The following is a 56,399-nucleotide window of genomic DNA, read 5'->3' as shown; positions in this document are numbered from 1 at the left end:
ACACTATTGCACCGCTATCGCCTGCAGCACCACCGCCACCTCCGCTGCCAGAAGCAGCACCTACCGCCAATAATCCCGCCCCGGCAAGCAACAAGCCTTCACCCGTACTATTGATACGGCCCAATGAAGTATGAACTTTATTGAATTTTCTCTATCGAAGAAAGATGGAAAAAGAAAATGCAAGAAAGCAGACGCTGGAGCAGCTTCACGAGCGGCGTAAGCAAGTCGTGAGGCTGCACAAAAGGGCAATAGGCATCATGCAAATTGTCTCCATGACGGGTCTGAGCTACCCGGCTGTGCGCAGGTGCATCGATCTCTTTGATGCGGGCGGCTGGCCGGCGATCCGACCGGCCTTGCGAGGGCGCAGCCAGGGTCTTGGGCGCACCCTGAGCCAAGCCCAGGAAGGCAACGTTCAGCGCAGCATCATCGACCAACGCCCTGAGCAGCTCAAGATGGATTTCTTCCTGTGGAGCCGGGCGGCCGTGGGCCAACTCATCGAGCAGGAGTACGGGGTCAAGCTGCAGGTGCGCAGCGTTGGCAAATACCTGGCCCGCTGGGGTTTTACTCCTCAAAAGCCTATCAAGCGCGCCTACGAACAAAACCCTGAAGCGGTGCAAGCCTGGCTCGAAGGGGAGTACCCGGCGATAGAGCAACGTGCCCGTCAGGAGGGCGCTGAAATCCATTGGGGTGACGAGACGGCGCTTGTCAACACGGATGTGCGCGGCAGAAGCTTTGCGCCCGCTGGGAAAACGCCCGTGGCCAGGACCATCGGCGGCACCCGGCAAAAGCTCTCGATGATTGCCACGGTGACCAACCAGGGAAAGACCCGCTGGATGATCATTGACGATGCGTTTGACGCGGACAAGCTCATCGAATTCTTGCAAGCGCTGATCAAGGATGCGGAAAAAAAGGTGTTTTTGATTTTGGACAACTTGCGGGTTCATCACAGCAAAATCGTCAAGGCGTGGGTGGCTGAACATAAGGAGGACATCGAACTGTTCTATTTACCCAGCTACAGCCCGCAACTCAACCCGGAGGAACGCCTGAACGCGGACCTCAAGCAAGAGTTGGGAAAGCGCGTACCGGTGCGCAGCAAAGCCAAATTACGCGATGCTGCCAATGAGCACATGACGTTGCTCGAACGCACGCCTGAGCGAGTTATCGCCTATTTCCAGGATCGGCGTGTTCGCTATGCCGCTTGATACTTCATCGGGCCGGATCAATAAGGCCCTCACCCGCAATGATGGCGGAAGATGTTTTCGACTTCATGATGCTGACTTGCTCGCCGAGATCATCGGGCAGATTCACAAAATCAGCGTCTCCGGCAGCCACCACCACATCGGCAGCAGCAGGGCCGCCATCAACCCCTGCGGGACGTATGGCAACTTCCGAATTGGGGGCGACACGAAGCAGCACACTTTTGGTTCCACTTGGCGTCGGCACCAGTACATCGACCGCCTTGTCTCCCGTGAGCACGCGATCGCCTGCCTTCAAAACTTCCTGTGGCCCAACAGACACCGCCTGGCCTTCGCGAAGGATGACAACGCCCAGACCACTGTCTGGGCCCAGGGGGGCTACGGTAGGTGTATTCATGCTTGCTTCCAATGTTGTTACTTACTACAAAATCCCTCATGCGTAATACCGGCAGATACGTAATTTGGATTCAAATTTCGTAAAAAATAAAAATTTATGTAGTTAGAAACTCAGCATTGACAAACTTGACAAATTAAGGCGCCTCACGCTTTCTCCAGATAAGCACCCTGCAACAAAAGCGGCTGCGCAAGGGCAAAAAACTGCTCCGGTGTAAGCACTTTCCTTACCTATTGAAATCCTTGTTGTGGCAAACCTGCTTGAGCCTGCGGTGATGTCATGCCATCTTGCTGTGTTTGCCCTGGCGCGCAACAAACAGGGACTGATTTGGATTCCCTCATCAAAAATCCAATGCGCATGGTCAAGGTGCATTGCCTGTCGGCAGCTGATCGGTTTTTGATCAGCCTGCGCGCTTGACCACAAGTTACCCCTTCTTCAAGAATAAATACACCACACGAACCAATGCGTAAGGGCCAATTAAATTCAATTAAATCAAGGATTTAGCAAAACGCGATCTTTAGATTTAGTTGCAAATAAGACTAAATTAACAATTTTTTGATAAAAAATTAGTAAAAATGCTGCAAATAATTTACATTTAAAAATTAATGTAACTGATAACAGTTTTTCAAATTAAATAAATATGAGCAAAAAAACTACTTGGCTTCTCATGTTGAAAACAAATCATCCCTGATATGCCTCCCAAAATGAGCCCCTAGGCTGAGTGCGGAACCTGTCGTGAACACTTCTGAAGTGTTGGAAGCACGGACCAATGCTTGCAACTCAGCGGCTGTTGCAGCGTTGCTTTTGCGAATTCAGAAGAAGGATCGGCAAGCACTGAAAGAGCTTTACGAGCTGTTTTCGCCACGCATAAAGCGTTACGTCAATCGCTTTGTCAGGGATGACCAAGGCTCGGAAGACGTTATGCACGATGTGTTCTTGCGTATCTGGCGGTATGCGGCCAGCTTTGACGTGGCCAAAATCAGCACCCCAGAGTCCTGGATTTTCCAGATTGCACGCAATCAGGCGATTGGCGAAGCCGTGCTGCTTTCAAAAAGTATCTCCATTGACTTCAGTGCAGAAGTTTGTCATTCACGGTTGGGCTGGATGATGCAAGAGCAGGACGACACCAGCTTGATTGATCAAGCCTCGACAAAAGGTGCCGCTTTTGAAAGTGCCATAGGTTTGCTGCCATCAACTTACCGCCAAGCCATCTACCTGAAATACGCCCGTGAATTAACACATCAGCAAATTTCCGAAACGCTGGGCGTGCCGGTGGGGACCGTAAAAACCTGGTTGCGCCGCGCATTGCTGCAGTTGCGCAAACATTTGCATGTTCGTGTGGAAAACCCAGACCGGCAAGAGTCAAAAGTATGAATAAAAAAACAAGTGTCGTCAGCAAAAAGGCTGACGCCAGGGAATCGAAAATAGCGAAAAGCCAGGCCGACATATCGAAAAAAATCTTGCCTGAAAAAGAGGTTTCCGCCAAAGCATTTCCACTCAGCGGATGGGCATTGATAGATGAAGCCATCTCGATTGAAGAAGTTGAACGGGAGCGTCTGATGCGGGAAATTCCATATTTCCGCGAACAGGCCATTCACACCATTGCTTATTGGATATCGCTGTCCCGGCGCATAGAAGCCATGAGCCGCACCAGACAACTTTTGGCATTGATGCCGCACAGTGCACTTTCAAGTGCAGAGCCCCTAAACGCACAGAGTGGATTGCCTAAAAATGATTGAGTACCTTCTTCCCATCCGGTTGCGCTCGTCCGACAAAACGGCAGCAAATAAAAGTATGGGGCCAGAGCTGCTTGTCGCCTTTTCTCGCGCCCGGCATCACCTGCGCAAAGCCGGACTGATATCAATTCCAATCAGCATGCTGGCCTTGCTGCCCTCGGTTTTCGCGCTGGAGGTTTTTGACAGGGTTATTTATCGCCAAGGCATTTCCACCTTGATTGCCTTGCTCGCCGGCATAGCGGTGACGATTGTGATCGAATGGTTTTTTCGTCGCTTGCGTGCCGAAAAACTGCGTGAAGCCGGGGCTTTGATCGACTGGACGCTTTCGTCGACCCTGCTGGATCGAATGCTCGGCCAACCGCTCAAGGCGCTTGAAGAGCGGGCAGCAGCAACCTGGATGGCCTTGTTCCGCGATGTGGGAACCGTCAGGAGCCTTTTGACAGGTTCCGTCGTGCAATCCATTTTTGACCTGCCCATTGCGATTTTTTCACTGGTGGTCGTGGGGATTGTGGCAACGCCAGTGCTGCCCATTGTTCTGATTGCGTTGTGCGTCTTTTCTGGATTGGCGTGGTGGTGGGCCGATGAACTGAAATCAGGAAAAGTTGCCGAAATGCAACAGGCACGCAGTCTGGACATTCTGACCTCGGAGATTTGCCGTGCCCGCGAGTCGGTCAAATCGCTTGATCAAAAACAGGCTGTGCTCACCCAATGGAAAGCGCTTTATGAGCAGTGGCTTGGCGAAAGCTTTGAAAAAGGTGCGCAACTTGAAGATGCGCGTGAGCTTTCGCATGGCCTGTTGATCATCACCACCATCTGCATCACCGCGTTTGGTGCCCTGGCGGTTGTCAATCAGTGGATGACCGTGGGGGGCCTGATCGCCGCGAACATGCTGGCCTTGAAAGCCATTTCTCCGGTTGCCGCGCTGGCGGGTTCGTGGCGTCAACTGGCGCTGTCGCGGGAGGCGTCGAAACGACTGCAAATGATTTTTGAACTTGAAGTCGAGCGTGAAGATGGAGAAGTTTCGATACCAAGGCCGGCCGGCCGTATTGAGCTGGCCAAAGTGACCTACAGCTACCACCCGGACGCCGAGCCCCTGTTGACTGAAATTTCCCTGGTGCTGGAACCCAAGCGCTTTTATGCCATTTGCGGCAAAAATGGCGTGGGCAAGTCAACGCTTTTAAAGCTCATCTCGGGGCTTTACCGGCCCGATTCTGGAACCGCTTCAATGGATGGCTATGACCTGAAGCAATTTTCAAGGTCCCAGTTGTCCGGCTGGATCGGAAATTTGGCGCAGCAGGTGTACATGCTCGATGGCTCCATTGCCGAACAAATGCGCAGGGTCAGCCCAACAGCCACCGATGAACAAATTGTGCGGGCATGCCAATTGTCAGGCGCCCACAGCTTCATTTCAAAACTGCCGGATGGCTACAGCACCCAGTTGACCGAGGGGGCCAGAAGCCTTTCGGCAGGCGAGCGACGAAAAATTGCGCTGGCGCAAGTGCTCCTGAGAAACCCCTGCATCCTTGTGCTGGATGAGCCGTCCAACGACCTGGACCATGAAAGCGAAATGCAGCTGATCGCCGCCCTGAAAAGTATTGCGCAGTTCAGATCGGTGATTGTGGTGACGCATTCGGCGCGGATGGTTGCCAATTCAGACGCAGTGGTTTCAGTGTCTGGAAAAGGTGTGACGCAACTGCTGTCTGCCGAAGAAGGTCTGTTCAAACACTTCGGGGTAGCGCCTAAATTGAACAAATCCGGCAGCAAGGCTGTCGCCGCTGCTTTAGCTACCTGAAAGATATTTTCACATGACGGAACCCAATAAAAAAAGCCCTGATGCCGCAGGCCAGGGCAGCATCGTCGAGCGATTGAAAAATGCACACAACCCCCTGACCCCTGTCTCGTTCTGGCGCAAGTGGGGGTTGATGGGTGGCATTGGGTTGTTGGCGGTGGGCGTCGGCATTGCCCTGTTGACGCCCATCAACATGAATGTCACTGCGCCCGGCAAGGTGGTTCCCTCCAGCCGGGTCAAGACGGTCCAGCACCTGGAAGGCGGCATTGTCAAAAATGTCTTTGTCAAGGACGGTGAGTCGGTGGCAGAGGATGCGCCCCTGCTTGAACTGGATCTGGGCGCGGCCAGTTTGAACCTTGAGGAGCTGACGGCCAGGAAAAGCGCCATGAATGCGGCGCGTATCCGCCTGCGTGCCGAAGCAAGCCGGAGTGCGTTGACCAACGCTCAATTCACCGAAGAAATTGCCGATGAAATCCGCAACGCAGAATTACTGACCTACCGTGCGCGCAGCCTGGAGCTGGAGGGCCAGCTTTCCTCTGCCCGCGCCCAAGTGGAAATGCAGGCAGCGAAGATTCTCGAGACCCAAGCAAAAATCAAGGGGCTGACCACACGCCAGGAAATCAGCGATCAGCAACACGCCCTCACCAGCCAGCTGGCCAAGGAAAAGCTGGTGGCCGAGATTGAAGCCATCCAGTCCAGGAAAGACGTTGAATCCAACCGGATGGAATTGACCACCACACAGCAATCGCTCAAGGCCGTCGTGGCCGCGCTAGCTGATGCACAAGGAAAGTTGTCGGAAGTCGATGGCCGGTTCCGTCGTCGGGCAGCAGAGGAACTGCTGACCACCGAAAGACAGTTTTCAACGGTGACAGAGGACTTTCAGCGGGCGCAGACCCAGCGCGCGCGAAATATCGTCAAGGCACCGATTGCCGGCATCGTGAAAGGCTTGCGCTCCAGCGAATCAGGCTGGGTTGTCAAGGCCGGGGAGCCCATCCTTGACGTGGTGCCCGTGGATGCGCAAATTGAGATCGAAGCCAGGCTGAGTCCTTCGGACCGGGGCTTGGTCCAGGTGGGCCAGAAAGTCAAGGTCAAGGTGTCAGCCTATGACTTTTTGAGATATGGCGCACTTGACGGCGTTGTCCAGAGAATCGCGGCTGATGCGGACAAAGATCCCAATGGTTCGAGCTTTTTCAAAATGGTCATCCGCACCAACAGCTCTGTACTGAGCAAAAGCAATTCGCCCGTGACTTCCGGCATGACGGCCGACGTCGACGTCATCGTGGGCTCCCAAACCTTTGGCTGGTATCTGCTGCGTCCCATCTTGAAAATCGGGGTGGAAGCCTTCCGCGAACCATGAAAAATCATTTGATGCAAAACCGGTTTTTTGACCACAGGCTGGCCTTGCCTACCCTGCTGTGTGCCTCAATGCTTTCAGCGCAGGCTTTTGCGCAGACTGACTTGCCATCCAGAACGGCCAATGAAATGGCACTTCGGCTGCTAAGCCTGGCGCGCACTGCCCCGGAAGTGTTGCAGGCGGAAAGCGAGCTTTTTGCCAAGGCGTCAGATGTGAGTTCGGCCAGTTTGCTGCAATACCCCAAATTCGAGGTCCAGACGTCCTTGGGGCGGTCCAATACCGAGCTACCCAATCGCTTTGGTGTTGTTGATGGCCGCGTAACCGCTGGCGTGAAGTACACGGTTTTTGATTCGGGCAAGTCCGCTGCACGCCTTTTGGCAGCAGAAGGTGGTCTTCAAATCGGTGAACTTGGCACGCGCCAGGCGACCGAAGTCGTGATTTTCGAGGCGCTCGCGTCTTACCTTCAAACCTTGCGGTTTGAGTTGTTGATGAGCGTTGCACGAAGTTCGGAAAAAGCGCTTCGCGACATCGAGACGCTTGAGAGTCGAAAGGTGGCGCTGGGTGGCGCCGGCATCACGGACTCAAGGGTCGCTGCCACGCGGCTGGCCGTGAGCGCCAACAAACTGCTGCTGTTCCAGTCGTCCCTTGAAGAGGCGAAAACGGCTTTTTCTGCATTGTTCGGATTCACCCCTGGCACCGGAGAACTTCCTGCAGCAAGGATACCGGCCGCATGGCTTGACCTGAGTTCAACAGCCGTGGTGGCCGAAGCACTGAGCAACAACATCCAGATTGCCCAGGCCCGGTCCACCATCACGCAGTCGCAGGCCAATGCGACCGCTGAACGAGCTGCCCGCTTTCCGACGGTGGATGTCAGTGTGACAAAGCGCTATGAATACCCGGGGGCGGTCACGTCGTCTGCACAGCTCGCGCTGCAGCTGACGATGTCAAGCGGCACCCTGCTGGAAGGCCGGATCAAGGCGGACAAAGCGGCCGCACAGGTGAACACAGACCGGGCCAAGCTCGGTGTTGTCACCAGAAACGTAAGCCAGCGGGCCTTGTCGGCCTGGCGCAGCAGCATCAGCGGCTACCAAAGAGAGCAAATCCTGTCGGAGGCAGCCATCGGGGCAAAAGAAGTTTTCAAGGCTCGAAAACGGTTGAATATCGCAGGCCGGGAAACCACCATGGCGCTGCTCGACGCGCAGGTCGAGGAAAACAATGTGTACATCGATTGGGTGAATGCGATATTTGATGCGCGCATGGCCGAACTTAAACTGGCCAAGGAACTTGGCAAACTGACACCGCCGCAAGGATCAGACCAGGCCTGGGCCAGTTCTTTCTACAAATCGGTGGACTACCGCGAAATTGTTCGCCTTCAGCTTTCGGCGGCAGCAGAGGAACCTCCGCCAACACCTGTGATCAGCAAAAATTAGTTGTTCGTCGACAGTTCAGGCGTAACCAGTAAAACTTCGTATTGGTGGCATCCATGATGCCGGAAACAGTTTGTACCAAGCCCACGTAAAATTTCTGACCTTGTGCATTGAATGCCAAGTGCGCAATAGCACCTTGATGCCATGTTGCCTTGCAAGGCACTGACTTTCAGCCACCGCACCCCGTTGGCAAGGCAGATGGACGAGGCGCTTGAGTGACCCTTAAAAACCGATGTTTTTGGATATAAAAACTGTGCCGTTGAAAACCATTATTGGCGAGATGAACGCCTTTCTCGCGGGTCGGCCCAATTGTTTTGTATCGCTTCTGTCGTCTGCAACGACCGAGGAAATCAATCATTTCAACCGGCATTTGCAGGAGGTCGTGTCCGACGCCCATGCCTCCATGGAAACATTGGGAACTGACGAGACGGACATTCTGGATTGCGACCCCAATCCTCCAGCTTCAGCGGACCTGGATGGCGTTCAAAGCGCTGAAGAATACTGCGGCAACAGCAGATTTTCCAGATTTCCCGAGGACGAATCCGGCAATGGTCCACCACTGTCGCTGCCGTTGGAGGGCGAGTGGTCAGCGCTGTCGTCGTCTGACCTGAAGGCGATGAAAACCCAGATCGACCAGCAATTGAGTACGGTCCGCACGGAGCTTCAGGCTTTTTTTGGGCTTTTTACAGACGACATGGTGTCTGAGGCAGTCGCAAAATTGAATGACCTTTCGGTGTTGGAACTGATTGAAGGCGCCAAAAAAAAAACCAGCAGCCTGATGGAGCTGCTCAGCGCCCAGCAAAGCGTCGAGTCATCACTGGTTGATGATGTGCTGTGTTCAATGAACCATGCGATGGACGTCGAAAGCCTCGTGACGGCAGACGATCCCCTGGAAGGTTTGATGGAGGCACTGCAACTCGACGCCATTCAGCGCAATGGAAATTTGCCTGATTTGTTGGGGCAAACCGCTACAGGGGCCGCCAAGCGGGCAGCTTCAGCAAAACCCTTTGGTGCGGGCCCGCAGTCTTACCAGGAAGCGCAATCCCTGAGCCATTCAGCAATGGAGCCGTGCGCCAGCGACAACCTGGCGCCGGTGTTGATCAACCAGGTTCAATCCATGGCGCCGGTGATCGACATCGACCATGCCGGACGTTTCAGTTTATTGCCGGCACCAGCCACACTGGCCGCGTCGCCAGACAAGGCATTTTCAATGCTCTTGTCTGTCCCGACCCAAGCCGACAACAACAAACCAAAACCGGGCGACAAGGGCAAAAAATCGGTGTGACCTTGCGCGGCTTCTTGTGCCTTGGGCGGGTTGGCTGCGATTCTTGCCAGTCCGCTTGATTTCACACAGCCGGCACGGCGCATCTTGTGCCATCGGAGATACTCCGGGCTCCTGAAAATTTTTCCGAACCGGACCGCACCATGAACGAATCCACTGCAACCCCGCCCCTGCCCGACCGCCTGTCGGTTGACCCACGCAGCCCGCACCATGTCGCGGCCGTGTTCGAGCATGACATTGGCATTCGCCTGAACGACAAGGAGCACATCAATGTCGAGGAATACTGCATCAGCGAAGGCTGGGTGAAGGTGCCTGCCGGCAAGACGCTGGACCGCAAGGGCCAGCCGCTGCTGATCAAGCTCAAGGGCAAGGTCGAGCCGTTTTACAAATAACAGCGCGCCGCTGACGGGTCGAGCCTGGATTCCAGAACCAGAACCTGTTTGGCGGGCAACCGCAGCCTGCAAGAAATAAAGTTTTTCGCTACTTTATTAATAGCTTAAAACGCATACGAACTGTGCGCTAAAGCCGTTTTTTATGCTGAAAAATCGTTTTTCACAAGGGAAAATCTGCGCTAAGGCTTGATCGCGATCTTCAACACGCCATCGCGCTGGTGCGAAAACAATTCATAGGCGGCAACGATGTTTTCCAGCTGGTACTGGTGCGTCACCATCACACCCAGATCCACCCGGCCGGACGCCACTACATTCATCAGCCGGCGCATGCGTTCCTTGCCGCCGGGGCACAGGGCGGTGACGATGGCGTGGTCGCCCAGGCCGGCGGCAAAGGCCGACAGCGGAATCGTCAGGTCGCTCGAATACACGCCCAGGCTGGACAGCGTGCCGCCGGGCTTGAGCACCCGCAGCGCCGACTCGAACGTTCCCTGCGTGCCCAGCGCCTCGATCGATGAATCCGCGCCCCGGCCGTTGGTGAGCTTCATGACTTCCTCGACCACGTCGCAGTGGTTGAAGTTCAGCGTCACGTCGGCGCCCAGCTGTTTCGAGATGCCAAGGCGGTGGTCGTTGCCATCGACGGTGATGATGGTGCTGGCGCCCAGCAGCCGCGCACCCGCCGTGGCGCACAGGCCAATCGGCCCCTGCGCAAACACCACCACCGTGTCGCCAATCTTGATGCGCGCGTTTTCGGCGCCCTTGAAGCCGGTGGACATGATGTCCGGGCACATCAGCACCTGCTCGTCCGTCAAGCCGTCGGGAATCGGCGCCAGGTTGGCCTGCGCGTCGGGCACCAGCACATACTCGGCCTGCGTGCCGTCGATCAGGTTGCCAAAGCGCCAGCCGGCGGTGGCCTTGAAGCCGTGGCAGCCGCACAGCCCCATCGGCACCAGGTAGCTGCCGTCCTGCGACGGTGCGCCGTCCTGCGCGGCATAGGAATTGAAGTTGGGGCAGATGGCGCCGGCAATCACGCGCTGGCCTTCGCTGTAGCCCTGCACGGCGCTGCCGAGCTTTTCGATCACGCCGACCGGCTCGTGGCCGACCGTCAACCCCTTGGCCACCGGGTATTCGCCTTTGAGGATGTGCACGTCGGTGCCGCAGATGGTGGTGGTGGTGATGCGCACCAGCGCGTCGTTGGGGCCGACGTCAGGAATGCGCTTGTCGGCAATTTCAATACGGCCGGGTTCGACGAACACGGCGGCTTTCATCATGGCGGGCATGGGGGCTCCTTGAATGGAAACAGGACTGAATCACAATGCTTGTGAAATCAGTCTATCGCGCATCCCTGCCGCGCAGGTGACTCATCCCGCCGTGGTTGATGCAGGTCAATGCATTGATGGTTCCGCTTCAGGCGGCCAGTTCAGCCAGCCTGGCCTTGAGCGCCGCATTCTCGGCGCTGAGTTCGGTGATGGTCTGGCGCAGCCGGGCGATCACGCCTTCGGGGGTTTCAGGCTCGGTGCGGGCCACGGCCTGGCTTTCGCGCACCTGCCGGGCGGCTTGCTGAAGCTCTTTCTTGCCGCCGGCGACCGCCGCCACCTGTGCGTGCATCGGCAACGACGCCACGGTGGCCGCTGCGTTGATCGAGATGGTGCCTGACTTCACCGCCGCGACCAGTTCGGGCGCAGCGGATTTCTGGATCTTTTCAATCTGGTTGATGGTGGCGTTGCTGATGCGCGCCGACTTGGCGATGGCGCCCATCGTCGGCACCGGCTCGGGCTTGGGGATGCCGGCAGCCGGGGCGGCTTCGGAGCCGGACGCTTCGGCAGTTGCCGGCTGCACCCGCGCGGTCAGGATGTCCTTGCGGCGCAGGGCCAGCACGCCGCGCTGGAAATCGGACACGCTGCGCCGGCCCAGGTGCTGCTCGATCATCCACAGGTGCACATCGTCGATGGAGGTGAAGCGCGTGTTCTGCACGGTGTTGAAGGCAATGCCGTGCTGCGTGCAGATGCGGTGGCGGTTGTGGCCATCGACCAGCACGTCGCCCCACAGCACCAGCGCGTCGCGGCAACCCTCGGCCAGCAGGCTGCGCTCCAGGGCTTCGTTTTCTTCCGGCGTCAGCGGGTCGATGTAGGCAAGCAATTCTTCGTTGACGGTGATGTTCATGGCGGGGCCGGCAGGCAAAAATGGAAGGGGCGCCATTCTATAAGACCGGGGTCTTGCGAGTGGCGCCCCAGGCATTGGGCGATGCGGCCCCTCAATGCTTCGCGGGCAGGGTCTTCATCAGGAAGAAGCGCAGCATTTCCTCGGACGCATCCGGGCCGGTGCCGTCGGTGTACGTTCCCCGCGCGTTGCCACCCGACCAGGCATGGCCGGCGCCGTGCACCGCCCAGTGTTCGGCCACCACGTCACCGCCGGCGTCCTTGTAGCTGCGCTGGGTGTAGTCGCGGCCGTTGGCGCTTTTGGCGCGTCTGGTTTGCGGCGTGTGGGCGCCGGCGCTGGCCGCCAGAACCTGCTCGCCGTTGACCGGGTTCACGGTCGCGTCGCTGTCGCCGTGAAAGACGATGGTCGGCGGGCTGGCCGTGGTCCGGGTGCTGGGCGGCGCGCCGGTCTGCATCACGCTGAGCGCGGTCTGCACATTGGTCGCCGACCCGGTGGCCAGGCCCGAATGCACACCGACGGCGGCAAACAGGTCGGGGTAGGCGTCGCCCAAAATCGCCGCCATGGCGCCGCCCGCAGACAGGCCGGCCACGTAAACGCGCTGCGGGTCGATGTTGTAGCGGCTCATCACGTCACGCGTCATGCCGGCCAGCAGCGCCGGCTCGCCCCGGCCGCGCTTTTGATGGTTGTGCTTGAACCAGTTCCAGCAGCGCGACGAATTGGCGTGCTGCGTCTGCGCCGGGTAGAGCACGTAAAACCCACGCTTCAGGGCGGCTTCGTTCATGCCCGTGCCGGCGGCAAAGTCGTCCGGATTTTGTGTGCAGCCGTGCAGCATCACGACCAGCGGCAATGGCTCGGTGAAGGACGCTGGCGGAATATAGAGTTTGTACTCGCGGCTGCCGGCCGTGCCTTCGGTGTGGCTGCCGCTGATGAACTGGCCGGACGGGCCGGGCTTGACGGCCGGCTCGGACGGTTTTTGCGCTGGTGCTGCCCGGCCGACTTCATGCGCCTCCACGTCGATGACGTTCAGGTCGTCGGCCGCGCTGGCCGGTACAGCGGCGCCGCCCAGTGCGGCCTGGATGGCGGCGGTGGCGGCCTGCAGGTTGCCGGTCTGCATCAGCCGCGTGGCTTCGGCCATCGAATTCTGGAAAGCCGGGTTGTTCATCGGGCTGGGGGTGGTTTTCGCGCCAGCGGCCAGCCGGTGCAGCGGATGCTCGCCGCCGCTGTCGGCGTGCTGGCTGGCCGACGCCAGGGCTTTTTGGATGGCGCCTTGCGCCAGGCGGGAGGCTTCGGACAGGATGCGTTCAAGGTTAGCGTTCATGGTGTTTTCCTTCAGGGAACGGGTGGGTTCAGGGAACGGGTTGAAATATCAGCGGATGCGGCCGGCCAGCGCCGCCTTCACGGCCGGACTGGCATGCAGCGCGCCCAGCACCACCACCGAATCTATGGCGGCCAGCGCCAGTTCCGGGGTGACGTCAAGCGCGATGGTGGCCAGGCCCAGCACACGAATCTGCAAGGCTTCGCCCGACGCCTGCACGGCGCGCAGGCCGTCGGCGGTGAAATGCTGGATGCCGAGCACCAGCGTCTTGCGCGCCACCACCTGCCTGACCACCTCGGCATGGTTGACCAGCTGGTTGCGAATGGCGGTGCGGATCAGGTCGGTGCGGTTGGCGTAAAAGCCTTCCTGCACCAGCAGGTCGATCTGGCCCAGATCGACGTAGCCCAGATTGATGGTGATTTTTTCGTCGGCCGGCTTGGCAGCGACGACAGTGTTGGCGGTTCTTGGTGGCATGGCGCTATCTTAAAACCATCCAAGTGGATGGTCTATGGATGTTTATTTTCTTTACATCCTGCCATCAAACGCAGCCGTCAGCTATTTTTTTTATAGCTACTAATGCCCGTGTATATTGCGCAAACAGCCTTTTTTATCATTAATTTGTGGCGCAATGACCCGCTTGGCATTCAATAGTGCGGCGGCAGGTCGTCGCCGGCGCGGCTGAACACGCCGCTGCCGGCTTCGGGCATCTGCTGGCGCAGCCGCTCGACTTCGCGCAGCAGCGCGTCGATTTGCTGTTGCTGACTGATGACGACCTGGTTCAGCTGGTCCAGCAGGTCTTCATTGAAGCTGGACTTGATTTCCAGCTCGGTCAGGCGGTGGTCAATAGCGTCATGGGATTCGGTAGGGTGCATGCGCCAATTGGACACGAACTGGCCTTGCACTGGGGCAGGCCCGGACAGCGGGTAAAAACAGGCGTCCTATAATTTTTCGTTTGCCAGAAAGATTCGACATGCCTGCCATTTGTCTGCTGAACACACGCTCCCGTATCGCCCTTGCTGCCGCTGCCCTCTGTCTGGCCGCCCCGATGGTTCAGGCCCAGGAAATGCAAACCGTCAAGATTGCCCATGCCGGCCCCACGTCGGGCGGCATCGCACACATTGGCAAGGACACCGAAAACGGCGTGCGTCTGGCGATTGAGGAATTGAACACCCAGAACCTGGTGATCGGTGGCAAAAAGATCAAGTTCGAGCTGATGGCCGAAGACGATGCCGGCGACCCGCGCCAGGCCACCGCCGTGGCCCAGAAGCTGTGCGACGCCAGGGTGGCCGGCGTGATCGGCCACCTGCAGTCAGGCACGTCGATTCCTGCAGCGACGGTCTACAGTCGCTGCGGCGTTCCCAACATCACGGCGTCGGCAACGAACCCGGACCTGACGAAACCGGGCTACAAGACCACCTTCCGCCTGATCGCCAATGACAACGCGCTTGGCGCCGCGCTGGCGATTTTTGCCAGCGACGCGCTGAAGGTCAAAAAAGTCGCGGTGATTGACGACCGCACCGCCTACGGCCAGGGCCTGGCGGACGTGTTCAAGGAAACGGCCAGACAAAAAGGCATCGAGGTGGTGGCAGAGGAATTCACCACCGACAAGGCCACCGATTTCATGGCCATCCTGACCGGCATCAAGGCCAAGAAGCCCGATGCGGTGTTCTTCGGCGGGCTCGATGCGCAGGCCGGCCCGATGCTGCGCCAGATGGCGCAGCTTGGCCTGACCGATGTGAAATTCTTCGGCGGCGATGCGCTGTGCACCGAAAAGCTGCCCGCACTGTCGAGCAAGGCCGCGACCATCGTCAATGTGACCTGCGCCACCGGCGGCGCGTCGATCCAGAAAATGCTGGGCGGCGCCGAATGGAAGAAAAAGTACGATGCCAAGTTCCCTGGCCAGTTCCAGATCTACAGCCCGTATGCCTATGACGCGACCTTCGTGCTGGTCGATGCCATGAAGCGCGCGAATTCGGTGGACCCGAAAACCTACCTGCCCTTCATCGGCAAGACACAGTTCAAAGGCGTGACCGCCAACATCGCCTTCACCGCCAACGGCGAGTTGACCCAACCCGCCGTCACGCTCTACGTTTACAAGAACAACGCGCGGATCGCACTGAACTGAACCAAGGCCTGCGGCCCGTCGCGGCTCAGGCTGGCTCGACTGCAATGCCCAGCCGTTCGGCGCGCCGTGCCCACAGCTGGCGCGCCAGTTGCTGCATGTCTTCGATCTTGTCGCCCTCGTCCACAATTTCGATGCCGAGCAGGGTTTCCAGCACATCTTCCAGCGTGACCAGCCCCTTGGTTTCGCCGTATTCGCCCACCACGATGGCGATGTGCTGACGCTTTTCGAGCAGCGTTTCCAGCAGCCGAGACAGCGGCGTGGTGCACGGCACCGAGAGCATCTCGCGGCGAAACTCGTCTATCTTCACCGCGCCGTGCCCCTGGTTCTGGGCAATCAGCAAGTCCTCGCGCAGCACGAAGCCGACGATTCCGTCGAGGTCTTTGTCGTAGATGGGCAAGCGCGAAAAGGGCATCTTGCCCGGTGCCTTCAGGGCGTCCTGCACCGACATGTCTTTTTTCAGCGCCGACACCACGATGCGCGGCGTCATGATGCCGGTGGCATCGACCGACTTGAACAAAAACAGGTTGCGGATGATCTTCGATTCACGGTCGTTGATATGGCCCTGCTCCTGGCCGATGCCGGCCATGGCGACAAACTCGTCGCGGTTGAAGGCCTGCGTCTTCTTGCCGCCCGAAATCCACTGCGTCAGCTTTTCCGACACCACGATCAATGGGTACATCGCCTTGACCAGCAGGTTGACGTAAGCCAGGGTGAAACCAGCCAGACGGCGCCAGTGCAGCGCCCCCAGTGTCTTGGGAATAATTTCCGACAGGAACAAAATCAGCAGCGTCATCACACCTGAAAAAACGCCGAACCAGGCACTGCCAAACACCGCCGTCGCTTTGGCGCCAGCGCCGATGGCGCCTACGGTGTGGGCAATGGTGTTGACCGTCAGAATCGCCGCCAGTGACTGGTCGATGTTGTCTTCCCTCAACTTTTTAAGCAGCGCCGCCTTTTTCGGCTCGGTCTGTTTAAGCCCGGCGATGTAGGACGGCGTGATGCTCAGCAGGGCCGCCTCGGCAATCGAGCACAAGAAGGAAAACAGCAGCGCCAGCAGCACATAGGCCAGCAGCAGGAAAACATCGCCGCCGATGGAAACCTCCGCAATGGCGGGAAGGGCGTCGGGCAAGCTTGGGGAAAGGTCCATGAGATTGGCGGGCGCGCGGGCCTTGCCAAGTTGTTTCTAGGCATCGATTTTCACCCATTGACAATCTCCGCGCCGCCATGTGGAGACGACCGGGCTGGCCGCCGCCCGCCACAGCGGCGCCCAAGCCCCAGGCGTTTTGGGCAGAAAGGCGACCGGTTGCCAGCGTGTTGTGGTCTCAAGGAGAGAGGATCACACCCGTGTACTGGACGTTCATGCGCATGGTGACCCCTGGGCGCGCCCGGACAATCCGGTCTGTCAGAATCGGCTACAAACAAGACCTGCAATGACAACGACTCCACTTCTCGACGCTGCCGACCTTTCCCCGATTCACCTGCTTCCCGCCGACGACTCCGTTGCGCATCCCGACATTTTGCTGGGGCCGCCTCGCCCCGACCTGATTCGCGCAGAAGTCCTGGCCGACCTGCTGGAGGCCACGGCCACGCGCTTGCCGAACCACGCGGCACTGATCTTCGGCGAACGGCAACTGACCTACCGCGAACTCGATGCGCAAGCCGACCAGGTCGCATCAAACCTGATCGAAGCCGGCGTGCGCCCTGGGCAGATCGTCGGCCTGTGGCTGCCGCGCGGCATCGACCTGCTGGTGATGCAGGCGGCGATTGCCAAAACCGGCGCCGCCTGGCTGCCGTTGGATGCAGACACGCCGGTCGAGCGCATTGCCGTGTGCCTGGACGATGCGAATGCGCCGGGCATTGTCAGTTGCGCCGGCTTCGCGCCGCGCCTGGCAGATTGCGGCCGCGCGGTGTGGACGGCCGAAGCGCTGTCACTCCCCGGCGGGGCGCCATTGCGCCGTCGTCAGGGCGTCAAGCCGTCGGACCCGGCGTATGTCATCTATACCTCGGGCTCGACCGGCAAGCCCAAGGGCATTGAAATCAGCCAGGGCAGCATCTGCCATTTCCTGCGCAGCGAAAACGCCCTGCTTGGCGTGACCAGCACCGACCGCGTGTACCAGGGATTTTCAGTCGCTTTTGACATGTCGTTCGAGGAAATCTGGATCAGCTACCTGGCCGGCGCCACGCTGTGGATTGCGCCCAAAGAAGTAGCTTCTGACCCCGAAGCACTGCCGCGCGCGCTGGACGAACACCGCATCACCGTGCTGCACGCCGTGCCGACGCTGCTGGCGCTGTTTGCGCAAGATGTGCCCGGCCTGCGGCTGATCAACCTGGGCGGCGAAATGTGCCCGCAGTCGCTGGTGGCGCGCTGGGCGCGGCCGGGGCGCCAAGTGTTCAACACCTACGGCCCGACCGAAACCACGGTGTCGGCCAGCCTGGCCGAATTGCATCCGGGCGAGCCGGTGACCATTGGCCGGCCGCTGCCCAATTACGGCTTGCTGCTCATCAGCACCGACGTTGAAGTCGGCTTGAAGCTGCTGCTACGCGGCGAAGTCGGCGAGCTGTGCATCACCGGCCCGGGTGTGGCCGCCGGTTACCTGGGCCGCGCCGACCTGACTGCCGAAAAATTCCTCGCCAACCCGTGGGCCAGCAGCGCCGAGCAGGCCCGGCTCTACCGCACCGGCGACCTGGCCCGCATTGACCCGGACGGCTGCGTGCAGTGCCTGGGCCGCACCGACGACCAGGTGAAGATTCGCGGTTTCCGCGTTGAACTGGGTGAAATTGAAGCCGTGCTGGCCCGGCAGGCCGGCGTGGGCACGGTCGCCGTGGTGCTGCGCCCCGAGGACGGCATCGACCAGCTGATCGCCTTCATCGTCGCGGAAAGCGGCCAGACGCTCGCCAGCGCCGTGCTGCGCAGTGCGCTTAGCGCCGTGCTGCCACCGTACATGGTGCCCGGCCACTTTGAACTGCTGCCGGAAATGCCGCGTCTGACCTCGGGCAAGATCGACCGCAAGGACTTGAAGGCACGTCCGCTGGCGTTGGTGGCACGCGATGCCACGGATTCCGACACGCCCGAGAACCCGGCCGAAGACGCGCTGTTCGCCGCCTTGTCGCGGTTGTTTCCCGGCCAGCCGATCCGCCGCAGCGCCGACTTTTTTTCCGACCTAGGCGGCCATTCGCTGTTTGCCGCCCGCCTGGCGTCCGCGTTGCGCGCCGATGCGCGTTTTGCGCATGTGACGGTGCGCGACATCTACCAGCGCCGCACCGTCGGGGGCATTGCCGAAGGGCTGGCGCAAGCGCATGACGCGCCGCCGCCGGTCGATACCCGCTGGACGCCGCCGTCCGCGTGGAAGCGCTGGCGCTGCGGCGCGGCGCAGGCCGCCGCCATTCCGGCGCTGGTAACGCTGCACATGAGCCAATGGCTGGCGCCGTTCTTTGCTTACCATTTCTTCACCGGCGAGCCAGGCGATTCGCTGGCGCTGGCCATTGCCGCCGCAACGGGCGCCTACCTGATTGCCACGCTGCTGGGCTTTGCGCTGGCGATTGCCGGCAAATGGCTGGTCGCCGGGCGCCTGAAAGCGGGCCGCTATCCGCTGTGGGGGCTGACGTATTACCGCTGGTGGCTGGCCGACCGGCTGGTCGAGTCAGCGCCGACGTACATGCTCAGCGGCTCGTCACTGTATGCATGGTGGCTGCGCGCCCTGGGCGCACGCATCGGGCGCGACGTGATGATCGGCTCGATCACCCTGCGCGCGCCCGACCTGTTGGTGATTGGCGACGACGCCAGCATCGGCAATGCGGTCAATTTCGAGAATGCGCGCGTCGAGCACGGCGAGTTGCGCCTGGGCGCCATCGCCATCGGCGCGGATGCCGGTGTCGGCTCGTATGCCATCCTGGAAGGGAACACGTCGGTTGGCGCTTTCGGCCACCTGGAAGGTCAAACCGCGCTGAGCGACGGCATGGTCGTGCCGGCCGGGCGCACCTGGAGCGGCTCGCCGGCGCGCGATGTCGGCGCGTTCGACAAGGCGTCCAACCCGGCGCGGCTTCCGGTGTCCAGAACCCGGCTGGCCACCGAGGCGGTGTACTTCGTGTGTGGCGCGCTGCTGATCACGACGCTGTTCTTCTTGCCGGTGTTTCCCAGCTTCATGCTGATCGACTGGATCGACAACTCCGAGAACTTCGGGCCGGTGCCCAACAGCGAGATTCCCTTTCAGCTGGCCAAGTATTTCGTGCTGGCCTTCCCGGCCACAGCGGTGCTGATCGTGCTGACCGCCCTGCTGTCGGCGGCGATTCGCTGGGGCGTGCTGCCACGCATGAAGCCCGGCAGCTGGCCGGTGCACAGCAACAAATACTGCGCCAAATGGCTGGTCAACCAGATCCAGGAATCTTCCTTGAGCGTGCTGCATGGCGTATATGCCACGGTGTATGCGCCGTTCTGGTACCGGCTGCTGGGCGCCAAGGTCGGCCGGGGCGCGGAAATTTCAACCGCGCTCGGCCTGGTGCCCGACATGCTCACGCTGGGCGAAGACACCTTCATTGCCGACGCGGTGATGCTGGGCGACGAAAAAATCGATGGCGGCTGGATGACCATGAAGCCCACGGTCATCTCGCGACGCAGCTTTGTCGGCAACGGCGCCTACATTCCCGACGGCACGACGCTGCCGGAAAACGTGCTGATCGGCGTGCATTCGACCGTGCCGGGCAACGACGCCATGCGCAACGGCGACACCTGGCTCGGCTCGCCGCCCATCAACCTGCCGGCGCGTGAAGAAGTGCGCGGCTTTGCCGAACACCTGACATTCAGGCCGTCGGTGCTGCGCCGCATCGGGCGCGGCACGGTGGAGGCGTTTCGCATCGTCGCGCCGCATGCGTTTGTCATCGCCGTCGGCTACACCGTCGTGCTCGACGTGATGCCGCTGGCCGCCGTGGGCCGCTGGGGCGAGGTGGTGGCCGACCTGACCCTGGCCGGCCTGGCGTATGGCATCGGCACCTTTGTTTTCGTGGCGGCGCTCAAGTGGGGGCTGCTGCGCCGCTACCAGAAATGCAGCGTGCCGATGTGGACGCCCTTCGTCTGGCTGTCGGAGGCCGTCACCAACCTGTACGAAGGCATCGCCGTGCCCAATTTCATGCGTTACCTGCGCGGCACGCCGTGGCTGCCGGTCGCGCTGAACCTGCTGGGCAGCCGCATCGGGCGCGGCGTGTACCTGGACACCACCGACATCACCGAATTCGACTGCGTGACGATTGGCGAGTACAGCGAGCTCAACGCCCTGGCCTGCCCGCAAACCCATTTGTTCGAAGACCGGATCATGAAGATCGACCACGTCACCATCGGCCGCCGCGTCTACATGGGGCCGCGCAGCGCCGTGCTGTACAGCGCCGTGGTCGGCGACAACGCCAAGCTCGGCGCGCTGACGCTGGTGATGAAGGGCGAATTCATTCCGGCGGCCACGGCCTGGCGCGGCTGCCCGGCAGCGCCAGCGCGCCTGTAAAGCCGCTGCTCAGGATGCCTCAAGCGCGGGTCGCTGTCCATCCTTGGCCCGCCTCGCGCCACCGGCTAAACATTGCTTCGGGCGTCGGTGCAGAACTGCTGGTGATCAGCGTGGAAACGCCCCACAGCCCACTTCGCGACACGGCCCGGACACAAATTCGCGGCGCGCTGCGCGAAGTGCTCGGCCTGCAGCTGGACTGCGCACCCGAAGCGGTCACCTTGCTGTCCGTTCCCGGCCAGGCGCTGCGCGTCGCGCTGCCCGGCCACACCATAAGCGCCATCGGCCTGTCCGCCAGCCACGAAGCCGGCTTTTCGGTGGCGGCCATTCGCCAAGGCGGTCCGGTGGGCATTGACATCATGCGCATCGCACCGGCCTTCGACTGGCAAGCCGTGGCCCGCGACTACCTCGGCCCGCAGGCCTGGCACCGCATTGCCAGCCAGCCCGAGCCCGACCAGCCGCAAGCCTTTGCCTGCGAATGGACGCGCCTGGAAGCCGGCCTGAAATGTTTGGGAATTGGGCTGCAGGAGTGGTGCCCGGCGCTGGCGCAAAGGCTTGAAGGCTGCCGCCTGATGGCGCTTGACGTGCCCGCAGGACTGTTCGGCGCTGTGGCCTGGCGCTGAACGACCCGCGTGCCAAGGCTCAGGCGGTGGACGGTTCGCAGAACCGGATGCGGTTGCCAAACGGGCATCTCGCCTTCTTGTACCTTTACCGCGAAGATCCATTTACGACTTAAAGCAGCCAGTCACCGCACCGATGTCGATGACTGCTCACCAGCGTTTGCTGCCTTTCACGACTGGCAGCTTTCTGGTTGCCCAGTGTCCGTGCGCACAAAAGTCGTTCGTGGCGAAAATTTTGAATGTTTTTGACCCAGGTTTATTGGCTAGCTCGTGACCATTAAAGATTACTTCTTTCATGAAATAACAGGTGGAGGTGAAGAAAGTGGCGACGTCAGCTATACCGGTATAGTTTCCATAACATCAGTATGGCTACCAATAAGGCTATTCACCGCGTTAAGCTTCGCTTGGATAAATGGGCCCGTTGTCAATGGAAAATACTGTGAATGGTCGCTCTGTGGAGTTGGTTAAACCTGATGGCCCGGAGTATGTAGTCGTTTTTTAACCCCCCGCTCGTGCTGCATAGATTTGTCGAAACCGAATAATTATTACGAGCGGTGCGGGCCTTCATTCTGGACTATCGCGGAATCACTTGGTATGAGACGGGTGGCTTTCTCACCTCGTCCATGATGTTGACGCGTGCCTGTCACATGCGGTACTCAGCCACGTTCCTCGCAAGCCAATAATGCGCGAGCCAACTTTATACCGGTGTTGGCTCAATAATCGACAAGGAGACAGACATGCCTTTCCCCCAAATTCAGAGTTTCCAACGACTGACGGCAGCCTTAGCATTAGCCATGGCTCTGGTCACTCCAGCGCAGGCAGGAGATGTATATTCTGACGCAGCACCTTCACCAGTGTTAGGCAGGGACATTAAGTTCACCGTGTATCTTCCCGACGGCTACAAGCCGGGTAGCGCCACGGCCTACCCTGTAATTTACCTGTTGCACGGTGCTGGTGGTGACGAGAATGAATGGAGAACCAAGGGCGGTGCGGTTGAGTCGTTGGATGGACTCATCAAACGAGGCCAGATCCGCCCGTCTGTGGTAGTGATGCCCACAGCGGGTCCAGCATCGTGGTGGGCTGATGGTGTAGCCGACAAGGCGGGCACCGCCATCATGAAAGATCTACTGCCGTACGTGGAATCCCGCTACCGGGTCCAAACTGAGCGCAGCGGCCGTGCCATTGGCGGGCTCTCCATGGGCGGCTATGGCGCGCTGAACCTCTCGCTTCGCAACCCGGAGCAGTTTTGCGGTGCAGCCATCATCAGTCCGGCCATCTACGACCCATTACCGCCCGAGACCTCTGCGGCGCGGCGCACACCACAGTTTGTACGCAATGGCCAGTTTGATGCGGATACTTGGAAGTCACTCAATTACGCGGCAGCGCTGGACGGATACAAGGCGGGTGCCCGACGGGTTCCTATGTGGATAGTCTCTGGAGACCACGATTACCTGGGTATTGCACCCATGTCAGCCAATCTGTTTTGGCGCCTCCATCAGATCCAGCCTAAGCAGGTGGAGTTGCGTGTGATCGATGGCGACCATGAATGGTTGGTGTTCCGTGACGCACTGCCGGATGCCCTCCAGTACGTGGACAAACAATGCCGACAGGGTTAACTGATTAGTGAGTGTTCGCTGGGCGAGGACACGGGGCGGCACTGGCCAATGCACGCGGTCTTCCAGATAAGGCAGGCCCTGTGAACCCATATAACCTGGAGTGCAGCGTCTGAGCCTGCACTTACAGGCAAAAGATAACGCCCGGTGGGCAAGTCGTGTCAACACCCAAGGCCAAGACGCGGATCTGCACTAGTAAGGGATCTTGGCCAACAGTTCATGCGGCGCTGACCTTGCGCCTGGAATCCGTATCTCATGCCCGAAATCGAGCAGAGGCTTGATTGGGCAGAGCCGCAAGCCATGTTGGCTTGAACTGCACTGGACCAACATAAACTAGAGAAAAATGCAGCCGGGCTTTGTTGTACCAGAGCAGCTACGCGATCGCTTCATCGTTGGCTTGGCGCATTGACCGTCAGAAATGCAGCGTTTGCGGGTACTGGCCACCGGCTGCTTCTTAGAGGTTCAATTACACGGTTTGGCTTGCCAGTTAGCCGTCGTTCATGGCGGTCAGAAGCGTGCCCAAAGCGGATGCTCGCGTTTGACTAAAGTTGCCATTCGATTTCTGCCCTAGAGATCAAAAAGCTGACCTTGGAACCCGGAAACCACTTTTACCAGCTTACCGGCTCCTGAGCGGCGAAAGCGGGACTACTGGAAATCCAATGGCTCGCCCGATACCTGACATTGGCGCCAGTAGCCCAACTGTCAGCTACATTGCCGTAATTTCAACCAAAGAGGAACAAACTCATTCGTGGCTGTGTCCGTGGCCAGAGTTGCCGTCGTTGTCGTTGGGGCCTGCTTTTTCGCATCCGCTGAGCGTAGCCAAGAAACAGATTATCAAAAAAGTGCCGCCGAGAGTTTTTAGCGTTTTCATTTAAATATTCATTTGAGAGGTGTATCAGATCGAGTGCAGTGAAATTGCGCTGCGATGGGTATCGCAGCGCCCTTCATTTACTTCATTTTTTTGATGTCGGTGTAGTCGCCACGGGTCCGCAGAATCACCTTCACGTTGGACTTGCCCCGGTTGCGCCAATACCAGCCGTGATTGCCAGTGAACGCGGCCTCAAGCACGCCTTCATCGGAAGAAACTCCGCGACCTTTTTCGTAGCTGATCGACTTGCCCTGTGCATCGCCGTGGGTGTCGAAATTGACCTCACCGCCCTCGACCACCCAAGCATATTGGGCCTTTGCGCCTTCAACCATCTTCAGTTTGATTTCCGTTCCTTCTCCTGGCGCCAGCGTGAAGGGCATCTCGTCGCGCCATTCAATCTTGGGCGCCGCCTTGGCCGGCTCCTTCGGGGCAGCAGCCACTGCAGCCTTCACTGCAGGTTCTGCCGCATTGACTACAGCCATGCCAGGCGCCCCAGCTGCGGGCGACTGGGCAGCCGCAGCATCGGCCGCAGCCTCTGCCGCCAGCTGTTGCTTGATGTCGCCCATTTCCGTCATTCGCAGGATTCGACCGACCCCGGTGGGGTCGATGCCGTATTCAGCCGGAAGAACGACGGCAACCAGGAGGACCAGCGCCGAAATGGCGGCCAGCACGGTGGAGCGCAAAAGCTGCCTGGAAGAAGGCAACTCGGCGCGCAAGGGGGTATCGCTGTTGTACATGTTGAATATTCCTTGGGTGTTCAGGATACGAAGTAGCCGGCGAGCTGCATGCCCACCAGAATGAAGCCTGCGCTCATCATGGCGACGTTGGCGGTGTAGGCGTTGCGAATGAAGCTGGGGGTGCGGCGCCAGTAGCTCATGCCGATCAGGATGACCGTCAATGCCAGCAGCTGGCCGATTTCCACGCCGACGTTGAAGGCGAGCAGGTTGGGCACCAGTCCGTTGGGCGAGATCTCGTACTCAATGATTTTGGTCGCCAAGCCAAAGCCGTGGAAAAGACCAAACACCAGGGTTGCAACCTTGGTGTTGGGCTGGAATCCCAACCATCGCTGGAAAGCGCCGATGTTGTCCAAGGCCTTGTAGACCACGGACAGGCCGATGATCGCGTCGATCAGGTAGCTGTTGATTCCGACGTTGAAGTACACGCCCAGGATCATGGTGGTGGAGTGACCCAACGCAAACAGGCTGACGTAGATACCGATGTGCTGGATCCGGTAGAGGAAGAAGATCACCCCGAAGAGAAACAGGATGTGGTCGTAGCCCGTCATCATGTGTTTGGCGCCCAGGTACATGAAGGGCAGCAGATTGATGCCCGAAATCTCCTGGATATAGCCTTTGTCGCCTTCAGTGACGGCGTGGGCCAAGGCCTCTGTGCCGCCCACAAAAAGGCAGATAAAGAATGCCGAAAGAAGCAAGAAACGGGATGGCCAATTCGCCCATAGCGAACGTGGCAGCCTGTCGTGAACATAGCTGTGCATGGAGACTCCGATAGTCTGAAAGAAAGGGAAGCGCTGCGTGGCGCTGCGTGGCGCAGCGCGAGTGCGAGTGCGAGTGCGAGTGCGGAAAGGGTCTCAGCCCATCGGAGGGCGTTCCAGCCGGGACGCCTCCACCATTTGAATCCAAGGCCGCACCCGCACCCGCCAGCCGGGAAGCTGTGGTGCGGCCGAACTCAAGGCGACGGGCAGGGCGTGAGCGTTGTCGTGCGAATGATCCGCCCCGTGGTGGGCATGGCCAGCATCGGCGCTCTTGTCCAGCACCGCTGATTCGCCGTCTTCATCCCCGTGCACATGGCTGTGCGCTTCTCCGGTAGCGGATGAAGCGTCATGAAACGTTGTTGCCATGGCTGCCAGGCCGTGGGAACTTGTTCCACCCATCGAGGAGAGGATGGTGCCGAACATGATCGCCACCAGAACCAGCCACCGCATGCACAGCGCTGCCCCGTTAGGGTACAAGCAGGATGAGGCGCGCAGGCTCATGGCGTGCAATTGGGTTTCGTGAACATTGAAGAAGATTATAGTAACCTCCCCCAGGGGATAAAATTGACCATGAAACAACCGCATACTCATGCCTCCCATCCTGCCATCATCAAACGCCTGCGCAAAGCCGGCGGACACCTGAGCAGCACAATAGAAATGCTGGTGCAGGGACGAAGCTGCCTCGATGTCGCGCAGCAGCTGCAGGCGGTGGAAAAAGCGATTCAGCAAGCCAAGAAAGCCCTGATCCAGGACCATTTGGACCACTGTCTGGAAGATCTGGTGGGCCCCTTGGAGGCCGGCCAACGCCAATCCATGGACGAGTTCAGGGAAATCACGCGTTATCTCTGAGGCACACCATGCTGGACATTCTTGCCAACCGCACCTACCGCCATTTGTTCGCCGCTCAGGTGATTGCCTTGATCGGGACCGGGCTGGCGACGGTGGCGCTGGGGCTGCTGGCCTTTGACCTTGCCGGCGACAACGCGGGCATGGTGCTGGGCACGGCGCTGGCCATCAAGATGGTCGCGTATGTTGGCGTGGCGCCGGTCGCAGCGGCATTTGCCGAGCGCCTGCCCAGGCGCACCATGCTGGTCGCGCTGGACCTGGTTCGTGCGGGTGTTGCCCTGGTGCTGCCGTTTGTCTCGGAGATCTGGCAGGTGTACGTGCTGATCTTTGTGCTGCAGGCGGCGTCGGCTGCCTTTACGCCCACCTTCCAGGCCACCATCCCCGACGTGCTGTCGCAAGAAAAGGACTACACCAAGGCCTTGTCGCTCTCACGCCTTGCGTACGACATGGAGAGCTTGGTCAGTCCGATGCTGGCTGCTGCTTTGCTCACGGTAATCGGCTTTCACGATCTGTTTGCCGGCACGGTGGTGGGATTCTTGGCGTCGGCAGCGCTGGTGGTGTCGGTGGTCCTGCCGGCGCATCCAGCGCCGCAGCGCCGCAGTATCTACGACCGCACCACGCGCGGGCTAAGAATCTACCTGGCCACACCCCGGTTGCGCGGGCTGCTGGCCGTCAATGCGGCCGTGGCAGCGGCAGGCGCCATGGTTTTTGTCAACACGGTGGTCATCGTGCAGGCCGGATTGGGCCTGACCCAGAGCGCGGTGGCCTTGGCGTTGGCCAGTTTCGGCGCGGGCTCCATGCTGGCGGCACTGGTCTTGCCACGCGTGTTGGACAAACTCACCGACCGCAGCGTGATGTTGGGCGGCATCGGGTTGATGGTCGCAGGCATGTTCGTGGGCACCTGGGTGGCCGGACATGCCGCGCTGATGGCTTTGTGGTTCGCGCTCGGCTTGGGTTACGCCACCGCCCAGACACCCGCCGGGCGCCTGTTGCGGCGATCCTCGAACCCGGAGGATCGCCCGGCGCTATTTGCCGCACAGTTCGCGCTGTCGCATGCCTGCTGGTTGTTGTTTTACCCCTTGGCCGGCTGGCTAGGCGCTCGCTATGGCATGCCCGTGACGTTTGCGGTTCTGGGCAGTGCCGGCGCAGTGGCCGTGTGGGTCACCACGATGGTCTGGCCACCCCAGGATCCTGATGTGATTGAGCACGAACACACAGAATTGGCCCCCGGGCATACCCATGGCGCAACCAGCCATGGCATACGTCATTCGCACCCTTTCGTGATCGACGACAACCACCCAAGCTGGCCGGGGTTGGGTGGTTGATGTCGAAATTCTGAGGGCAACGCAGGACTGCCAGACTACTGTTTCCACCACTGCATCGCACATGCGTGCGGGCGTGACATGGCTTCGCAAGTCGCTGTTTGACGCTATGGTGAATAAGTAGCGACAAAGAGCTATCTACGGGAAAGCTGACTTTTGGGTACGACTCTTATTTGCTTGTAGAAGTCAGCAGCCAAGGAAACAGGCATTTCTTGGCTCGGTGGCTCCAAGAGACCAAAGCCCCCTCTACGGCCGTTGGAATTAACCTCTCCGGATGCGGCCAATCGTCTTAATCGGCTCTCGCTGCTCAAGCGCAGACCACTGGTAGATGCTGATTTCTCAGATCGAATGACCGCCATGGGACGCACGTTACAGCGAATAGCCCTTACTGAACAACCGTTCCCAATGTTGGAGCAGTCGGTTGCCGGTGCCGCAGTCATCGAAATCGTCGCCGCATTGCTGACGGTCAAGTTGCTGGTTCCAATGCCGGGTCTGGAGCAAGCAGTTCCGGAGGTCGACTGACTCTTGTCAGTCTGAAACAGACTTCCGTTATGCAGCCGGAGCAGTCAGTCGCGGTTCATGACCGATGGGCAGAGCGGGGCCATATCCAGCCATTTGCCAACGGCAGCTTTGTAGAAGTTCAATTCTCACGTATTTTCTGTCTGTTGGTCACCCTTCATGACGGGCTTGCAGGGCTGTCCGGCCAGTAGTCGGTGGTCGGACGTGCAGGTACTGAGCCGCGCTTAATCCTTCAGGCTCACCCCCAGGGCATTCAGCTTTTTTGCGTACGAATCCCTGCGTTTGGCTGCCTTTGCAGCGGTTTCGATAGCCGCCTGAATGGCCTTGGGCCCTTTTTTTTCAATCGCTTTGATCAATCCGAATTTTTGAGCAGCATCCAGCTCCGCCCTCCTGAAAGTGGCAAGGAGTTCGGCATGGGCAAGGGATGGATTCACAAGGACCTCATTGTCTAAAGCGTTATTTTCTGCGGTTTTTCGCGCTGACAGCCCTTGAAGGCGTTGCGCGTGTCTGCTTTGCGCCTGGAAATCCAGATTGCCGACTTCCGCATCAGGTCGGCAGTGGACGCACGAAATAGCTCATTGACTGACCGCAATCAGTCGGAATATTTCGGTCGGCTCGCCGCGTGCAACGTCTGTTCGTAAACGGCACCCGCCACCCATCCCCCACAAGTAGCCCACCACCTCAGCTCGCCGCAGCCCGCCCCAGCCGGTCGCGCACGCCGTCCCAGGCCATGTCGGCGGGCGGGTTTTCTATCCAGATCAGCTTGGCGTCCTGGGCGTCGAAGTCGCGCAGCACGGCGAACAGTTGCTGCGCGGTGGCCAGCGCGTCGTCGGGCATGCGGCGCAACAGTACCTGGGCCGACTTGACGCGCAGCACGGCGCGGGCATAGACGGCGATGTGGGCCGCTTCGGCGCCCAGCAGGTCGAGCGCAGTTTGCAGCGCGGCGGCGTCCATCAGCCGCACTTTGGCGTTGGGCGCGTAATGCGCCTCCAGCGTGCCGGAAGCGCGGGGTGTTTGGCCTGCGGCTTGCAAATCTTCCTTGTCCAGCACCGGCTCGCCGCAAGCCGCTTGCAGTTGCTCGCGGGTCAGCACGCCAGGGCGCAGCAGCACCGGCCGGCCACGGGTGCAATCGACAATGCTGGACTCGATGCCGACCGCGCACGGCCCGCCGTCGAGCACCAGCAAGTCATCGCCAAACTCGCCGGCCACATGCAGCGCGGTGGTCGGGCTGACGCGGCCAAAGCGGTTGGCGCTGGGGCCGGCCACGCCTGTGTTGCAGGCCTTTAAAAAAGCCAGTGCGACCGGATGCGCCGGGCAGCGCAGGCCGATGGAATTCTGGCCGCCAGCAGCAGCAGCGGCGACGCCGGGCTGGCGCGGCAAGATGACCGTCAGCGGGCCGGGCCAGAAGGCGTCGATCAGCCGCTGGGCAAATGCCGGCACTTTGCTGGCGTAGTCGCTCACCTGGCGGGCGCTGGCCACATGAACAATCAACGGGTGGTCGGACGGCCGGCCCTTGGCGGCAAAGATGCCGGCGACGGCTTCGTCGCTGGAGGCATCGGCCCCCAGGCCATAAACGGTTTCGGTCGGAAAGCCGACCAGCCCGCCAGCCCGGATGCAGCGGGCGGCGTCTTCAATGGCTTGCGGGTCGGTGCCGGGCAGAATCATTCGTCGCCTTCAAAACCCGGCAGGCCCAGAATCCTTGCCGCCTGGCGGGCCGTGGCTTTCACGCCGGCCACGTCGGCGCCGGTGATCGTCAAATGGCCCATCTTGCGGCCCGGCCGGGCCTCTAGCTTGCCGTACAAATGCAAATGCGCGCCGGGCAATGCCAGCACCGCCTGCCAGTCGGGCGTGCGCGCCTGGCCCGTAGCGTCAAACCACACATCGCCGAGCAGATTGAGCATGATGGCCTTTGAGTGCTGGCGCGGCGCGGGCAGCGGCAGGCCGGCCATCGCATGCACCTGCAAATCAAATTGCGACACGTCGCAGGCGTCCATGGTGTAGTGGCCGCTGTTGTGCGGGCGCGGCGCCATCTCGTTGACGACCAGCGCGCCGTCGGCGCTGCCATCGTCCACGACGAAAAACTCGACGCACAGCACGCCGACGTAGCCGATGTGACTCGCTATGGATTTAGTAGCTGCCTGCGCCCGTGCAGCAAGCGCCAATGGCATATTTCCTTCATAAACCTCGGTCACGGCCAGGATGCCGTCGACATGCAGGTTCAGCTGCGGCGGAAACGCCACGATGGCGCCGTCCCAGCCGCGCGCCACGATCACCGAGCATTCGGCGCTCAAAGGCAGCATTTTTTCCAGCACGCAGGCCACCTGCCCCAGCTCGGCCCAGGCCGTCGCCAGTTCAGCCGCATTCCGCACGCGCATCTGGCCCTTGCCGTCGTAGCCCATGCGCGCGGTTTTCAAAATGCCGGGCAGCAGGTCGTCGGGCACGGCCTGGAGTTGCTCCGGCGTTTCAATGACAGCGTACGGCGCGCAGCGCACGTCCGCCACACCGGCAGAGGCCATGAAATGCGATTTTTCCTGAATCCGGTCCTGCGCAATCGCCACCGCCGCCGCGCCGGGTGCGACGGGACGCGCCACGGCCAGGGCTTGCAGCGCACTGGCCGGCACATTTTCGAATTCGGTGGTGATGGCGTCGCACAGGCCCGCCAGTTGCGCCAACCCCTGCACATCGGAGTAAGCGGTCTGGATATGGTGGTGGCTGACGCGGCCGGCCGGGCTGTGCGGGTCCGGGTCGAGCACCGCCGTGAAATAGCCCAGGCGCTGCGCGGCATGCACGAACATGCGGCCCAGCTGGCCGCCACCCATGACGCCCAGCGTGGCCGGACGGCCGGTTTCATCGACCGTGCCTGGAAAAATGGGCAAGCGGCTCATACCGGCGGCAGCGTCATGGCGCGGGCGGCTTCGGTCTGCTCGGCGCGAAAAGCCTGCAGCCTGTCGGCCAGCGTTGTGTCATGCAGGGCCAGCAGGGCGACGGCAAACAGCGCTGCATTGGCCGCGCCGGCATGGCCGATGGCAAACGTTGCGACGGGAATGCCTTTGGGCATCTGCACGATGCTGTGCAATGAATCGACGCCCTGCAAATGCTTGCTGGCGACCGGGACACCCAGCACCGGCACGATGGTCTTGGCGGCCAGCATGCCCGGCAAATGCGCCGCGCCGCCGGCACCGGCAATGATCGCCTGCAGGCCGCGTCCGGCGGCGGCTTCGGCATAGGCGAACATAGCGTCGGGCATGCGGTGGGCCGACACCACGCGTGCGTCATGCGCAATGCCGAAATGCTGCAGGATTTGCACGGCGTGCTGCATCGTGTCCCAGTCGCTGCTGGAGCCCATCACCACGCCGACCAGGGGCGCTGCGGAGTTGTTGTTTGTCGTCATAAAGATTGAAGTGCTGAGGTCGCTGAAGGGCTGTGGGCCGATAAGGCGTGATTTTAAGGGCTGGGGTGGCGGGCCGGGCCATGCCCGGCGTAACCGCTGGCTGTGGCTTGCATGCTATCGTCATGGCTGCCGCCAGGACCGCTGCCCGCCCTTTCCTTTCAGGACGCCAGGGCACTGGCCTGAACCCCCTTATTCCAACCTTTAGTTGCCCAACACCATGATCGACGTCACCATTGCCAATTTTCAGCAGGAAGTCATTGAGGCTTCCATGACCACGCCCGTGCTGATCGACTTCTGGGCGCCGTGGTGCGCCCCGTGCAAGTCGCTGGGTCCTGTTCTTGAAAAGGTTGAAATCGCCTACGAAGGGCGTTTCAAGCTGGTGAAGATCGACTCCGACCAGGAGCAGCAACTGGGTGAAGCCTTCAGCATCCGCAGCATCCCGACCTGCATCCTGCTGATGAACGGCCAGCCGGTGGACGGGTTCACCGGCGCGCTCACCGAAGGCAAGATCAAGGAATTCCTGGACAAGCACCTGCCGCCCGCCCCGGAAGCAACGCCGCCCGAAGAAGAAGTGGTGCTGGACAGCGACCCCCAAGCCGTGCTCGAAAGGCTGCAGCATGCGGTCGCGACGAATCCGGCCGATGACAATGCCCGCTTCGACTATGTCAAGCAGCTGCTGAGCCTGGGCCGCGAGGACGATGCCAAGGTGGCGTTTGCGCCGGTGATTGCCCAGACTTCAGTAGTTCGGCGTTTTGATTCCCTGCAACGCTGGATGGATGCTCTGGATTTTGTAGCTACTGATGCAGATGCAGCAAGCGCACAGGCAAAATTTGATGCAAAAATTACCGCCAACAAGCGTGACTTTGACGCCCGCTTCGACCAGGCCCGCCGGCTGATGGCCGACCAGCGCTGGACCGACGCGCTGGACGAACTGCTTGAAATCCTGATGCGCGACAAGGCATGGAACGACGGCCTGGCGCGCAAGACCTACATCGCCATCCTGGACATCATGGAAACGCCCAAGCCCAAGGTCGCCGACGGCCAGATTCCGCCGGAAGACGCCACCGTGGCGACGTACCGCCGGCGCCTGAGCAGCGTGGTGTTGAGCTAACCGGCCCGAGTGGACATGACCGGGATGGTTTTTGCCCCGCCTGCCGAGGTGGGCCTGTGTGCCGGGCGCCTGCAGCGCATGCTGGAGGTGCTGCAGCTTGAAATCGACAGCGGGCGCCTGCCCGGCGCGGTGGCGCTCGTGGCCCGGCGCGGCAAGGTGGCGCTGTTTGAAAGCCTGGGCCAACAGGACCCGGCCACCGGCGCGCCGATGCCGCGCGATGCGGTCTTTCGCATCTACTCGATGACCAAGCCGGTGGTGTCGGTCGCCGTGATGATGCTCATGGAGCAGGGCAAGCTGCTGCTGGGCGAGCCGGTGGCCCGCTACCTGCCCGAGTTCGCGAACCAGAAAGTGGCGCTGGCGCAGGGCGGTCCGCTGGCGCTGCAGGACACAGACCGGCCGGCCACCGTGCACGACCTGCTGCGCCACACGGCCGGCCTGACCTATGAGTTCACGGGCTCGGCCGAGGTGCAGCGCCAGTACACGGCGCTGCAGATGGGTTCGCGCGAGCGCAGCAATGCGCAATTCTCGCGGGTGCTGGCCGCCCTTCCCCTGATGCACCAGCCCGGCAGCGTCTGGGACTACAGCCGCGCCACCGACGTGCTGGGGCGGCTGGTCGAAGTGGTCAGCGGCCAGCTGTTGGGCGACTACCTGCGCGAACATATCCTGGTGCCGCTGGGCATGACCGACACCGCTTTCAGCGTGCCGCAGGCCGACCACGCCCGCATTGCCGAGCCTTTCGCGCATGACCCCGACGGCGGCGTGCCGATGCGGGTGTTCGAGCCGCGCCGCGTGCCGGCGATGCAGAGCGGCGGCGGCGGCCTGCTGTCCACGGCGATGGACTATGCGCGTTTCCTGCAGTTCATGCGCAACAAAGGCACGCTGGAGGGCGTGCGCCTGCTGGGCCCCAGCACGGTGGACTTCATGACGGCCGACCATCTGGGCGCCATTCCTGCGGCAGGCGAGCTGCTGCCGCCCGGCCATGGCTTCGGACTGGGCTTTGCCGTGCGCACGGCCACCGGCTTGGCGTCGGTGCCCGGCTCGGCGGGCTTGTATTACTGGGGCGGCATTGCCGGCACGACCTTTTTCGTGGACCCGGCCCAGGATTTGTATGCCTTGCTGATGATCCAGGCGCCCAACCAGCGCGACTACTACCGCCCCCTGTTTCGCAGCCTGGTGTACGCTGCCCTGACGAACTAGGAGATCACCATGACACCGTCCCCTGAACAGGACCCCGGCCACGGCGCCACCGACTGGAAACACCATGGCGTGCGCGTGGTCCCGGCCGGCCAGCTGGACGGCAATGTGCCGTCCACCCCCGGCATGGAGCGCAAGGCAGCCATCGATTTCGCCCGCGTCGGGGCGCAAAAACTGTGGGCTGGCACCGTCACAATCCATGCCAATGCCAAGACCGGCGCCCACCATCACGGTCCGCTTGAAAGCGTGATCTACGTCGTCAGGGGCCGTGCCCGCATGCGCTGGGGCGACCAGCTGGAGTTCACCGCCGAGGCCGGGCCGGGCGACTTCATCTATGTGCCGCCGTATGTGCCGCACCAGGAAATCAACGCCAGCCCGACCGAGGCGCTGGAGTGCGTGCTCTGCCGAAGCGATGGCCAGGCCGTCGCCATCAACCTGGACATCGCGCCGGTTGAAAAGCCCGAACAGGTGTTGTGGATTGACCCGACCCACCCGCAGGGCGGCGTCTGAGCGCGCTGTAGATTTGTAATTACTCAGCTCCCTCGAAGCTCTCCGTAATCTCTTTTGTCATTGCGGATTTGATGAGCCTGCCCCGGACTTGATCCGGGGCAATCCATGACCCCGTTTGGGGAGAAGTCATGGTTCCCGGGTGCTGAAACCCCGGGCTTGATCCGGGGCCGGGATGACAGAGGCTCATTTCATTGCGCTTTAAACTGAAAAGTGACCTGAGTAGTTACGTAGATTTGTGCAAAAACAGGCTGCAGCGCAGGCAGCGCCTGTGCAAACAGCTATTTATTCAGGAGCAGCGGACCGGCCGCAGCGCCGCTTGGCTGGCCGGCTGCCTGCCGCCGGGGCAAGGGGCGATCAAGCTGTCAGCCGTGTCATCGCTTCGCGGTACTTGGCGGCGGTTTTTTCAATCACGTCCGGGGGCAGATGCGGCGAGGGCGGGGTCTTGTCCCAGGGCTTGCCGTTGATGCGCAGGGCTTCGAGCCAGTCGCGCACGAACTGCTTGTCATAGCTGGGCGGATTCTGCCCGGCGGCAAAGGCCGCTTCGTAGCCTTCGACCGGCCAGTAGCGCGACGAATCGGGGGTCAGCACCTCGTCCATCAGGGTCAGCGTGCCGTTTTCGTCCAGGCCGAACTCGAACTTGGTGTCGGCAATGATGATGCCCTTGGTCAGCGCAAAGGCGGCGGCGGTTTCGTAGATCTTGAGGCTGAGCTGCCTGATCTGCGCGGCCAGTTCGGGGCCGACGATGACCACTACCTGCTCGTAGCTGATGTTTTCGTCATGCTCGCCGGCCTCGGCCTTGGCAGCGGGCGTGAAGACAGGCTCGGGCAGCTTGCTGGCGTTTTTCAGGCCGGCCGGCAGCGGCACACCGCAGACGGACTGGTTTTGCTGGTATTCGGCCCAGCCGCTGCCAGCCAGGTAACCGCGCACCACGGCTTCGACCGGGATGGGTTTGAGCCGCTTGACCAGCATCGAACGGCCCACGACCTGCGGGATTTCAGCCGCCGTCACCACGCTCTCGGGCGCCTCGCCGGTCAGGTGGTTCGGGCAGATGTCGCCCAGCTTGTCGAACCAGAACAGCGCCATTTGCGTCAGCAAGGCACCCTTGCCGGGAATCGGCTCACCCAGGATCACGTCAAAAGCGCTCAGGCGGTCGCTGGCCACCATCAGCAGCCGGTCCTTGCCCACGGCATAGTTGTCGCGCACCTTGCCGCGCGCCAGCAGGGGCAAGGAAGTCAGGGCCGAGGTATGAAGTGCGGGGGTGGTGGTGGTCATGCGGGTCTGCAGGTTGAAAAAATGAAAAAGCCCGTGCGACGCGGGTCGGGCACGGGCTTTGAATTATCGCCAATCCAGCGAAGCCAAGCGCGCAAGCGCTGGGTTAATGAACGACTTGCGCCAGTTCGCCCTTGGCGTACTCGCCAGCGACGACCGACAGGCTGCGGCCCTTGATGCCGGCGGCCTGGCCTTCGCAGCCGAACTCGATGTAGCGCTGCTTGCAGATCGCCTTGGCGGCTTCGCGGGCGGGCTTGAGCCATTCACGGGCATCGAACTTCTCGGGGTTTTCAGCCAGGAACTTGCGCACGGCGCCGGTCATGGCCAGGCGGATGTCGGTGTCGATGTTGATCTTGCGCACGCCGAACTGGATGGCCTTCTGGATTTCCTCGACCGGCACGCCGTAGGTTTCCTTCATGTGCCCGCCGTACTGGTTGATGAGCGCCAGCAGGTCCTGCGGTACGCTCGACGAGCCGTGCATGACCAGATGGGTGTTGGGAATGCGGCGGTGGATTTCCTTGACGCGCTCGATGGCCAGGATGTCGCCGGTGGGCTTGCGCGTGAACTTGTAGGCGCCGTGGCTGGTGCCGATGGCAATGGCCAGGGCGTCAAGCTGGGTGCGCTTGACGAACTCGGCGGCTTCCTCGGGGTCGGTCAACAACTGGTCGTGCGTCATGACGGCATCGGTGCCGTGGCCGTCTTCCTTGTCGCCCTGCATGGTTTCCAGACTGCCCAGGCAGCCGAGCTCGCCTTCGACCGACACGCCGGTGGCGTGCGCCATTTCAACAACCTTGCGGGTGACTTCAACGTTGTACTCAAAGCTGGCAATAGTCTTGCCGTCAGCCTCCAGGCTGCCGTCCATCATCACCGAGCTGAAACCCAGCTCGATAGCGCCCTGGCAGATCGCCGGGCTCTGGCCGTGGTCCTGGTGCATGACCAGCGGAATGTGCGGGTAGGCCTCGACAGCCGCCAGAATCAGGTGCTTGATGAAGGCTTCGCCGGCGTACTTGCGGGCGCCTGCGCTGGCCTGCAGGATGACCGGCGCGCCGACCTCGTCAGCAGCGGCCATCACGGCCTGGACCTGCTCCAGGTTGTTCACGTTGAAAGCCGGAATGCCGTAGCCATTGGCGGCGGCATGGTCCAGCAGTTCGCGCATCGAAACAAGTGCCATGATTGAGAGTCCCTGAAAGTTAGAAAGCTGAAGAAAAGGGTGATGTGGGTGGCTGGCGCAGCCGGTGCTGCATAACGGTCGACGGCAGCCGCAGGCCAACCTTAACCTTCATTCTACTGTCTGCCAATAGTCCGTTAGGTCATGAAACCGCTGGGAAACACAGGCGATAACACCGGTTGAACGGTGCTGTTGCCGCGTGTTGCGCGAAGTTGCCGCCATGGATGTCCATCACCCGGCCCGCGATTTTATGACCCAGGCCCAGGCGGTCGGAGGAGACCGGGGCAGCGGCCAACGCGTCGGAAGCGCCCTGGCCGTCGTCGCACACCTGCAGCCAGGCGCGGCCCGCATCATTTCCCCACTGCACGCACACGGCGGTGCCGCGCGCGGTGTGCTGCAGGGCGTTGTCGATCAGGTTGCGCAAGGCGAGTTCCAGCAGCAGCGGATGCGCCTGTACGGTCTGGTGTTCAACGCCCTGGACACTCAGCCGGTGGCCGCTTTGCCAGGCTGCCTGCGCATAGCCGGCGACGACCTCGCGCGCAAGCGTGGCCAGGTCCAGCGGCACCAGCGCCTGCTGCATGCCGGCCTGACCGGTGCGCGCCAGCGCCAGCAGCTGGCTGATGACATGGCCTGCGCGCAGCGCATCGGTGCTGATCTGCTGCAGGGCGGCAGTTTGCGCCTGCGCCGGCAAGGCGCCGCGAAGCGATGCGGCCTGCAGGGCTATCGACGACAGCGGGGTGCGCAGCTCGTGGGCAATTTCGCTGGCCAGCTGCCGCTCCCGCTCCAGCGCCGCCTGCTGCTGACCCACCAGCCGGTTGATCGAGCGCACCACCGAATTGAATTCGCGGTAGGGATGGCGGGCCTGCAGGCGCGTGGTCTGGTCCACCTCCAGCGCTTCCACATCCCGTGCGAGCGCCTGCAGCGGTCGCAGGCCGCGCAAGATGGCCGCGCCCAACACCAGCGCCACCACTGGCAGCAGCCACAGGACAGGCTCGGCAAGCTGGACGGCAACATCCTCGGCCAGTGCTTCCCGTTCCTCCACCCTCACCAGCACCATCACTTGCCGGCTGTGCGAGGCATCCCATTGTGAAAAACTGCGCCAGGCGGTTGACGGGGTGCCCAGCAGCAGGTCGGCAAAACCATCGCGCGCAGCAAAGGCAGGCACCGGCGCCTCGCCGGAGCGTGCCAATACATGGCCCGCCGTGTCGCGCACCACCACGCTCAGCGAAAACTGGTAGTCGTGATACTTCAGGCTGTCCAGCGCCGGCCGGGCCATGTTGATGTTGGCCTGGCGATCCGATTCCAGGGAACTTTGCATGAATGGCGGAAGGTCCAGCATCAGCAGCAGCGCTGCCGTTCCCGCCAGATGGCCGTCGGTCAGTTCATCGGCCTCATGAATACCCGTGCGGTGGCCGACGGCAAAAAATCCGGCCCACACCAGCAGCAGCACACCCAGTACACCCAGCAGCAGGCGAAGCGTCAGCGAAGCCTGGCGATCTGCAAACAGCCTCATGGCGGATCTTCCCGGGGGATGAAATACCCGACGCCGCGCAGTGTCTGGATCACGCTTTCGCCGATCTTGCGGCGCAGGTGATGGACATGGACTTCGACCGCATTGCTGCCCACGGCGTCCTGCCAGTTGTAGAGCCGCGCCTCCAGCTGCTGGCGCGACAGCACCCGGCCGCGCGACTCCAGCAGCAGCAGCAGCAGGGCAAACTCGCGCGGCGTCAGTTCCACCGGCTGGCCAGCGCGCAGCAGAGTGTGCGCCGCCGGGTCGACCACCAGTTCGCCATGCACCAGCAGCGGATGGGCACGCCCCCCGGCCCGTCGCAGCAGCGCGCGCATGCGGGCTTCCAGCTCGTCCAGGTCAAACGGCTTGACCAGGTAATCGTCAGCGCCCAGGTTCAGCCCCAGGATGCGGTCGGCGACCTGGTCGCGGGCGGTCATGATCAGGACCGGCGTCAAGGTGTCGGGCAAACTGCCTGCGGTGGCAGGCGCCTGCCGGATGCGCTGCACCAGTTGGCTGCCGTCGCCATCGGGCAAACCCAGGTCCAGCAGCACCAGGTCGAACGGTTCGCCGCGCAGGGCCGCCCAGGCGCTGCGCAGCGTGCCGCACACATCGACCGCATAGCCCCGCTGCTGCAAGCTGGACTTCAGCCCCAGGGCAATGCCCGTGTCGTCTTCAACCACCAGGATTCTCATGCGCCTATTGTCGCGCCCGTCACCTATTTTTCAGTGGCATGGCTGGGAATTAAGAGTGACTTAAGGCATGGCCGCTACCTTCGCGGTAACCCGACACGCCTGAAGCCCACATGCCTTACCCAATGTTTTTTGTACCCTCGGATCGCACAAACGTTCTACGCTGGACGCTGGGCAGCCTGCTGCTGCTGCTGATCTGGGACTACTCAAGTTTTGACCTGGCCATGGCGCACTGGTTTGGCTCCACAAGCGGTTTTCCGCTGGAAAGTCACTGGCTGTGGCGCAAGCTGCTGCACGACGACCTCAGGCTGTGGCCCTGGGCGCTGGAGCTGTACCTGCTGGTCGGCATGTTCCTGCCCCTGGGCAGTTTGAAACGCCTGCCGATGGCGCGCCGGGTGCAACTGGCGTTGACGACACTGGCCGCGTTGCTGACCGTGTCGACCATCAAACTGTACAGCCATACCAGCTGCCCGTGGGACCTGCAGCAATTCGGCGGCGTGGCGGCGCATGTGTCGCACTGGGCCTGGGGCATTCGCGATGGCGGCACAGGCGGCTGCTTTCCGGCCGGCCATGCGTCGGCGGGCTTTGCCTTCGTGGGCGGATTTTTTGCCTTCAGGCATGTGCTTCCCGGCACCGCCCGGCGCTGGCTGGCAGGGGCGATGCTGGTGGGATTGGTCTTCGGGCTGGCGCAGCAGATTCGCGGCGCCCACTACATGAGCCACACCTTGTGGACCGCCTGGCTGTGCTGGACGGTGGCGGCCGGCGTGGATGCGGCGGTCAGCCAGTGGATTGCACAAACCCGGCCACGCGTGCCAGCACCGGTGCCCGGCTTCTGAGGACCTGCGCCATGGACGCCAGCAAGGTGACATGGCTGACGTCGTCGAACAGTTCGGACTCGACCCGAACGCCGCTGGCCCGAAGCCGCGCCGCCATCGCCACCGTGCTGCGCTGCGGATTCACCACGCTGTCCTTGGTGGGCGCCAGCAGCAGCGCCGGCGGCGAGGCCCGGGAGGCATGGACGATAGGCTGGCTGTCGGCCGGAGTCTGCGGCCAGCTGAAGGCCACCCGGGTCTGCGCGTCGCCAATCGGCAGGAAATCGTACGGGCCGGCCAGCCCGATCCAGCCTGCCAGCCGGGAAGGCGCCAGTCCGACCGCCGCCAGCCAGCGCGCATCGAGGGCGACCATGGCGGCGTTGTAGGCACCGGCGCTGTGGCCCATGACGAAAATCCGCTGCTCGTCAGCACCAAATTCGGCCGCATGGTCAACCGCCCAGCGAACGGCGCTGGCGCTGTCCTGCACAAAGGCCGGGTAGCGGACAGCCGGACTCAGCCGGTAGTCGGCGACCATCGCCACGATCCCGCGCGAGGCCAGCGCCTCGCCGACAAACCGGTAGTCACCGCGCTCGCCCGACGACCAGCTGCCGCCATAGAAAAACACCACCAGCGGGGCACGTGAAGCGCCTGCGGCCGGCTGGTACACGTCGATCAACTGGCGCGGGTCGGTGCCGTAAGCCAGCCCCTCGGTGCGCCGGTAGCTGTCAGTGGACACGGTGGCGTTGAGCAGGTCAGCGCCCGAGCAGGCGGTGAGGAGCGCCGGCAGCATGGCGAACAGTGAGCGTCTGGGCAATTTAGAGAAGATAGTTTTCATGGCTTAGGGCTATACGCAGCGCCCCTGGCGGTGGATTCAGACCAGCACCGACCGTGGGCGCCGTGGACCCTCGCCGCGCCAGCAGGGGCCGTGGAACCGGCTTTGCCGGGCCACAGGGGCAGCGCCCCCTCGGGGTGCAGCGCAGTACGCGAAGCGACAAGCGTGGGGGCCTACGCCACCCGGCAGACCTTGAGCATGTTGGTGCCGCCCGGCGCGCCCATCGGCTCGCCGCAGGTGATGGCGTACACATCGCCACTCTGCACGATGTCCAGGCGCAGCAGGTGGCCTTCCGCCTGCTGCAGCGCGGTGTCGCGGTCGGCGCTGCTGTCCATCAGGATGGACCGCACGTTGCGGTAAAGCGCCATCTTGCGCTGGGTCTCCAGACGGGGGGTCAGCGCGTAGATCGGCACCCGGATGTCATGGCGGCTCATCCACAGCGCGGTCGAGCCGCTGTCGGTCATGGCCACAATCGCCTTGGCGCCCAGGTGGTGGGCGGTGAACAGCGCACCCATGGCAATCGACTGGTCGATACGCGCAAAGGTCTTGCCCGAAAAGTCGGCGCTCAGCTCCTTGTATTCGGCCTTCTCGGCTTCTTCGCAGATCTTCGCCATTTCCTCGACGGTTTCCAGCGGGAAGCGGCCAGCGGCGGTTTCGGCGCTGAGCATCACCGCATCGGTGCCGTCAAGCACCGCATTGGCCACGTCGCTGACCTCGGCGCGCGTGGGCACCGGATTCAGGATCATGCTTTCCATCATCTGCGTGGCGGTGATCACGACCTTGTCGGCTGCGCGCGCCATCTTGATCATGCGTTTTTGCAGCGCCGGCACGGCGGCGTTGCCGACTTCGACCGCCAGGTCACCGCGCGCGACCATGATGCCGTCGCTGACCTTGAGGATTTCATCAAGCTTCGGAATCGCCTCGGCGCGCTCGATCTTGGCGATCAGGCCAGGCTTGTGCTTGTACGGTGCAGCGGCCACGTTGCACAGCTGGCGCGCCATTTCCATGTCGGTGGCGTTTTTCGGAAAGCTCACGGCCACGTAGTCGGCCTGGAAACTCATCGCCGTCTTGATGTCTTCCATGTCCTTGGCTGTCAGCGCGGGCGCGGTCAGCCCGCCACCCTGCTTGTTGATGCCCTTGTTGTTCGACAACTCGCCGCCGAGCTTGACGGTGGTGTGGACTTCCTCGCCGCGCACCGCATTGACGGTCAGCACGATCAGGCCGTCGTTGAGCAGCAGCACGTCGCCGGCCTTCACGTCGCGCGGCAATTCCTTGTAGTCCAGGCCAACGCCTTTGAGGTCGCCCGGCTCGACACGCGACGCATCAAGGATGAATTTCTCGCCCGACACCAGCATGACCTTGCCGTCGGCGAACTTGCCAACGCGGATTTTCGGGCCTTGCAGGTCGGCCATGATGGCGACTTCGCGGCCGGTGCGCTGGGCGACTTCGCGCACCAGAGCGGCCAGGTTGATGTGGTCCTGTGCCTTGCCGTGGCTGAAGTTCAGCCGTACCACATTGACCCCGGCACATATCATTTTTTCCAGCAGAACCGGATCACTGGAAGCAGGGCCGAGAGTGGCAACGATTTTGGTGGCGCGACGCGTCATAAGGGATGTCTCCTTGTAATTTAGTTTCCGATTTTCACACGAAATCGGTTACCAAACGGGTACCAAAAAACCCGCAATCCAGGGCTGTGCGCAGGCTGCAGCGCCAACCCCACGCCCGGCACGCCAGAAATGTGGCTTGAACTCCTGCTTTCAAGCAAAAAATGCCGTTTGCGCATACTGGGCAAGCGCCAGCAGCTATCAAAAACAGAGTCTTCAGTGCGCGTCGCCGGCCCGCTTCTGCAAAATCTCGAAAGCCGGTAGCGTCTTGCCTTCGAGCACTTCGAGGAAAGCGCCGCCGCCGGTCGAGATATAGCCCACGTCTTTTTCGATGCCGTACTTGGCAATGGCCGCGAGCGTGTCGCCGCCACCGGCAATGCTGAAGGCGCTGGACTCGGCAATCGCCCGGGCAATGCCTTCGGTGCCCTTGGAAAAGGCCTCGAATTCAAACACGCCGACCGGGCCGTTCCAGACAATCGTGCCAGCGCGCTTGAGCTGCGCAGCCAGCCGGGCGGTGGTCTCGGGGCCAATGTCCAGGATCAGGTCGTCGTCCTCCACTTCGCTTGCCTGCTTGATGGTGGCGACAGCATCGGCGGCAAAGGTCTTGGCGCAAACCACGTCGGTCGGAATCGGCACCTCGGCGCCGCGCGCCTTCATCGCCTCGATCACGGCGCGGGCCTCGGCCAGCAGGTCGGGTTCGGCCAGGCTTTTGCCGATGTTCAGGCCCTGCGCCAGCATGAAGGTGTTGGCAATGCCGCCGCCGACGATCAACTGGTCGACGTTCTCGGCCAGCGCCTTGAGGATGGTCAGCTTGGTCGAGACCTTGCTGCCGGCGACGATGGCAACCAGCGGCCGCTTCGGATGGGCGAAAGCTGCCGTGATGGCGTCCATCTCGGCGGCCAGCAACGGACCGGCGCAGGCGATGGGCGCGTATTGCGCGATGCCGTAAGTCGAGGCTTCGGCGCGGTGCGCGGTGCCAAAGGCGTCATGCACGAAGATGTCGCACAGCGCGGCCATCTTGCGCGCCAGCGCTTCGTCGTTTTTCTTCTCGCCCGGGTTCAGCCGGCAGTTTTCCAGCATCACCAGCTGGCCGGGTTTCGCGTCCACGCCATCGACCCAGTTCGACACCACGGGAATCTCGCGCTGCATCAACTCACCCAGGCGCTGCGCAACCGGCGCCAGCGAATCCGCCGGCTTGAATTCGCCTTCCGTGGGGCGGCCCAGGTGGGAGGTGACCAGCACCGCCGCGCCGGCATCCAGCGCCATCTGCAGGCACGGCCTTGATGCGCGGATGCGCGTGTCCTCGGTGATGGCGCCACTGGCATCCTGCGGCACATTCAAATCAGCGCGGATGAACACACGCTTGCCCGCCACCTGGCCGCTGGCGCACAAATCGGAAAAACGGATGAAATTCATGGCGACTCGCAAAGTACGAAAGGTTCGAAAAAACCGCCTGCAGGCGGCTGGCTGGAAGAATTGTAGGGGGCCGGCCCCCCCAGTGAGCGACAGCAAAGGCCCTCTATCCAACTCAGCAGGAACCGAGCTACCTGCTTCACTGCGCCGCAGGCCCAGCGGCCCCTGGAGGGCAGCGACCCGCGCAGCGGTGGAGCGTGGAGGCCAGATTCACCAGCAGGGGCCGCAGAACCGGCTTTGCCGGGCTGCAGGGGCAGCGACCCGCGCAGCGGCGGAGCGTAGGAGCCATATTCACCAGCAGGGGCCGCAGAACCGGCTTTGCCGGGCTGCAGGCGCAGCGGCCCCCTCGGGGGGCAGCGACCCGCGCAGCGGCGGAGCGTGGGGGCCAGATTCACCAGCCAAAGCCAAGGTGCAGCAGCAAATACACCACCATGCCGCTGACGATGGTGCCCAGCACGCCCCGGCGCCAGAAAAACCAGGCCACGCCGGCCGCCGTGCCAAACAGCCGGGCATCCTGCCAGGTCGTGATGAGCTGGCCCTGCGTCATGACGATCTCGGGGACGATCACCGACGCCAGCGCGGCAATTGGCGCATAGTCCAGACCGCGACGGGCCAGGTCCGGCAAGGTCCAGGGCTTGTCCGACAAGAAGAAAAAGCAGCGCGTGAGCACGGTCACCCCTGCCATGCCGACAATGGTGGCGAGGGTCCAGAAATCGGTATCGTTCATGGCTTGTCCTGAGGAACGGCAGCGGGCATACGAGCAGCCATGCCCAGGCCGGCGCGCTCCAGCATCAGGCAAATGACCACCGCCGCCGCAATGGCCACCAGGATGTTCAGCTTGAGCGGCAGCGCAAACGCCGCCACGGCCGCCACGCCCGCCACCAGCGCCGCGATGATGCGCAGCCGGGTCGTCACCAGCGAAAAAGAGATCCCGAGCAGCGCTAGAATGCCGGCAAAACCCAACCCCCAGGCGCTCGGTATGAAATTGGCCAGCGCAATGCCGACCAGGCTGCTGCCAACCCAGTTGCCCCAGCACAGCCCGCAATTGCCCGCCAGGTAAGCTTGCTGCGCCAGGCGCTGGCCGGGCTCGTCGCTGGGAATGGGAAAGCGGCGCACGAACAGCACATAGCTCAGATCGGTCGTCAAAAAACCGGTCAGCATGCGCTGCCAGCGGGGCAGGTGCATCAAATAAGCCCGCAGGTGCGCGCTGAACACCACAAAGCGCAGGTTGACGCAAAAGGCCGTGGCCAAAATCACCCAGGCCGGCGCACCCGCGACGAGCAGCGGAATCGCGGCCAGTTGCGCGCTGCCAGCGTACACCAGCACCGTCATCAGGATCGCCTCAAAAATGCTCATGCCCGACTTGACCATGGCCACGCCGGTCATCATTCCCCAGGCGGCAAAACCCGGCGCCACGGCGAACATGTCGTGTGCGCCCTGGCGGAATTCAGCGTGACGGTAGTAGGCAGCGCGCAGGAACACCGATGGTCACTTTCCGAACAGCATGCCGGGCGCCAGCGCAAAGCCGCGCAAAAAATCGGCACTCCCCAGTCGCTTGCCGCCAGCGCGCTGCAACTCGGTGAGCACCAGCACGCCGTCACGGCAAACCACCCGCACACCCTCGGCATTTGCAGACAAAATCTGGCCTTCACGCATATCCGGAGGGCGTGAGCAGCTATCAATTTCGCATTTCCACAGTTTCAAGGTATCTGGCCCCAGCTGCGTGCTGGCACCGGGGAAAGGCGTCATGGCGCGAATGTGCCGGTCCACCACGGCCACCGGCTGCGTCCAGTCGACCGCCGCTTCGGCTTTTTCAATTTTGTGGGCATAGCTCACGCCTTCGGTGGGTTGCTGCACCGGATGCAGCTGGCCGTTTCCCGCCAAATTAAGCGTTTGCACGACCAGTTGCCCGCCCAGCGCGGCCAGCCGGTCATGCAGCGAGCCGGTGGTGTCTGTGGCTTGAATGGCAAGCTTTGCCACCCCCAGCATGTCGCCGGTGTCGAGCCCCGCGTCCATCTGCATCAGGGTGATGCCGGTTTCCCTGTCACCGGCCTGGATCGCGCGGTGGATGGGCGCCGCGCCGCGCCAGCGCGGCAGCAAGGAAGCATGAATGTTGAAACAACCCAGCCGGGGCAAATCGAGCACCCACTGCGGCAGGATCAATCCGTAGGCGGCGACCACCATGGCATCGGCTTGCGCCGCGTGCATCGCGTCGCGCGCGGCAATGGCGTCTTCAGGGTATTTGCCGTCCAGCCGGAGACTTCTGGGCTGGACAACGGGAATCTGATGGCTTTGGGCCCACAGCTTGACGGCGGAAGCCTGCAGCTTCAGCCCGCGGCCGGCAGGTCGGTCGGGCTGGGAGAGCACCAATGGGATTTCAAAACCGGCGCTGTGCAATTGCGCAAGCGCCACTCGGGCAAAGTCAGGGGTACCGGCAAAAATAACGCGCATGGGGCGTGATTCTAAAGAGTCGACGGCGTCTCAAGCATGTCGAAGCGGCAACCCCCTCCTCGCCAAGTCAGCGCACCGCGTCGCGTTCCTCGTCTTTTTTCTGTTTGACCAGCTTGGTCTTGATGCGGTTGCGCTTGAGGGGCGACAGGTATTCGACAAATACCTTGCCCATCAGGTGGTCCATTTCATGCTGGATGCAGACCGCCAGCATGCCATCGGCCTCATGCACCTGGCGCTGGCCATCCAGGTCCAGTGCCTCGACCTTCACCGCCAGCGAACGTTCGACGCCGTCGTAGATGCCGGGCACCGACAGGCAGCCTTCGTCGCCGATGCGCGTTTCCGGGCTGGCCCAGACGATTTCGGGGTTGATCAGCACCAGCGGCTGGTCGCGGGTTTCGCTCACGTCGATGACCAGCAGCCGTTCATGCACATCGACCTGCGTGGCAGCCAGGCCGATGCCCTCGGCGTCGTACATGGTCTGGAACATGGCGTCAGCCAGCTGGCGCACACGGGCGTCGATGGCGACCACCGGCTTGGCCACGGTATGCAGGCGCGGATCGGGATAACGAAGAATGGTGAGTTGGGTCATGGCAGGAATGGGGAGAAGTCGCTATTTTCGCCACTTTTCCTATTTTTCCTATTTTTCAAAGGGTGCAATCGTCTCAGAATCGTCTAATCATTGCTTAATCAAGGGCTTGGGTACAGAATCGCTGGAAAATTATGCAGATACAAGCATTGCAATATGCGTAAAATTGTATCTAAAAGTATAAATATCCCGTCCTAACAAGCTTCAAGATGCATACAACTTTTGGTCGTTTCCGCCCTATTTCAGGGGTCGCTGCTGTCCTGCTGTGCCTGTCGGCCAGTCTGCAGGCCCAGAACTTTCCCATCACGCCATCCCAGCAGGCCACAGCCGCACAGGTGGCCCGGACCGGCATTCCCCTGACTGACCTGAGGCCGAATGCGCCTGACAGCTACACCATCAAGTCAGGTGACACCTTGTGGGCCATATCGGGCCTTTTCCTCAAAAGTCCATGGCGCTGGCCCGAACTCTGGGGCATGAACCTGGAAGACATCCGCAATCCGCACCGCATTTATCCAGGCCAGCAGCTGTACCTGGACAAGCGCGATGGCCGGGCAACCCTGCGCACCCGTCGGGCGGTCAGTGATGGCGCACCGATGGGTACCGTCCGGGTGTCGCCGCGTACACGTTACGAGTCGCTGGCCGATGCCTCGATTCCCACGCTGGCGCCCCAAGCCATCGAGCCCTTCCTGGCCGAACCCCTGATTGTCGATGAGCTGAGCTTTTCCCGGGCACCGCGCATCGTCGCCACCCAGGAAGGCCGGGTATTGCTCAGCCGTGGCGACCGTGCCTACGCGCTGGGAAGTTATGTGGGCGGCGATAGTTCAGGCCAATCGCTGAGCGACGGCAAGGGCGAGCCGCTGGATTACCGGGTCTTTCGCAACGCCACGCCGCTGAAAGACCCGACGACCCAGGAAATCCTTGGTTATGAAGCGCACTATGTTGGCAAGGCTGAATTGATACGCGGCGAATCCAGTGTCCAGAATCCGGACAAGGACGGCAAATTACAGACCGAACGGGTGCCGGCCACCATCGACATCGTGGCCGCCAAGGAAGAAATGCGGGTTGGCGACCGCCTGATTGCCGAACCGCCCCGCGAGTTGCGCAGCTATGTGCCGCGCGCCCCTTCTTCGCCCATGGCGGGGCAGATCGTCTCGGTCTATGGCAACGCCGTAGCCTGGGCTTCGGAAAACCAGATCGTGGTGATCAACCGGGGAAGCCTCGACGGTCTGGAGCGCGGCCATGTGATGGCCGTCCTGAAAGACGGCGAGCGTCTGCCGGACAAAACCGACAGCGCCCGGCCGGACATCAAGCTGCCCAACGAGCGCAGCGGCTTGCTGATGGTGTTTCGCACCTTCGACCGGCTGTCGTATGCGCTGATCCTGCAGGCGACGGACGGCATCAAGGTCGGCGACCGTTTCACCAACCCCGATTGAACGGCTTGCAACCGGTCCCCGGCGCGCCCATGGCACTTCCCATGCGCGCCAGGGCGCCGGCCTGACAGGCTCTGCGCTGAAAGATGACAACCATGGATCCCGAAGAACTCAGGGCCTGGCTGCGGCTGGCGCTCACACCTGGCGTGGGCAACACCACGGCGCGCAAATTGCTGGTGGCTTTCGGCTCGGTGCAGGCCATCTTCGAGCAAAGCAGCGCCACCTTGAAACAACTCGGCTCCGAAAAGCTGGCGAGCATTCTACGCAGCGAACCATCCGGCCTGGCAGCCCAGCAGCAAACCACGATCGACTGGCTCACAGCCGGAGACGACCGGTACATCGCAGTGCTGGGCGACCCGGCCTATCCACCGGCCCTGCTCAACATCGAAGACCCGCCTTTTATGCTTTATATGCTGGGTACGCTTGCCAGTACTGCATCTTCAGCTACTGAAAAAATAGCAAACAGCGTGGCAATCGTCGGCAGCCGAAATCCCACACCGCAGGGCGAAGGCAATGCCCGGCAGTTTGCCAAAGCGTTTGGCAGCGCCGGCATCTGCGTGGTGTCAGGACTGGCCCTGGGTATTGACGGCGCGGCCCACGATGGTGCGATGCTTGGTGGCGGCGAGACGATTGCCGTGGTGGGCACCGGGCTGGACCGGGTCTATCCCAAGCGGCATCTGGACCTGGCGCACCGCATTGCCCGGCAGGGCATGATCATCAGCGAATTCCCGCTCGGAACGCCGCCGCTGACGGCCAATTTTCCCAGACGCAACCGCATCATTTCCGGCCTGAGCCGGGGAACGCTGGTGGTCGAGGCGGCGCTGCAATCGGGCTCGCTGATCACTGCCCGGCTGGCGGCCGAGCAGGGCAAGGAAGTCTTTGCCATTCCCGGCTCGATCCATTCGCCGCAGTCGCGCGGCTGCCATGCCCTGATCAAGCAGGGCGCCAAGCTGGTGGAAGTGGCGCAGGATGTGCTCGAAGAATTGCGGTTTCTCCCTGCCGCTTTCAGTGCATCGCCTGCTGCCCCGCAAGCGCTGTCCGAAGAAGATGAGGCGGATGAAGCCGCTGGTGTCCACCACAATCCGCTGCTGACGGCGCTGGGATTCGATGCGGTCAGCCTGGATGCGCTGCAGGCCCGTACCGGACTGGACACTGCCCATTTGCAGGCCGGATTGCTCGAACTTGAACTCGACGGACAGGTCGCGCGACTGCCGGGTGGACTGTTTCAGCGTATGGCGGTGAGCTGAGCTTATCTGCGTTATATTGAATGCATGTTTGAAGTTCTGGTCTACGTTTACGAAAATTATTGGCAAGGCGCAGCCTGCCCGGAAATCGACAGGCTGGGACGCAAACTGATCGCGGCAGGTTTTGAAGCCGAGGAAATCCAGGAAGCACTCGTCTGGCTTGAAGGGCTGAACATTGCTGCAAAGGGCACGCAAGTCGATGCGCCAGACAGCCCATCCGGCGAAGAATCAGATAGCAGTGTCTCGCCTGCGCGCATGCAGGCACAGGCTAGCAACAGCCTGCGCATCTACTCTGTTGCCGAACAAACGCACCTGGGCGCGCAAAGTCTGGGATTTGTCTGCTTTCTTGAAACCTCTGGCATATTGCCGCCTCACATGCGCGAAATCGTGATGGACCGGGCCATGGCGGCTCCCGGCGATCCTGTGTCGCTAGATGACCTGAAGATCATCATTCTCATGGTGTACTGGAGCTTCGGCGAGGAGCCGGACGCGCTGGTGCTTGACGAATTGTGTGACGACACCGAAGGCCGCCTCGCGCATTGAACTTGAATCTGGCAGCTCTTGCCTACACAGGATGACCACCTTACCAGCGCCGCAACTGATCTGCACTGCGGCCTGAACAGCCCGGCGGACAATTGCACAAATTACTCGAACAACCGTTCAGGATTGGCGTCGAGCTTGGCCAGTGCATTGCGCGTAGCCCGCACCGTCAGCGCCTCCTCTTCCCTGGGCACCAGCAGCCTGGCCTGCAGGTAGGCTGCCAGCCGGCGCATCTGTATCAAAAAGCTGCGGCCATCGGCTGCAGCGAACAGATGCAACTGTTTGCGCTCGCTACACCAGGCGAACTGCACATGGCTTATTTTTCCGTTGTGGTCAAGATTGAACCAACTGCCCGGCTGCAGTTCCCTGGCCCAGGCCAGCATATCGTCTGTCGGCTGGCTGCCACCGTTGGCAATCACTTCGATATGGGCCGAATCGATTCCGATCATTGTCACCAGACTATCGGCGTCCAGCGGAAGGTCGCCCACATCATGCTCCGAGAGATAGTCTTCGAGGTTGGTCAGGCGTCTGGCCATGGCGTCGATCTTTTCAGACGAAATCGCATCGGTCTTCGACATGAAGGCGTCCGCCATGGTATCGCTGATGGTCTTTAGCTGGACATTCTGCGCCGCCAGGCCCAGTCCGAGCAGGGTCATGCCCTGGCGCAGAAGCTGCAACTGCCTGGGCAGCGCGGCAATCACACGCGATCGCTCGCTGCGGTCTGGCTTGGCGCTTGCCGACCAGACCAGATCGGCTGCAGCCTGTTTGAACAGCAGGGTTTGCGCATGCTGCGGGCCATTTTTCATCGCGGCAATTGCCAGGACCTCAGCCCAGATCCTGAACAGGAATTCACGTATCTCTTCGCGAACCGGCATGTCATCGAGCATGGTGCGCATTTCGATGGTGTACTGAACAGTCATCGTTTCCTTTTGCTCCAGCTGCTGAGCCAGACTGACCGCCCGCGCCACGCTGCCCTGCTCAGCAAAAAAGCGAGACAAAAACTTGTCGAATTCTTCATACACCAGCTGAAATACGCGGCGTCCTGTTTCCGGATACTGTTCGATGACTTGCACGACGCGCTTGATTTCAAGCTCCAGCAGGTCACCCTCGACGGTCACATCGAAACCCAGCGCGCACGATCCCATGCGGTCAATCAACTGGCGTGCCGGGTGTTCCAGCGAACTGAAAAACTCCGGCTCGGCAACCGCTACCCGAAGAACCGGCATTTGCAGGCGTGCAAACCACACCCGAATCTGGGGCGCGATACGGTCTTCAGCCAGAATGCTCTGGAACATCAGGGCAACGATTTCAATCGTGGCTTTTTCCGCGGAACTGGAAGCTGCTTTTTTCAGCATGCTGGTCCGCTGGCGCAGTTCCTGAAGTGCCTGGTCTACCTGCGTGCGGGCAAAGCCCAAGCCCGACTGGAAGGATTGTCGGAAACTGCCCTGAAACGCTTCTTGAGCCTGCTGCTGTTGAAGGCGGTCCATGGCGTTCGCCAGTTGCGGAGAAGCCTGGTGCGGGCGAGGCTGATCAAACCCATCGACACGGCGCACGAGCAATTGCTTGAGGTGTCCGAGCACACCCTGTGCCCTCATCCGCACGCGGGCAAGCGGCGTGGCAAGGCCGGCCATATCAGCGCCTTCGGTTGGCATCGTCCTGCCCGGCACAAAGGCATTTCGGTTGTTCAAAATGTCGGCGGAACTCTCTTTTTCCAAAGTGTCATCACTTTTCGCAACACTGGCGGCCCTGACAGTATTCACGGCAGAAGGCGTTCGCCTGACCAGGGGCCGCAGGTCGATTTCGACCATGACACCGCGTTCGATCAAAAACGCATTGGTCGCATGGTAGATCTCCAGCATCCAGGCGGCCATGTTTTTGTGGATGATGTCCTGGCCCAGAAGCCATGCCGATTGCGGCAGGCCCGCCAGCGTCCATTGTTCGACCACGTGCTGCGCAACCACTTCCGGCCGGAACAGGTCCTGCCGGTTTAATTCGGACAGGCCTTCCAGGCTTTGTATGCGAAGGCGCAGATCATTGAGTTCCCAGCTCGAAAAATCAAGCATCCGCAGGGCCAGACGCGAGGCAAGAATACGGTGTTCGACAGTCTCGTTGCCGACCAGTTGCATTTCTCCAGATTCCAGCAGAGCTGACGCTGTTGTCTTGGAAGACGGGGAGTATGGCTTGCGCACGGCGCCAACGACGCCTTTAATCCATGCATGGCTGTTGTTCTGATAGAGACGAAAGGCGTCTTGCAGGTCTTGCATTTCCCGTGCATTGCCTGGCCGAAGCGCCAGTTCGGACAGCAAGTCGCCAATCGTCTTGGCGAGCCCGGGAAGCATCTGCACCACACGCTCGGCGAACAAGGTGCGCGCCTGTCCGGCAAGAAAACTTTGCGGCGGATTCGAGGACGGCACGGCTGGTTGTGACGCGTTGTCGAATCGGACTAGACCATTGCGCCCGAATTGGGATCATTCGGGTCTTCGTCTTTTTTCGACGGTCCCTTGATCAGGTCTTCGCGCTTGATGCCCAGCCACATGGCAATGGCCGCAGCCACGAACACCGAGGAGTAAATGCCGAACAAAATACCGATCGTCAGCGCCAGGGCGAAATAAAACAGCGTCGGGCCACCAAACAGCAGCATGGACAGCACCATGATCTGCGTCGAGCCGTGGGTGATGATGGTTCGGCTGATCGTGGAGGTGATGGCGTTGTTGATGATCTCCTCGGTGTTCATCTTGCGGTAGCGACGAAAGTTTTCGCGGATGCGGTCAAAAATCACCACCGATTCGTTCACCGAATAACCCAGCACAGCCAGAACGGCGGCCAGCACGGCCAATGAGAATTCCCATTGGAAAAAGGCAAAAAATCCGAGAATGATGATCACATCATGCAAATTGGCGATGATGGCGGCGACGGCATACTTCCACTCAAACCGGAACGCCAGGTAAACCATGATGCCGAACACCACCATGGCCAGCGCCTTGAGACCGTCCTGCGCAAGCTCTTCCCCAACCTGCGGACCCACAAACTCCGTGCGTCGCAGTGTTGCGTCAGGGCTGACGGCCTTCAGTGCGGTGATCACCGTATCACTCTGTTGCGCCGTGCTGACGCCTTTTTGCGCCGGCAAACGGATCATCACGTCGCGTGATGTACCAAAACTCTGCACCTGCACATCGTTCAGGCCCAGTTTGGACACCGTATCGCGGATCTTGCCCACATCGGCGGCCTGCGTGTAGTTCACCTCCATCAAGGTGCCGCCGGTGAACTCGACTGACAGGTGCAACCCGCGCGAGAACAGGAAAAATACAGCCAGCGCAAAAGTGGCAAAGCTGACGGCGTTGAAGGCCAGCGCATACCGCATGAACGGAATGTCGCGCCGGATTTTGAAAAATTCCATCTGGGGTCCTTGGGAAGCGGCTCAGGGGCTCAGGAAAAGGAGGTGGTCATGACTTGGCAAGCGCGCCGTCCGACGCAGGGCGCCAGATCGTACCGATCGACACCGCCTTGAGCTTTTTTTGCCGACCGTACCAAAGGTTGACCAGGCCGCGCGAGAAGAATACGGCGGAGAACATGCTGGTCAGGATACCGATGCAATGCACCACGGCAAAGCCGCGCACCGGTCCCGAGCCAAAGGCAAGCAAGGCCAGGCCGGCGATCAGGGTCGAGATGTTCGAGTCCAGAATCGTCGCCCAGGCCCGTTCGTAACCTGAATGAATGGCGGCCTGTGGCGAGGCACCGCCGCGCAGTTCCTCGCGGATGCGCTCATTGATCAGCACGTTCGAATCAATCGCCATGCCCAGCGCCAGCGCCATGGCCGCCATGCCCGGCAGGGTCAGGGTAGCCTGCAGCATCGACAGCACCGCCACCAGCAGCAGCAGGTTGACCGCCAGCGCAATGCCCGAGAACAGGCCGAACAGCATGTAATAGGTCGCCATGAATGCCACGATCACGGCAAAGCCCCAGGACACGCTTTGAAAGCCCTTGGCGATATTTTCAGCGCCCAGCGTCGGGCCAATCGTGCGTTCTTCAATGATGTCCATGGGCGCAGCCAGTGAGCCGGCGCGCAACAGCAGCGCCAGGTCGCTGGCTTCAGCCACGCTCATGGAGCCTGAAATCTGGAAGCGGTTGCCCAGCTCACCCTGGATGACCGGGGCGGTCAGCACTTCACCCTTGCCTTTTTCAAACAGCAGGATCGCCATGCGCTTCTTGAGGTTCTCGCGGCTGGTGTCGCGCATGATGCGGCCGCCCTTGGCATCGACCGTCAGGTCAACCTTGGGTTGCTGGTTCTGCGAGTCAAAGCCTGGCTGGGCATCGGTCAGGTTTTCGCCGGTCAGGATGACCTGCTTCTTGACGATCACCGCCTGGCCGTTGCGCTCAAAAAAGCGCTCGGCGCCAAACGGCACCGGGCCGTTGTTGTTTTCAGCGGCGCGGGCTTCCGCACTGTCTTCGACCAGGCGCATCTCCAGCGTGGCGGTACGGCCCAGGATGTCCTTGGCCTTGGCCGTGTCCTGCACACCTGGCAACTGCACCACGATGCGGTCGATGCCCTGCTGCTGGATCACCGGCTCGGCCACGCCGAGTTCATTGATCCGGTTGTGCAGCGTCACCATGTTCTGCTTGAGCGCCTGGTCCTGGATGCGGCGTGCGGCGTCAGTTTTGATGGAGGCGGTCAGCTTGTAGTCGGTGCCATCGGGCGCTTCGGCCATCTGCAGATCGGGAATCTGGTCCTGAATCAGGTTTTTAGCCGATTGCAGGGCAGCGGTGTCGCGAAAGCGAATTTCGATGGATTGGCCATTGCGGGCGATACCGCTGTGCCGGATGTTCTTTTCGCGCAGCGACAGGCGAATGTCGCCGGCCAGCGATTCAGCGCGCTTGGTCAGTGCCGCCTGCATGTCCACCTGCAGCATGAAATGCACACCACCGCGCAAATCCAGTCCAAGATACATCGGATTGGCATTGAGCGAGGTCAGCCACGCTGGCGAGCGCGACAGCAGGTTCAGTGCGACCACATAGGGTGAGTTTTCAGGATCAGGCGCCAGTGCTTTCTGGATTGCGTCTTTGGCCTTGAGCTGGGTGTCGGTGCTGCTGAAGCGGGCCTTGATGGAACCGGCTTCCAATGTGATGGCGTCGGCTGTGATGCTGGCATCCTTCAGCGCCTGCTCAACCCTGGCCAATACAGCCGTGTCCACCTTGAAGGAAGACTTGCTGCTGGAAACCTGCACCGCAGGGGATTCGCCGAAAAAATTGGGCAGTGTATAAAGCGCTGCAATCAGCAACACCACCGCCATGATGGCGTACTTCCAGGCCGGATAACGATTCATGAGAAGACTGTTCCTGGTGAACGGAAAACAAAAGGCTCACTGGACGGTCCAGTGTTGCTGGCTGTACCGTCCTGCCTGCTGCAGTATTGCCTTATTTGGCGCTGCTGATGGCGCCCTTGGGCAATACCTGGACGATGGCGCTGCGCTGCAACTGCACCTCGATGCCGGAAGCAATTTCCAGCGTGAGATAGCCTTCGCCCAAGCGGGTGACCCGGCCCAGCAGCCCACCAGCCGTCGCGACTTCGTCGCCTTTGGCCAGGGCCTCAATCATGGTGCGGTGTTCTTTTTGCTTGCGCATCTGTGGGCGGATCATCACGAAATACAGCACCACGAACATCAGCACCAGCGGCAGCATGCCCGTCAGGGTGGACATCATGTCGCTGCCACCGGCTGCAGCAGCAGGGGCAGTCTGGGCAAAAGCTGAAGAAATAAACACGGCTGACTCCACATTTTTAAAGGAACACTGACAATCGCCCAGGCCAGAAGGGCCGGAGCATGAACGGGTGGATTGTATGCGGCGTGGCGCAAGGGCTGAATTCAACTCCGGCGTGTGCGGCTATTTTGCCCAGTCCCTGGCGGGTTGCTGCCTGAAACACATTGCCTTAAAAACGCAACGCGCCCAAGGCAGCAACCCGCCGCGCCAAGTCAGGCCGCCACGGCTTCCCGAACCCGCTCGGGCTGGCGAAACGCCTGCATGAGCGCTTCCCATTGCGGCCGGGCAGCAGCCAGATGGCGGGCCTTGACATGGCCATAGCCCTTGATCAGTTCAGGTATCCGGGCGATTTCCACCGCCGTCGCATGGTTTTCCAGGCTCAGGCTGGCCAGTATTTCTTCAACGCTTGCCCGGTACTCGGCAATCAGCGCACGTTCTTCCTTGCGCTCTTCACTGCGGCCAAACACATCGAACGGTGTGCCGCGCACACCCTTGAGCTTGGCCAGCAGCTTGAAACCGGTCAGCATCCAGGGGCCGAATTGCTGCTTTTGCAGTTCGCCCTTGTCGTTTTGCTTCGCCAACAGCGGTGGCGCCAGATGGTAGTTGAGCTTGAAGTCGCCTTCGAACATGGCGTTGACCTTGTTCAGGAAACCGCTGTCCGTGTGCAGCCGCGCCACCTCGTACTCGTCCTTATAGGCCATGAGCTTGAAGAGGTAACGCGTCACTGCCTCGGTCAGCGTGGTTTTGCCCAGTGGCGCCTCTATTGCGCGCACTTTTTCTACGAAGGCCTGGTAGGTCTGTGCATACGCCGCATTCTGGTAAGCCGTCAGGAAAGCCACCCGCTTGGTCAGCATTTCGGTCTGCGATGGCTTTTTGACGAATTCAATCACTTGCGCCGCCTTGAACATCGCCTGCACAGACGCCAGGTCATGCGCGCAGCGACGGCCCCATTCAAACG

Annotated in this window: 52 protein-coding genes (1 of these 52 only partly in view); 22 read left to right on the top strand and 30 right to left on the bottom strand. The window is 61.3% G+C overall.

The annotated features are described in order from the left end of the window. The first annotated feature begins 164 nt into the window (after positions 1–164). Positions 165–1,202, top strand: a complete 1,038-nt coding sequence (locus H4V98_RS03785; protein ID WP_036804692.1) for an IS630 family transposase — start codon at positions 165–167, stop codon at positions 1,200–1,202. Positions 1,203–1,206: 4 nt separating this feature from the next. Here the strand turns inward: H4V98_RS03785 and H4V98_RS03780 are convergent, their stop codons facing one another. Then, on the bottom strand, positions 1,207–1,593 hold the full coding sequence (locus tag H4V98_RS03780; RefSeq protein ID WP_196865038.1) for a hypothetical protein: 387 nt from the start codon (positions 1,591–1,593) through the stop codon (positions 1,207–1,209). A gap of 732 nt (positions 1,594–2,325) precedes the next feature. Between H4V98_RS03780 and H4V98_RS03775 the strand changes: the two genes are divergently transcribed. The 7 genes from H4V98_RS03775 to H4V98_RS03745 all read left to right on the top strand — a co-directional run bounded on the left by H4V98_RS03775 (position 2,326) and on the right by H4V98_RS03745 (position 9,570). After that, positions 2,326–2,964 carry an RNA polymerase sigma factor gene (locus H4V98_RS03775; RefSeq protein ID WP_196865039.1) on the top strand — a complete coding sequence of 213 codons (639 nt, stop codon included), beginning with the start codon at positions 2,326–2,328 and terminating at the stop codon, positions 2,962–2,964. Next, complete coding sequence (locus H4V98_RS03770) at positions 2,961–3,329, top strand: hypothetical protein (protein WP_196865040.1); 369 nt, start codon at positions 2,961–2,963, stop codon at positions 3,327–3,329. Before H4V98_RS03775 ends, H4V98_RS03770 begins: the two co-directional genes overlap by 4 nt. 136 nt (positions 3,330–3,465) lie before the next feature. Continuing rightward, positions 3,466–5,118 (top strand): ATP-binding cassette domain-containing protein, encoded by a 1,653-nt coding sequence (locus tag H4V98_RS03765; RefSeq protein ID WP_196865041.1) that lies wholly within the window; start codon positions 3,466–3,468, stop codon positions 5,116–5,118. A 13-nt stretch (positions 5,119–5,131) separates the two neighbouring features. After that, positions 5,132–6,472, top strand: coding sequence for an HlyD family type I secretion periplasmic adaptor subunit (locus H4V98_RS03760; protein ID WP_196865042.1), 1,341 nt, complete (start codon positions 5,132–5,134; stop codon positions 6,470–6,472). Between the two features lie 125 nt (positions 6,473–6,597). Beyond that, entirely contained in the window at positions 6,598–7,899 is a 1,302-nt protein-coding gene (locus H4V98_RS03755) for a TolC family protein (RefSeq protein WP_196865043.1), read from the top strand. A 277-nt stretch (positions 7,900–8,176) separates the two neighbouring features. Continuing rightward, positions 8,177–9,181 (top strand): hypothetical protein, encoded by a 1,005-nt coding sequence (locus tag H4V98_RS03750; RefSeq protein ID WP_231376571.1) that lies wholly within the window; start codon positions 8,177–8,179, stop codon positions 9,179–9,181. Between the two features lie 140 nt (positions 9,182–9,321). Continuing rightward, positions 9,322–9,570 (top strand): DUF3297 family protein, encoded by a 249-nt coding sequence (locus H4V98_RS03745; protein ID WP_196865045.1) that lies wholly within the window; start codon positions 9,322–9,324, stop codon positions 9,568–9,570. Between the two features lie 179 nt (positions 9,571–9,749). Here the strand turns inward: H4V98_RS03745 and H4V98_RS03740 are convergent, their stop codons facing one another. The 5 genes from H4V98_RS03740 to H4V98_RS03720 all read right to left on the bottom strand — a co-directional run bounded on the left by H4V98_RS03740 (position 9,750) and on the right by H4V98_RS03720 (position 13,914). Next, complete coding sequence (locus H4V98_RS03740; RefSeq protein ID WP_196865046.1) at positions 9,750–10,847, bottom strand: NAD(P)-dependent alcohol dehydrogenase; 1,098 nt, start codon at positions 10,845–10,847, stop codon at positions 9,750–9,752. Positions 10,848–10,974: 127 nt separating this feature from the next. Then, entirely contained in the window at positions 10,975–11,730 is a 756-nt protein-coding gene (locus tag H4V98_RS03735; RefSeq protein ID WP_196865047.1) for a hypothetical protein, read from the bottom strand. Between the two features lie 91 nt (positions 11,731–11,821). After that, the gene (locus tag H4V98_RS03730; protein ID WP_196865048.1) at positions 11,822–13,045 is read right to left on the bottom strand and encodes a PHB depolymerase family esterase; all 1,224 of its coding nucleotides are present in this window, start codon (positions 13,043–13,045) and stop codon (positions 11,822–11,824) included. 48 nt (positions 13,046–13,093) lie between these two features. Beyond that, positions 13,094–13,516, bottom strand: a complete 423-nt coding sequence (locus tag H4V98_RS03725) for a CopG family transcriptional regulator (RefSeq protein ID WP_196865049.1) — start codon at positions 13,514–13,516, stop codon at positions 13,094–13,096. Positions 13,517–13,686: 170 nt separating this feature from the next. After that, the gene (locus tag H4V98_RS03720) at positions 13,687–13,914 is read right to left on the bottom strand and encodes a SlyX family protein (protein WP_196865055.1); all 228 of its coding nucleotides are present in this window, start codon (positions 13,912–13,914) and stop codon (positions 13,687–13,689) included. Between the two features lie 173 nt (positions 13,915–14,087). Here H4V98_RS03720 and H4V98_RS03715 point away from each other — a divergent pair, with 173 nt between their 5' ends. Next, positions 14,088–15,167 carry a branched-chain amino acid ABC transporter substrate-binding protein gene (locus H4V98_RS03715; RefSeq protein WP_231374924.1) on the top strand — a complete coding sequence of 360 codons (1,080 nt, stop codon included), beginning with the start codon at positions 14,088–14,090 and terminating at the stop codon, positions 15,165–15,167. A gap of 25 nt (positions 15,168–15,192) precedes the next feature. On the opposite strand, the gene H4V98_RS03710 is transcribed toward H4V98_RS03715, so the two are convergent. Beyond that, on the bottom strand, positions 15,193–16,314 hold the full coding sequence (locus tag H4V98_RS03710) for a hemolysin family protein (RefSeq protein WP_196865051.1): 1,122 nt from the start codon (positions 16,312–16,314) through the stop codon (positions 15,193–15,195). A gap of 283 nt (positions 16,315–16,597) precedes the next feature. Between H4V98_RS03710 and H4V98_RS03705 the strand changes: the two genes are divergently transcribed. The 3 genes from H4V98_RS03705 (at position 16,598) to H4V98_RS03695 (ending at position 22,889) form a co-directional block, all read left to right on the top strand. Continuing rightward, positions 16,598–20,656, top strand: a complete 4,059-nt coding sequence (locus tag H4V98_RS03705) for a Pls/PosA family non-ribosomal peptide synthetase (RefSeq protein WP_196865052.1) — start codon at positions 16,598–16,600, stop codon at positions 20,654–20,656. Positions 20,657–20,670: 14 nt separating this feature from the next. Continuing rightward, a complete protein-coding gene (locus H4V98_RS03700; protein WP_196865053.1) occupies positions 20,671–21,276 on the top strand; it encodes a 4'-phosphopantetheinyl transferase superfamily protein in 606 nt (201 codons plus the stop codon). A 734-nt stretch (positions 21,277–22,010) separates the two neighbouring features. Continuing rightward, complete coding sequence (locus H4V98_RS03695) at positions 22,011–22,889, top strand: alpha/beta hydrolase-fold protein (RefSeq protein WP_196865054.1); 879 nt, start codon at positions 22,011–22,013, stop codon at positions 22,887–22,889. A 945-nt stretch (positions 22,890–23,834) separates the two neighbouring features. On the opposite strand, the gene H4V98_RS03690 is transcribed toward H4V98_RS03695, so the two are convergent. The 3 genes from H4V98_RS03690 to H4V98_RS03680 form a co-directional block, all read right to left on the bottom strand. Beyond that, complete coding sequence (locus H4V98_RS03690) at positions 23,835–24,491, bottom strand: transmembrane anchor protein (RefSeq protein WP_196864887.1); 657 nt, start codon at positions 24,489–24,491, stop codon at positions 23,835–23,837. A 20-nt stretch (positions 24,492–24,511) separates the two neighbouring features. Then, entirely contained in the window at positions 24,512–25,249 is a 738-nt protein-coding gene (locus tag H4V98_RS03685; RefSeq protein WP_196864888.1) for a HupE/UreJ family protein, read from the bottom strand. Between the two features lie 93 nt (positions 25,250–25,342). Then, a complete protein-coding gene (locus tag H4V98_RS03680; RefSeq protein WP_196864889.1) occupies positions 25,343–25,696 on the bottom strand; it encodes a hypothetical protein in 354 nt (117 codons plus the stop codon). 120 nt (positions 25,697–25,816) lie between these two features. Between H4V98_RS03680 and H4V98_RS03675 the strand changes: the two genes are divergently transcribed. From H4V98_RS03675 to H4V98_RS03665, 3 genes are all read left to right on the top strand, one after another. Further along, positions 25,817–26,095 carry a metal-sensing transcriptional repressor gene (locus tag H4V98_RS03675; RefSeq protein WP_196864919.1) on the top strand — a complete coding sequence of 93 codons (279 nt, stop codon included), beginning with the start codon at positions 25,817–25,819 and terminating at the stop codon, positions 26,093–26,095. Between the two features lie 8 nt (positions 26,096–26,103). Next, positions 26,104–27,417, top strand: coding sequence for an MFS transporter (locus tag H4V98_RS03670; protein ID WP_196864890.1), 1,314 nt, complete (start codon positions 26,104–26,106; stop codon positions 27,415–27,417). Positions 27,418–27,669: 252 nt separating this feature from the next. Continuing rightward, the gene (locus H4V98_RS03665) at positions 27,670–27,936 is read left to right on the top strand and encodes a hypothetical protein (RefSeq protein WP_196864891.1); all 267 of its coding nucleotides are present in this window, start codon (positions 27,670–27,672) and stop codon (positions 27,934–27,936) included. Between the two features lie 221 nt (positions 27,937–28,157). On the opposite strand, the gene H4V98_RS03660 is transcribed toward H4V98_RS03665, so the two are convergent. The 4 genes from H4V98_RS03660 to purE form a co-directional block, all read right to left on the bottom strand. After that, complete coding sequence (locus H4V98_RS03660; RefSeq protein WP_196864892.1) at positions 28,158–28,367, bottom strand: hypothetical protein; 210 nt, start codon at positions 28,365–28,367, stop codon at positions 28,158–28,160. 247 nt (positions 28,368–28,614) lie between these two features. After that, on the bottom strand, positions 28,615–29,598 hold the full coding sequence (locus tag H4V98_RS03655) for an L-threonylcarbamoyladenylate synthase (RefSeq protein ID WP_196864893.1): 984 nt from the start codon (positions 29,596–29,598) through the stop codon (positions 28,615–28,617). Continuing rightward, complete coding sequence (locus H4V98_RS03650; protein ID WP_196864894.1) at positions 29,595–30,818, bottom strand: 5-(carboxyamino)imidazole ribonucleotide synthase; 1,224 nt, start codon at positions 30,816–30,818, stop codon at positions 29,595–29,597. The genes H4V98_RS03655 and H4V98_RS03650 overlap by 4 nt, the downstream gene beginning before the upstream one ends. Continuing rightward, the gene (purE, locus tag H4V98_RS03645) at positions 30,815–31,324 is read right to left on the bottom strand and encodes a 5-(carboxyamino)imidazole ribonucleotide mutase (RefSeq protein WP_196864895.1); all 510 of its coding nucleotides are present in this window, start codon (positions 31,322–31,324) and stop codon (positions 30,815–30,817) included. Before purE ends, H4V98_RS03650 begins: the two co-directional genes overlap by 4 nt. 217 nt (positions 31,325–31,541) lie before the next feature. Between purE and H4V98_RS03640 the strand changes: the two genes are divergently transcribed. The 3 genes from H4V98_RS03640 to H4V98_RS03630 are packed head-to-tail and all read left to right on the top strand — an operon-like array spanning position 31,542 to position 34,139. After that, the gene (locus tag H4V98_RS03640; RefSeq protein WP_196864896.1) at positions 31,542–32,435 is read left to right on the top strand and encodes a tetratricopeptide repeat protein; all 894 of its coding nucleotides are present in this window, start codon (positions 31,542–31,544) and stop codon (positions 32,433–32,435) included. A gap of 15 nt (positions 32,436–32,450) precedes the next feature. After that, a complete protein-coding gene (locus H4V98_RS03635) occupies positions 32,451–33,632 on the top strand; it encodes a serine hydrolase domain-containing protein (RefSeq protein WP_196864897.1) in 1,182 nt (393 codons plus the stop codon). 9 nt (positions 33,633–33,641) lie between these two features. Next, positions 33,642–34,139 carry a cupin domain-containing protein gene (locus H4V98_RS03630; RefSeq protein ID WP_196864898.1) on the top strand — a complete coding sequence of 166 codons (498 nt, stop codon included), beginning with the start codon at positions 33,642–33,644 and terminating at the stop codon, positions 34,137–34,139. 354 nt (positions 34,140–34,493) lie between these two features. Here the strand turns inward: H4V98_RS03630 and H4V98_RS03625 are convergent, their stop codons facing one another. The 4 genes from H4V98_RS03625 to H4V98_RS03610 all read right to left on the bottom strand — a co-directional run bounded on the left by H4V98_RS03625 (position 34,494) and on the right by H4V98_RS03610 (position 38,778). Next, on the bottom strand, positions 34,494–35,411 hold the full coding sequence (locus H4V98_RS03625) for a phosphoribosylaminoimidazolesuccinocarboxamide synthase (protein ID WP_196864899.1): 918 nt from the start codon (positions 35,409–35,411) through the stop codon (positions 34,494–34,496). A gap of 103 nt (positions 35,412–35,514) precedes the next feature. After that, positions 35,515–36,579, bottom strand: a complete 1,065-nt coding sequence (gene fba / locus H4V98_RS03620) for a class II fructose-bisphosphate aldolase (protein ID WP_196864900.1) — start codon at positions 36,577–36,579, stop codon at positions 35,515–35,517. A gap of 139 nt (positions 36,580–36,718) precedes the next feature. After that, positions 36,719–38,089, bottom strand: coding sequence for a histidine kinase dimerization/phospho-acceptor domain-containing protein (locus H4V98_RS03615; protein WP_196864901.1), 1,371 nt, complete (start codon positions 38,087–38,089; stop codon positions 36,719–36,721). Next, positions 38,086–38,778 (bottom strand): response regulator, encoded by a 693-nt coding sequence (locus H4V98_RS03610; RefSeq protein ID WP_196864902.1) that lies wholly within the window; start codon positions 38,776–38,778, stop codon positions 38,086–38,088. Before H4V98_RS03610 ends, H4V98_RS03615 begins: the two co-directional genes overlap by 4 nt. Before the next feature lie 110 nt (positions 38,779–38,888). Between H4V98_RS03610 and H4V98_RS03605 the strand changes: the two genes are divergently transcribed. Continuing rightward, a complete protein-coding gene (locus H4V98_RS03605; RefSeq protein ID WP_231374906.1) occupies positions 38,889–39,611 on the top strand; it encodes a phosphatase PAP2 family protein in 723 nt (240 codons plus the stop codon). Here H4V98_RS03605 and H4V98_RS03600 read toward each other — a convergent pair. From H4V98_RS03600 to def, 7 genes are all read right to left on the bottom strand, one after another. Further along, positions 39,553–40,422: an alpha/beta hydrolase gene (locus H4V98_RS03600; RefSeq protein WP_196864903.1), complete on the bottom strand. Its 870-nt coding sequence runs from the start codon at positions 40,420–40,422 to the stop codon at positions 39,553–39,555. The two genes, H4V98_RS03605 and H4V98_RS03600, sit on opposite strands and share 59 nt — an antisense overlap. A 170-nt stretch (positions 40,423–40,592) precedes the next feature. After that, complete coding sequence (gene pyk / locus H4V98_RS03595) at positions 40,593–42,026, bottom strand: pyruvate kinase (RefSeq protein WP_196864904.1); 1,434 nt, start codon at positions 42,024–42,026, stop codon at positions 40,593–40,595. A gap of 213 nt (positions 42,027–42,239) precedes the next feature. Then, a complete protein-coding gene (locus tag H4V98_RS03590) occupies positions 42,240–43,439 on the bottom strand; it encodes a phosphoglycerate kinase (protein ID WP_196864905.1) in 1,200 nt (399 codons plus the stop codon). A 388-nt stretch (positions 43,440–43,827) separates the two neighbouring features. Further along, positions 43,828–44,163 (bottom strand): AzlD domain-containing protein, encoded by a 336-nt coding sequence (locus H4V98_RS03585; protein WP_196864906.1) that lies wholly within the window; start codon positions 44,161–44,163, stop codon positions 43,828–43,830. Continuing rightward, complete coding sequence (locus H4V98_RS03580; RefSeq protein ID WP_196864921.1) at positions 44,160–44,861, bottom strand: AzlC family ABC transporter permease; 702 nt, start codon at positions 44,859–44,861, stop codon at positions 44,160–44,162. Before H4V98_RS03580 ends, H4V98_RS03585 begins: the two co-directional genes overlap by 4 nt. A 63-nt stretch (positions 44,862–44,924) precedes the next feature. Continuing rightward, entirely contained in the window at positions 44,925–45,887 is a 963-nt protein-coding gene (gene fmt, locus H4V98_RS03575) for a methionyl-tRNA formyltransferase (RefSeq protein WP_196864907.1), read from the bottom strand. Positions 45,888–45,954: 67 nt separating this feature from the next. Continuing rightward, positions 45,955–46,476 (bottom strand): peptide deformylase, encoded by a 522-nt coding sequence (gene def / locus H4V98_RS03570; RefSeq protein WP_196864908.1) that lies wholly within the window; start codon positions 46,474–46,476, stop codon positions 45,955–45,957. Between the two features lie 206 nt (positions 46,477–46,682). Here def and H4V98_RS03565 point away from each other — a divergent pair, with 206 nt between their 5' ends. From H4V98_RS03565 to H4V98_RS03555, 3 genes are all read left to right on the top strand, one after another. After that, entirely contained in the window at positions 46,683–47,906 is a 1,224-nt protein-coding gene (locus H4V98_RS03565; protein WP_196864909.1) for a LysM domain-containing protein, read from the top strand. 92 nt (positions 47,907–47,998) lie between these two features. Continuing rightward, on the top strand, positions 47,999–49,150 hold the full coding sequence (gene dprA / locus H4V98_RS03560; RefSeq protein ID WP_196864910.1) for a DNA-processing protein DprA: 1,152 nt from the start codon (positions 47,999–48,001) through the stop codon (positions 49,148–49,150). A 24-nt stretch (positions 49,151–49,174) separates the two neighbouring features. Next, on the top strand, positions 49,175–49,690 hold the full coding sequence (locus H4V98_RS03555; RefSeq protein WP_196864911.1) for a DUF494 domain-containing protein: 516 nt from the start codon (positions 49,175–49,177) through the stop codon (positions 49,688–49,690). 101 nt (positions 49,691–49,791) lie between these two features. Here the strand turns inward: H4V98_RS03555 and H4V98_RS03550 are convergent, their stop codons facing one another. The 5 genes from H4V98_RS03550 to H4V98_RS03530 all read right to left on the bottom strand — a co-directional run. Next, complete coding sequence (locus tag H4V98_RS03550) at positions 49,792–52,101, bottom strand: DUF1631 family protein (protein ID WP_196864912.1); 2,310 nt, start codon at positions 52,099–52,101, stop codon at positions 49,792–49,794. Positions 52,102–52,130: 29 nt separating this feature from the next. Then, positions 52,131–53,084 carry a protein translocase subunit SecF gene (gene secF / locus H4V98_RS03545; protein ID WP_196864913.1) on the bottom strand — a complete coding sequence of 318 codons (954 nt, stop codon included), beginning with the start codon at positions 53,082–53,084 and terminating at the stop codon, positions 52,131–52,133. A 46-nt stretch (positions 53,085–53,130) separates the two neighbouring features. Then, on the bottom strand, positions 53,131–55,008 hold the full coding sequence (secD, locus tag H4V98_RS03540; protein ID WP_196864914.1) for a protein translocase subunit SecD: 1,878 nt from the start codon (positions 55,006–55,008) through the stop codon (positions 53,131–53,133). Positions 55,009–55,099: 91 nt separating this feature from the next. After that, positions 55,100–55,444 carry a preprotein translocase subunit YajC gene (gene yajC, locus H4V98_RS03535; protein WP_196864915.1) on the bottom strand — a complete coding sequence of 115 codons (345 nt, stop codon included), beginning with the start codon at positions 55,442–55,444 and terminating at the stop codon, positions 55,100–55,102. A gap of 209 nt (positions 55,445–55,653) precedes the next feature. Then, positions 55,654–56,399, bottom strand: partial view of an indolepyruvate ferredoxin oxidoreductase family protein gene (locus H4V98_RS03530; RefSeq protein WP_196864916.1) — the final stretch only. 2,875 nt of this gene lie beyond the right edge of the window; 746 of the gene's 3,621 nt are visible here — the last part of the coding sequence; the start codon falls outside the window, past its right edge — the gene reads right to left on this strand; the stop codon is at positions 55,654–55,656.

It is taken from the genome of Polaromonas sp. CG_23.6 (genome assembly GCF_029892315.1).
Taxonomy (GTDB): domain Bacteria; phylum Pseudomonadota; class Gammaproteobacteria; order Burkholderiales; family Burkholderiaceae_C; genus Polaromonas.
Note: the sequence above shows the minus strand (reverse complement) of the source record. Positions and strands in the feature narration are given on the sequence as shown.

Excerpts from the sequence above, each read along its gene's own strand:
- H4V98_RS03785 (WP_036804692.1), top strand. The coding sequence starts at position 165 with ATGGAAAAAGAAAATGCAAGAAAGCAGACGCTGGAGCAGCTTCACGAG.
- H4V98_RS03780 (WP_196865038.1), bottom strand. The coding sequence starts at position 1,593 with ATGAATACACCTACCGTAGCCCCCCTGGGCCCAGACAGTGGTCTGGGC.
- H4V98_RS03770 (WP_196865040.1), top strand. The coding sequence starts at position 2,961 with ATGAATAAAAAAACAAGTGTCGTCAGCAAAAAGGCTGACGCCAGGGAA.
- H4V98_RS03765 (WP_196865041.1), top strand. The coding sequence starts at position 3,466 with ATGCTGGCCTTGCTGCCCTCGGTTTTCGCGCTGGAGGTTTTTGACAGG.
- H4V98_RS03760 (WP_196865042.1), top strand. The coding sequence starts at position 5,132 with ATGACGGAACCCAATAAAAAAAGCCCTGATGCCGCAGGCCAGGGCAGC.
- H4V98_RS03755 (WP_196865043.1), top strand. The coding sequence starts at position 6,598 with ATGGCACTTCGGCTGCTAAGCCTGGCGCGCACTGCCCCGGAAGTGTTG.
- H4V98_RS03750 (WP_231376571.1), top strand. The coding sequence starts at position 8,177 with ATGAACGCCTTTCTCGCGGGTCGGCCCAATTGTTTTGTATCGCTTCTG.
- H4V98_RS03745 (WP_196865045.1), top strand. The coding sequence starts at position 9,322 with ATGAACGAATCCACTGCAACCCCGCCCCTGCCCGACCGCCTGTCGGTT.
- H4V98_RS03740 (WP_196865046.1), bottom strand. The coding sequence starts at position 10,847 with ATGCCCGCCATGATGAAAGCCGCCGTGTTCGTCGAACCCGGCCGTATT.
- H4V98_RS03735 (WP_196865047.1), bottom strand. The coding sequence starts at position 11,730 with ATGAACATCACCGTCAACGAAGAATTGCTTGCCTACATCGACCCGCTG.
- H4V98_RS03730 (WP_196865048.1), bottom strand. The coding sequence starts at position 13,045 with ATGAACGCTAACCTTGAACGCATCCTGTCCGAAGCCTCCCGCCTGGCG.
- H4V98_RS03725 (WP_196865049.1), bottom strand. The coding sequence starts at position 13,516 with ATGCCACCAAGAACCGCCAACACTGTCGTCGCTGCCAAGCCGGCCGAC.
- H4V98_RS03720 (WP_196865055.1), bottom strand. The coding sequence starts at position 13,914 with ATGCACCCTACCGAATCCCATGACGCTATTGACCACCGCCTGACCGAG.
- H4V98_RS03715 (WP_231374924.1), top strand. The coding sequence starts at position 14,088 with ATGGTTCAGGCCCAGGAAATGCAAACCGTCAAGATTGCCCATGCCGGC.
- H4V98_RS03710 (WP_196865051.1), bottom strand. The coding sequence starts at position 16,314 with ATGGACCTTTCCCCAAGCTTGCCCGACGCCCTTCCCGCCATTGCGGAG.
- H4V98_RS03705 (WP_196865052.1), top strand. The coding sequence starts at position 16,598 with ATGACAACGACTCCACTTCTCGACGCTGCCGACCTTTCCCCGATTCAC.
- H4V98_RS03700 (WP_196865053.1), top strand. The coding sequence starts at position 20,671 with ATGCCTCAAGCGCGGGTCGCTGTCCATCCTTGGCCCGCCTCGCGCCAC.
- H4V98_RS03695 (WP_196865054.1), top strand. The coding sequence starts at position 22,011 with ATGCCTTTCCCCCAAATTCAGAGTTTCCAACGACTGACGGCAGCCTTA.
- H4V98_RS03690 (WP_196864887.1), bottom strand. The coding sequence starts at position 24,491 with ATGTACAACAGCGATACCCCCTTGCGCGCCGAGTTGCCTTCTTCCAGG.
- H4V98_RS03685 (WP_196864888.1), bottom strand. The coding sequence starts at position 25,249 with ATGCACAGCTATGTTCACGACAGGCTGCCACGTTCGCTATGGGCGAAT.
- H4V98_RS03680 (WP_196864889.1), bottom strand. The coding sequence starts at position 25,696 with ATGCGGTGGCTGGTTCTGGTGGCGATCATGTTCGGCACCATCCTCTCC.
- H4V98_RS03675 (WP_196864919.1), top strand. The coding sequence starts at position 25,817 with ATGAAACAACCGCATACTCATGCCTCCCATCCTGCCATCATCAAACGC.
- H4V98_RS03670 (WP_196864890.1), top strand. The coding sequence starts at position 26,104 with ATGCTGGACATTCTTGCCAACCGCACCTACCGCCATTTGTTCGCCGCT.
- H4V98_RS03655 (WP_196864893.1), bottom strand. The coding sequence starts at position 29,598 with ATGATTCTGCCCGGCACCGACCCGCAAGCCATTGAAGACGCCGCCCGC.
- H4V98_RS03650 (WP_196864894.1), bottom strand. The coding sequence starts at position 30,818 with ATGAGCCGCTTGCCCATTTTTCCAGGCACGGTCGATGAAACCGGCCGT.
- purE (WP_196864895.1), bottom strand. The coding sequence starts at position 31,324 with ATGACGACAAACAACAACTCCGCAGCGCCCCTGGTCGGCGTGGTGATG.
- H4V98_RS03640 (WP_196864896.1), top strand. The coding sequence starts at position 31,542 with ATGATCGACGTCACCATTGCCAATTTTCAGCAGGAAGTCATTGAGGCT.
- H4V98_RS03635 (WP_196864897.1), top strand. The coding sequence starts at position 32,451 with ATGACCGGGATGGTTTTTGCCCCGCCTGCCGAGGTGGGCCTGTGTGCC.
- H4V98_RS03630 (WP_196864898.1), top strand. The coding sequence starts at position 33,642 with ATGACACCGTCCCCTGAACAGGACCCCGGCCACGGCGCCACCGACTGG.
- H4V98_RS03625 (WP_196864899.1), bottom strand. The coding sequence starts at position 35,411 with ATGACCACCACCACCCCCGCACTTCATACCTCGGCCCTGACTTCCTTG.
- fba (WP_196864900.1), bottom strand. The coding sequence starts at position 36,579 with ATGGCACTTGTTTCGATGCGCGAACTGCTGGACCATGCCGCCGCCAAT.
- H4V98_RS03615 (WP_196864901.1), bottom strand. The coding sequence starts at position 38,089 with ATGAGGCTGTTTGCAGATCGCCAGGCTTCGCTGACGCTTCGCCTGCTG.
- H4V98_RS03610 (WP_196864902.1), bottom strand. The coding sequence starts at position 38,778 with ATGAGAATCCTGGTGGTTGAAGACGACACGGGCATTGCCCTGGGGCTG.
- H4V98_RS03605 (WP_231374906.1), top strand. The coding sequence starts at position 38,889 with ATGCCTTACCCAATGTTTTTTGTACCCTCGGATCGCACAAACGTTCTA.
- H4V98_RS03600 (WP_196864903.1), bottom strand. The coding sequence starts at position 40,422 with ATGAAAACTATCTTCTCTAAATTGCCCAGACGCTCACTGTTCGCCATG.
- pyk (WP_196864904.1), bottom strand. The coding sequence starts at position 42,026 with ATGACGCGTCGCGCCACCAAAATCGTTGCCACTCTCGGCCCTGCTTCC.
- H4V98_RS03590 (WP_196864905.1), bottom strand. The coding sequence starts at position 43,439 with ATGAATTTCATCCGTTTTTCCGATTTGTGCGCCAGCGGCCAGGTGGCG.
- H4V98_RS03585 (WP_196864906.1), bottom strand. The coding sequence starts at position 44,163 with ATGAACGATACCGATTTCTGGACCCTCGCCACCATTGTCGGCATGGCA.
- H4V98_RS03580 (WP_196864921.1), bottom strand. The coding sequence starts at position 44,861 with ATGTTCGCCGTGGCGCCGGGTTTTGCCGCCTGGGGAATGATGACCGGC.
- fmt (WP_196864907.1), bottom strand. The coding sequence starts at position 45,887 with ATGCGCGTTATTTTTGCCGGTACCCCTGACTTTGCCCGAGTGGCGCTT.
- def (WP_196864908.1), bottom strand. The coding sequence starts at position 46,476 with ATGACCCAACTCACCATTCTTCGTTATCCCGATCCGCGCCTGCATACC.
- H4V98_RS03565 (WP_196864909.1), top strand. The coding sequence starts at position 46,683 with ATGCATACAACTTTTGGTCGTTTCCGCCCTATTTCAGGGGTCGCTGCT.
- dprA (WP_196864910.1), top strand. The coding sequence starts at position 47,999 with ATGGATCCCGAAGAACTCAGGGCCTGGCTGCGGCTGGCGCTCACACCT.
- H4V98_RS03555 (WP_196864911.1), top strand. The coding sequence starts at position 49,175 with ATGTTTGAAGTTCTGGTCTACGTTTACGAAAATTATTGGCAAGGCGCA.
- secF (WP_196864913.1), bottom strand. The coding sequence starts at position 53,084 with ATGGAATTTTTCAAAATCCGGCGCGACATTCCGTTCATGCGGTATGCG.
- secD (WP_196864914.1), bottom strand. The coding sequence starts at position 55,008 with ATGAATCGTTATCCGGCCTGGAAGTACGCCATCATGGCGGTGGTGTTG.